The sequence below is a fragment of the Aquimarina sp. 2-A2 genome (assembly GCF_045505135.1).
Lineage (GTDB): Bacteria > Bacteroidota > Bacteroidia > Flavobacteriales > Flavobacteriaceae > Aquimarina > Aquimarina intermedia.
On sequence record NZ_JBJKFI010000003.1, the window covers coordinates 1 to 57,671 of the forward strand.

Here is a 57,671-nt window from a genome sequence, read left to right on the forward strand (position 1 = left end):
AGTTAAGCCCGTTAGCGCCGATGGTACTACTACTGTGGAAGAGTAGGTCACCGCCTTTTTTGAAACCCTTCATCATAACGATGAAGGGTTTTTTTATGCCTGAAAATGTTAGTATTACTTATTACATTGGTATAGAATACGTAGTATTTCCTTATTATTTAAGATTATCCATACGTTTTACCTGTTTAGAGTGTCGTATGGATCTCTCTGGGGTACTGCGTTGTGTAGGTAGTGTATGATTTAGTACGTTAATACAGTACATGGCGGGAGCTAGGCAAACGTGTATTTCAATATTTTATAGATCTATAACTGTTGACTTTTCTTGTATAGAATAGCTCGAACAGTTCTTTAATGGATTGTAATTATTTTAATACTGTAATTTCTGTCTCCTAATACTCAAAATGTCTAAAGGCGATATAGTATTCTTTGAAGTCTTTTTTTTTGAGGATATAAAAAAATCCCAAATAACTAAAGCTATTTGGGATAGTACTTAATTAAAAGATTTTTAATTTAATCTCTCAATATAGATCTTGAGATTACTATTTTTTGGATTTCACTTGTGCCTTCATAGATTTGAGTAATCTTAGCATCACGCATTAATCGCTCCACGTGATACTCCTTTACAAAACCATTACCTCCATGAACTTGGACAGCTTCTACAGCAACATCCATTGCAACTTGTGAGGCGTATAATTTGGCCATAGCTCCTGATAAATCATAATTTTCATGATTGTCTTTATCCATTGCAGCTTTCAGAACAAGCATTCTGGCAGCTTCGATAGAAGTATGCATGTCTGCTAATTTAAAAGCAATTGCCTGATGATTCATAATTTCTGTACCAAACGCTTTACGTACTTTAGAATATTCTTTAGCTAACTCGTAGGCTCCTGACGCTATACCTAAAGCTTGAGCCGCAATACCAATACGTCCACCAGCCAATGTCTTCATAGCAAATTTGAAACCAAATCCATCTTCACCAATTCGGTTTTCTTTAGGGACTTTTACATCATTAAATATTAGAGAATGTGTATCACTTCCTCTAATGCCTAATTTATCTTCTTTAGGGCCTATTTCAAAACCTTCCCATCCTTTTTCAACAATAAAAGCATTAATACCCTTATGCTTCTTTTCTTTATCCGTTTGAGCAATTACCAGATAATAATCTGCACTTCCACCATTGGTAATCCAGTTTTTAGTTCCATTAAGAACATAATGATCTCCTTTATCAATAGCAGTAGTCTTTTGCGATGTTGCATCACTACCAGCCTCAGGTTCAGATAAGCAAAATGCACCAATCGATTCGCCTGTGGTTAGTTTTGAAAGGTACTTTTCTTTTTGAGCGTCATTACCATAAGTATCCAGACCCCAGCATACCAAAGAGTTATTTACCGATACAATAACCGAACATGAAGCATCGATCTTAGAAAGTTCTTCCATCACTAACACGTAGGATACAGTGTCCATACCGCCACCGCCATATTCTGGAGAAGCCATCATTCCTAAAAATCCTAGTTCTCCCATTTTTTTCACCTGTTCAGTGGGGAACTCTTGCTTGTTATCACGATCGATAACTCCAGGTAATAATTCTGCTTTAGCAAAATCGCGAGCTGCGTCGCGTATCATTAATTGTTCTTCGGTTAACTTAAAGTCCATATATAATTATAATTTACTATGCGTGCATAACACGCGATTTGTACTATTTGATAAAAATAAATTGCGTTACGCAGGGTATTTTTATTAATCTTACAAATATAAGTTATAAAACAATAGTTTTAGTATTTATTTCATTTTTTGAAGGGATGATTTCTGCATCTAATTACACAATACTTTTTGTCTTATTAATTCTGTTATTCAAGAAGTATGAAAGTTTGTTTTAAGCAAACATTATTTTTGAAATATTTACGTATTTCCCATATTTTGTTTTTTATATTTGTGAAATTTTGAATTTTATCAGACTTCAATTAACAGTTAAATTTGTTAGTATGACGCAGCGCTAACTTCCCCTGAGGGAAACTGTGAAAACTTAAAGATGAATCAGTATTGTGGAAAACAAGTTTTTTAATTGAATTGAAATATTATTTATGAAAGAATTACTAAAGAAGTACGAAAATAAAAGCCCAGAAATAGTTTTTAATTGGAAAGATCCGGAGACTGAAGCTGAAGGGTGGACGGTAATAAATTCATTAAGAGGTGGTGCTGCCGGTGGTGGAACCAGAATGCGAAAGGGGTTGGATCAAAATGAAGTTTTATCTCTTGCTAAGACTATGGAGGTGAAATTTACAGTTTCAGGCCCTAAAATTGGCGGAGCTAAATCAGGAATTAATTTTGATCCGAATGATCCTCGTAAAACCGGTGTTTTAGAACGGTGGTATAAAGCTGTTTCTCCTTTGTTAAAAAGTTATTATGGAACTGGAGGAGATTTAAATGTTGATGAAATCCATGAGGTAATTCCAATTACAGAGAATTGTGGTGTATGGCACCCGCAAGAGGGGGTGTTTAACGGGCATTTTCAACCGTCAATTGCTGATAAAATTAACCGTATTGGTCAATTGCGCCAAGGCGTAATCAAGGTGTTAGAAAACACGATGTTTTCTCCAGATGTATCTCGTAAATTAACCGTTGCCGATATGATCACCGGGTATGGTGTGGCAGAGGCTGTTCGTCACTATTATGCAATTTATGGAGGAGACGTTAAAGGTAAACGTGCCGTTGTTCAAGGGTTTGGCAATGTCGGTTCTGCAGCTGCATATTATCTCTCCGAAATGGGTGCTAAGATCGTCGGGATTATTGATCATGCAGGAGGACTTATAAAAGAAGACGGTTTTACTTTTGAAGAGATTAAAACACTGTATCTCAATAAGGTCGGTAATAAATTATTTAGTGATTCGCTAATTCCTTTTGAAGAGGTCAATGATAAAATTTGGGAATTACAGACTGAAATTTTTGCTCCTTGCGCTGCATCAAGGCTGATAACTAAAGATCAAATTACAAAAATGATTGAGTCTGGATTAGAAGTTATTTCCTGTGGTGCCAATGTCCCTTTTGCAGATAAAGAGATATTTTTTGGACCCATTATGGAATATACAGACGAACGCGTAAGTTTGATTCCGGATTTTATATCTAACTGTGGTATGGCTAGAGTTTTCGCATATTTTATGGAGCGTCGTGTACAAATGACAGATGAGGCTATTTTTATGGATACTTCTGAAACAATACGCAAAGCGATCGCTCATACCTACTCAAATAACCCAACCAAAACAAATATTAGTAAAACAGCTTTTGAGATTGCTCTTAAACAGCTGATATAAATTTAACCCAATTTAGCAAGCAAATTATGTTTAAATATTTCTTAGGAACCAGTCCGAGATGGTTCAAAATGATAATGATCGGATTTTTAATTTTCAATATATTTTCCATTTACATTTTGGGACCTACGGTCTCTGCTTGGATATTTATTGGTGAGTTTATTTTTACGTTAGCAATGGCACTCAAATGTTATCCTTTACAATCTGGAGGATTGCTGGCTATTGAGATATTGATTCTGAATCTGACTACACCAAAAAATGCATACAATGAAGTAGCACAAAACCTAGAAGTAGTTTTACTGCTGGTTTTTATGGTTGCTGGGATCTACTTCATGAAACCTCTACTAATGTACATTTTTAGTAAAGTGTTTACACGAATTAGGTCTAAACTGATCTTATCTTTATTATTTGTTTTCTTGTCGGCGGTTTTATCTGCGTTTTTAGACGCACTAACGGTAACGGCTGTATTAATTAGTGTGGCTGTTGGTTTTTATGGTGTGTATCATAAAATTCACTCTATGCCCGATGCTGATTTTGATCATGATGGTACTTTGGATAGAAAAGAATTAAGTGGAGAAACTCTCGAGAAATTTAGAAGTTTTCTACGTAGTTTAATTATGCACGGTGTTGTTGGTACCGCTTTAGGAGGAGTTTGTACCTTAGTTGGAGAGCCACAAAATTTATTGATCGGTGAGAAAATGGGATGGGATTTCATCGAGTTTTTTATGCGAATGGCACCGATTACTATCCCAGTATTATTTTTCGGATTACTTACGACTGTTCTTTTAGAATTGACTGGATGGTTTGGCTTTGGAGAGAAATTACCGAATGTAGCTAGAAGAATTATTGAGAGTTATACAGATGAAGAGGATAAAAAGCGTTCTCCTCAAGAAAAATATGGTTTAATTGTGCAGGCAGTATCAGCGATTTTGTTAATTATAGGATTAGCGTTGCATCTTGCTCCGGTTGGTTTTATTGGTTTAGCATTGATTATTGTACAAACTGCTTTTATGGGAATTACAGAGGAACATTCTCTTGGAAAAGCCTTTGAAGAAGCCTTACCATTTACCGGTTTATTGGTTGTCTTTTTTGTAGTGGTTGCTATGATTCATGATCAACATTTATTTACCCCGATAATCGATTGGGCGTTATCTTTAAAACCGGAAGATCAACCGGCTATGTTTTATGTTGCTAATGGGGTACTATCTATGATTAGTGATAATGTTTTTGTAGCTACTGTGTACATTGGCGAAGTTAAACAAGCTTTTGACAACAATGTTATTTCCAGAGAGCAGTTCGAAAAACTGGCAATTGCAATAAATACCGGTACAAACTTACCAAGTGTTGCCACGCCTAATGGTCAGGCAGCATTTTTATTTTTACTTACTTCCTCATTAGCGCCGTTAATCGGACTATCATATGGTAAAATGGTCAAAATGGCACTTCCCTATACGATAGTACTTGGTACAGTGGGGTTATTGGGAATAATTTTTATCTTGTAACAGCATACTTAACCTATCCAATTTACGTTATTGTAGTAACCTTAAAATAACAACAACAATATGATGCATTTATTAACACTTGGTTCACTAGCCCAAATAGCCGAGGAAGTAGCTCCAGAAGCAGAAGAAAAATCACTATCTATTATAGATTTACTACTTAGTGGTGGTACTGCCGGAGTTTTGATTATTGCAATATTATTCGTTTTACTCTTTGTCGCAGTGTATATTTATTTTGAAAGAATTTTTGCAATCAAAGCGGCTTCGAAGTATGACGAAAGCTTTATGCATCAAATTAGAGATCATGTAGCAAGTGGTAAAATTGAGGCAGCCAAAATTCTATGTGCACAAACCAATAATCCTGTATCCCGTTTGACAGAAAAAGGAATATCCAGGATCGGAAGTCCTTTGGATGATATTAATACAGCTATAGAAAATGCAGGTCGTTTAGAGATCTACAAACTGGAAAAGAACGTTAGTATCCTGGCAACTGTAGCAGGAGCTGCGCCAATGATTGGTTTCTTAGGAACCGTAATTGGTATGATTTTAGCTTTCCATAACTTAGCGTCAAGCGCTGGAAGTGCGGATATGGGATCTTTAGCAGAAGGTATTTATACGGCCATGACAACTACTGTGGCTGGGCTTGTGGTAGGTATTGTGGCTTATATTGGCTATAATCATTTAGTTGTACGAACTGATAAGGTGGTACACCAGATGGAGGCAACAGCTGTAGATTTCTTGGACTTATTGAACGAACCTGTATAATATGAATTTACGAGGAAGAAATAAAGTCAGTCCGGAGTTCAGTATGTCGTCAATGACAGACATTGTGTTTTTATTGTTGGTGTTTTTTTTATTGACATCTCCAACAATTACTCCGGAGGCTCTTGATTTAATTTTGCCAAAAGCTAGTGGAAAAAGCTCAAATGTTCAAAACATATCGGTGAGTATTACAAATAAATTGCAATACTATATCAACACAGAGCGGGTGAGTCAAAGTAGTTTGGAAGCTACCTTGATAGAGCGTCTGTCGGGAACCCCAGAACCTACTATAATTCTTAGAGCTGAAGAGGGTGTACCCATAGAAAAAGCAGTAAGCGTTATGGATATAGCAAATAGAAATAGATTTAAAGTGATCTTGGCTGTTAAGCCGGAATAAAAAGTATGTTCAATCTAGATACAAAACATAAACGTAAATCCATGATAATTACAATTGTGCTGCATGTAGCAATTGTAGTATTATTATTTTATGTTAGTTTAAGTTATCTGGATCCTGCACCGGAGCATGGAATCGCAGTGAACTTTGGCACCTCAGATTTTGGTAATGGAAATGTACAACCCAAGGAACCCATAAGAACTGCGTCTAAACCCAAAGTTGTGAGTCCTACTTCTGTAGAGAAGGAACAGACGTCTGAAGCATCAGAGCTGTCAGAAAAGGTAGTGACTCAGAATAATGAAACTGCCCCTGTGATAAAGGAGAAAGCAGAGGTCAAAAAGAAAGCTGAAGATAAGAAGAAAAAAACTGCTGATAAGACTATAGATTCGAAGAAGGCAGAAGTTAAGAAAGAGGTAGAAAAGCCTGTTGAAGAGAAACCTGATCCAAAACCTGACAAGTCTACTTTAGATATCTTGGAAAGCTTTTCTAATGGTCCTAAGACTGATGGTAAGGCAAAAGGAGGAGAGGGTAATACTATTGAGTCTGGAGATAAGGGGAGTACTGCAGGAGACCCTAATGCAAAATCGTATTATGGGACTGGTAAAGGACTTGATGGTGATGGTAATTATCGCTTAGGGGGTAGAAAAGCGCTAAATAAGGAAAAGTTTGTTCAGGATTGTAATGAGTCTGGTATTGTAGTTGTTCGTATCGATGTGGATCAGCAAGGTCGGGTAGTGCGAGCGACTCCCGGAGTTAAAGGAACAACTAATAATTCGGCTTGTCTAATGGAGCCGGCAAAAAGGGCAGCACTAGCAACCCGATTCAATAGTGATGCTAAGGCTCCTGTAAAACAAGTGGGCACGATAGTATATCAGTTCGAAATTTCAGAATAATTAATGAGTATTCAAATAACCTACCGGGAAACATTGGATTGGATGTTTGCCCGGTTACCAATGTACCAACGTGTAGGTAACCATGCGTATAAAGCTGACCTCTCTAATACTATTGAACTGGCAAAGCATTTAGGAGATCCTCAAACTACATTTAAGAGTGTACATGTTGCCGGAACTAATGGTAAAGGGTCTACTAGTCATATGTTAGCTTCTGTAATGCAAGAAGCGGGTTACAAGGTGGGCTTGTATACCTCACCACATTTAAAAGACTATAGAGAGCGCATTAAGATTAATGGTGAGATGATAAGTGAGGATTTTGTCGTTGATTTTTTTAAAAGACACAAAAGTTATTTTGAAAGTAAAGCATTGTCATTTTTTGAAATGACAGTGGGTTTGGCATTTCAATATTTTTCTGATCAAAAAGTGGATATTGCAATTATAGAAACCGGACTTGGTGGTCGTTTAGACTCTACAAATATTGTAAAGCCAGAAGTTTCGGTAATTACGAATATAGGGTTAGACCATACACAGTTTTTGGGAACGACGAAGCAAGCAATAGCAAAGGAAAAAGCTGGTATAATCAAACCATACACTCCTGTAGTTATTGGAATTTCTACTACAGAAACCAAAGAGGTATTTGAAACAATCGCAGGTAATAATAAAGCCCCTTTGTATTTGGCTGAAAATATTTCTACAGACATAGAAACGGATTTAAAAGGATTTTATCAAAAAGAGAATGTTCGAACGGTTGTACAAGCTATAGCTGTCTTAAACGGGCTTGGATGGAGAATTAATCAACAGAATGCGCGAAGTGGTCTGGCCAAGGTAGTTGAAAATACAGGCCTACTTGGTAGATGGCAGTGCTTACAGTCAAATCCGAAGGTGCTAGTGGATACGGCTCATAACTTTGATGGCTTACAAATTGTATTAAAACAACTGCTTGAAGAATCTTATGAGCACCTTCATATAGTTTTGGGCGTTGTGAGCGAAAAGAATCTTGACGAGATTTTACCCTTGTTTCCGACTGAAGCCACTTATTATTTTGTTAAACCTGACATACCACGGGGGATGGATGAAAGAAATCTGGAGAAATTTGGAAAAAAATTTAAATTAAATGGGACTACTTTTGAGAGTGTTCAAATGGGCTATAAGGCTGCCTTACAGACTGCTAAAAACTCAGATTTGATTTTTGTTGGAGGAAGTACATTTACAGTGGCAGAAATAATTTGATTTTTTTTTCAAAAAGCTTTGGTAGAGTGTAAAACTGTGCTATATTTGCATCCGCAATCAGGGAATAACTGTTGCGAAAATGACAAGGGCGATTAGCTCAGTTGGTTCAGAGCACCTCGTTTACACCGAGGGGGTCGGGGGTTCGAATCCCTCATCGCCCACAATAAAACCCATACATTTGTATGGGTTTTATTTTTAATATAATGTTTATTTTTTATTCTAAAAAATAGCATTGAGAGGGTCATTAACTCAGTTGGTTCAGAGTGTTACCTTGACAGGGTAGAAGTCACTGGTTCGAATCCAGTATGACCCACAATACACTTCGCATTTTATTGTTATTCCTAGTTGCTTGCGGTGAGGTTTACATATTTGTAATATTGAGAAACCGTAAGTATATTTTTTAATTCAATTTCCTGATAGTATAGTAGGCTCTTTAATTTACGTGCTTTTTCGTTGTATGGGAGCTCCGATTGAATGATCTTATCGGCTTCAACCGAATACTCCACAATTTTTTTTCTGAGGATGTTTGCTGTTGTATTGGTTAAATTAAGCTCATCCTGTAGTAGTTTGACGCGATTGTCTACCATCTGAATTAATAAAGTATCCTGTGATTCAGCTTTCTGTGGTTCGGTTTGAGTAAACCCAATTGCATACGCAAAAAGGCATAGCGTGATTAATAGTTCCTTCATGATAAATATTTTGTGTGACTTCGTAAAAATATTTATTATAAGGGATTTTTCTTGTTAATTAGTAGTTAACAAAGCACTAGTAATCAAGTATTTGTGTTAATACCAAGTTAACGTAAAATTTTAAAATTAACGGTTGTAAGAAGTGTATGTCTTTGATATGTAAAACGTGGTAGTTGAACAGTTTTAATGACTGTTACTCAGGATCATTCAGTAAGCTCACTATTCGCTCTAATTTCATTCCACGGGAGCCTTTAATGAGGTTTCCATCAGATAAAAGTAAGATGTTCCATTGTACTTTAAAATTGTCAAACGAAGGGAACTTTGTAATTTTAGGATGGTTAGTAGTAGTTTTATAGAAGTTTTGACCAATAAGTATGATTTGATCAATGTCCGTTGAGAGTAACTGTTCTACTATTTTTTCATGTTCTATAAGGCTGTATTCGCCTAATTCAAACATGTCACCAAGAAATACTGATTTAGAAATGTAAGGCAACGTAGCAAAGTTGTTTATGGCAGCAGTGGTACTTGTTGGATTTGCATTGTAAGCATCCAGAATTATTTCATGATTTTGGAACCTTACAATTTCAGAACGGTTATTTTTTGGAGTGTAAGATTCGATAGCGGTTTTTATGGTTTCAGCTGGGATATTAAAGTAGTCTGCAATTGCTATTGCGGCGGCTATATTTGTAAAATTGTAGGTGCCTATAAGATTACTGTGTATGGTTAATGTTTTAAAACATAAGGAAACCATTGGTGTTGCTTCTATAAACGAAACAGTAGTATCGGTACTATCGTTTTGAGAAAATGTAAACGTTTTGTTGTTCGCTGCCGCATCTGCAAGCTTGTTGTCTTCTGTATTTAAAAACACTAAGTTATCCGTTTTCTGCAGATAACGGTATAATTCTGTTTTACCTTGCAAAATACCTTCTAGGCTACCGAACCCTTCCAGATGTGCTTTTCCAATATTTGTAATATATCCAAAATTAGGTTTTGCTATGCTGCATAAGAGTTCTATTTCCTTTATGTGGTTAGCGCCCATTTCAACAATGCCTATCTCGGTTTCTTTGTTCATTGACAGTAACGTGAGGGGTACGCCGATGTGATTATTCAGGTTGCCTTTTGTGGCACTGGTAGAGTAAGTTGTTTTAAGAACAGTGTTGATAAGTTCTTTTGTGGTTGTTTTGCCATTACTGCCGGTTAATGCAATGATTTTGATTCCTAAATATTCTCTGTGGTAGGTGGCTAGTTTTTGTAGCGTCTCGAGCACATTGTCGACATAAATAAACTTATTGTTGCTAGGTATGTTTTGATCATCTATAACAGCGTAAAAGGCTTCTTGGTTAATAGCATGTTTGGCATACTGGTTACCGTCAAAATTATCACCTTTGAGTGCAAAAAACAGTTGATTCGATTTTAATGCTCTGGTATCAGTACAGACGCCTGAACTCTTTAAAAAAATGGTATGTAACGCTGCAATAGTCATGGAATGATAGGGTAGTAAAAAGCCCCGTATAAAATTTATGCAGGGCTTTTGTGTATTTTCTTAATATAAAATTAATTATTATGGTTTACGGTGTCTTGGTGTTTTCTTGTTCTTTGCCTTGGTTCCAACACGGGACATTGCATTTCTAAACCCGATATAGTCTGTGGACATGTCTTGTGGGAAGAATCTGCGTTGTGCAGGATCTAACCAATAAGCTCTGTCTTTCCAAGAACCGCCTTTGTAAACACGTACATTCTCGCCTACAATGGTGGTACGTTTGCTAGATTCGTCATAACTTCTATCGAGCTTAGTACTGTCTTCTTCACTTGGTCCTACTTTGTGGATTGGAGCGTTATACATTCGGCGATTAGGTGTGTTCTCATCTTGATAACCTTCATAATAACGTGAAGAACTCTTGTCACCATCTCTAAAGTTTCTATTATCACTCTGGGTGAAATTTGTTCTTAGGTAGGTTTCGTTTTCGTCAACAGGAGTTTGTAAAATACCTCCTGGTAAAACTCTTGCAACAATTTTACCGTTACTCAGGGTATCAAAGATGATTGAATCTGTAGTGACAATCTTAACTGTACCATCAGGATTTATAGCGTTTTTAGTATAGACATTCCCTCTGTAGTAATTGAAATCGTTATATTCATCATCTACGATAGGTCTATAGATATCCGCTACCCATTCTGCAACGTTTCCAGCCATGTCATAGAGACCGTAGTCATTAGGATCGTATGACTTAACAGGTGCTGTAATATCCGCTCCATCGTCACTCCATCCTGCGATCCCACCGTAGTCACCATCACCTTGCTTAAAGTTAGCCAATTGGTCACCACGTGTTCTTCTCTTGCCTGAACGGGTATATTTTCCGTTCCAAGGATATTTTTTACGCCCTCTGTAGATGTTATAACTTCTAAGTTCAACTAATCCCAAAGCGGCATACTCCCATTCTGCTTCTGTAGGAAGTCTATATTTTGGTAGCAACAACCCATCCTTACGCTGGATATATAATCCTGTAGAATCATTACGTTGTTCGTATTTTTCTGAAGCTCTTCCTCCACGTATAGCTTCATCATTTCCACCATAGGTTTGAGATGGAGCGTTTAGATACGTTTCCGTGTCAAATGTGCTCTCTGCTGATACGTCTTCAAAAGGAGCGTTTTCGCGAATTACTTGCTCTTCTTCGAGTATGCGTTCGTTTACTCGGTTTGTTCTCCAATTACTAAATTCTACTGCCTGTATCCAGTTTACACCCACTACCGGATAATTTGCATAGGCGGGATGACGCAAGTAGTTGTTGGTCATCATTTCATTAAACCCAAGACGGTTTCTCCAGACTAGTGTATCAGGAAGCGCTCCGTTATAAATATTCTTATATTTAGGCTCTGTCGGAGGATAAACACCTTTTAACCAGTCAAGATATTCCAGATACATGATATTGGTTACTTCGGTTTCGTCCATATAGAACGATTGAATATGCTGTTGTGTTGGAGTATTGTTCCAATCATGCATAACATCGTCTTGAACACGGCCCATAGTAAAGGTACCACCTTCAACAAAAACAAGTCCCGGACCTGTCTCTTGTTCTTTATAATTTGTGTTTACTTGGAATCCACCTTCTTTGGAATTGTATTTCCAGCCGGTGGCTCGAGAACTGTCACCATAATCATTTTGATTACAGCTTAACAGTAAAGTGCTAATGGTGAGTAACATTAGCGACTTAAAAATAAACGCTTTTTTCATAATCTTAAGTTCGTTAAAGTAGAAATTAGGGCTCGCAATATAATAATTACAGCTAAATTTACCCCAATTTTTTTAAATTATTATCATTTCGGTTTAAATAATTATATCTGCCCTGAGTTCTCAATAACGACAGATGTATCAGTTTATTGTGAAATGATTTGTAAATACCTATGAATTCTGAGGATAGAGCGGAAAAGAGTTTTTTTTGACAGTTTAAAATTAGCATTCTTAAATGTTAAGATGAGTGGTTCGTTATAGTGGATTTTAGTTTTTTCTAAGAATTTTTAAGAATCTAACCTCGATAAAGTGTAAAATAATCCCGACTAAAAACGCTTTTTTTTCAGATTTAGCTAAAAGTTATGGTTCTTAAATACTAAAGCAAGGCTACTAAATAAATTTAATGGTTTTAATAAGATATCTTAAAAACAAACGTTAGGTACGTATTGCGTTTCTTAATTTAAAAACGTTGTTCTTTTTTAGTAACGAAATAACTTTATATTTGTCTAAACTAAACTCAATTATGAAAAAAAATATCATCCTGGCTTTGGGGCTTATATCGATTTTGGGTGCTAAATTACATTCTCAAGATAAGAGGGCAATAACTACCGCAGTACCATTCCTTTTAATAGCTGCTGACGCGAGGGCTGCAGGATTGGCGGATCAAGGTGTAGCAACAACTGCAGATGCTTTTTCCCAACAATGGAATCCGGCTAAATATGCTTTTATAGAGAAAAAACAAGGTGTTGGGGTTAATTATACACCTTACCTAAGTCAGTTAGTTAATGATATAGGACTTGGTAATTTGACATACTATAATCGTATTAATGAAAGAAGTGCTGTTGCGGCAAGTTTTAAGTATTTTAGCTTAGGTGAAATAGAGTTTCGGGAGAACCCAAACGATTTAGGGTTAATTGAGAAACCTAATGAATTGACAGTGGATGTCTCGTATGCCTTGCGATTAAGTGATCGTTTTTCGATGGCTGTTGCCGGACGATATTTACGCTCGGATTTAAGGCTTTCCAATGGGACAGAAGATATTTCTGCATCGGGTAGTTTTGGTGTCGATATTGCCGGATTTTATCAGAGTGAAGAAATTGCTTATAATTCGTTTAATGGACGCTGGAGAGCCGGAGTAAATATTTCTAATATCGGGCCTAAAATAAAATACGATGATGCGGGGCAGGAAAACTTTATTCCTACTAACTTCAAATTAGGAGCTGGTTTTGACTTTCTTTTAGACGAATCTAATCGTATCACACCTTCTATAGAGATTAACAAACTGTTGGTGCCTTCACCGCAGGATTTCAATGGTGACGGAGAGATAAATGGAGGCGATAGCGAAGAGTATCAGGATATCAGTTCGTTTGGGGCTATTTTTTCTTCTTGGGGGGATGCTCCCGATGGATTTAGCGAAGAGTTAAAAGAATTTACCTGGTCTTTAGGAGCAGAATATATGTATCAAGATGTGTTTGCCTTTAGAGCGGGATACTTTAACGAAGCAGAGGAAAAAGGGGCGCGTAAATTTGTTTCTTTAGGAGCAGGTTTTAGATATACTATTGTAAATATCGATATTTCATATCTTTTCTCTACCTCTCCTGTAAAAAGTCCATTAGAAGGAACGTTGAGATTTGGATTGTCTTTTAATTTTGGAGACGAATATGTTGAAAATTAATTTTAGTAAATAAAAGTAGAGTAAAAGTATCAAGCGAACTGTTTGATACTTTTTTTCTTTGTAGTACATTGTCAGGCAATAATTTTTTAAGCATTTACATTGAAAGAGATAGAAATAAAATCCACGTTGCAGGTGTATAATTCGTTAGAAGAAACCACTGACGACATTCAAGGATTAATGAAGCAAGCGATGCAAATACGCGATAAAGCGTATGCGCCTTATTCAGAGTTTTTAGTCGGAGCAGCATTACTACTTGGTAATGGGGAAGTAATACTTGGAAATAATCAGGAAAATGCATCCTATCCATCAGGTCTTTGTGCAGAACGAACAGCGATCTATTATGCGGGAGCTAATTATCCTGATGTACCCGTAGTAAAAATGGCATTATCTGCACGATCCTTAAAACATCAGCTTATTACACCAACGCCACCTTGTGGAGCATGCAGGCAAGCAATAGCTGAGTACGAAATTAAGCAAAAGCAGCCGATAGAAATTTATTTTATGGGTGAAACGGGCAAAGTGGTGTGCTCAAATTCACTAGCGAATTTGTTGCCGCTCATTTTTGATAAATCATATCTCTAGTAAAGAGTTAATATTTATCAATAAACTCCTTTTCCCTTACAGGTGAATATATTATTTTTGCTTTTCGTGTCGTCACGAAGGATCAGGTTTGTAAAATGTATAGGTTTTTTATGCGAACTGTAGATCATCTATAAATAAATAGAAATATTATTACATTCTAAATGGAAAAAATAACCAAAGAAGTTTACCTGAAGTGGTATGAAGATATGCTTTTCTGGAGAAAGTTTGAAGACAAACTAGCTCAAGTATATATCCAGCAAAAAGTAAGAGGGTTCTTGCATTTGTATAACGGTCAGGAAGCAATTTTGGCAGGTGCACTACATGCGATGGATTTGACAAAAGATCGTATGATTACCGCATATCGTAATCATGTACAGCCAATAGGAATGGGCGTTGATCCAAAACGTGTGATGGCAGAATTGTATGGTAAAGGAACCGGGACCTCTCAAGGTTTGGGTGGATCCATGCACATTTTTTCTAAAGAACATAGATTTTACGGTGGTCATGGGATCGTTGGAGGTCAAATCCCTCTCGGAGCCGGTTTAGCATTTGCAGATAAATATCATAAAAGAGATGCAGTAACCCTTACCTTCATGGGAGATGGGGCTACGCGCCAAGGCTCTTTACATGAAACATTCAATTTAGCGATGCTATGGAAACTTCCAGTAGTTTTTTGTGTAGAAAACAATGGGTACGCTATGGGAACTTCTGTAGAGCGTACTGCTAATCATACCGATATATGGAAGCTTGGATTGGGGTACGAGATGCCTTGCGGTCCTGTAGATGCTATGAACCCAGTGAAGGTGGCAGAAGCTATGGATGAAGCTATCGAACGAGCAAGAACAGGCGGAGGTCCAACCTTTTTAGAATTGAAAACATACCGTTATAGAGGACACTCCATGAGTGATGCTCAGAAATATAGAACTAAAGACGAAGTTGCAGAATATCAAAAAATTGATCCAATTACTCAGGTGTTGGATGTAATTAAGGAAGAGAAGCATGCAACAGATGATGAGATTGCGGCAATTGACAAACGCGTAAAGGAAAATGTAGCAGCGTGTCAAAAATTCGCCGAAGATTCTCCGTTCCCAGAAAAGAACGTTATGTATGACGTTGTTTACGATCAAAAGGATTATCCGTTTTTATCACACAAACCACAATAAGATATGGCTACAGTAATCAATATGCCGCGTTTGAGCGACACGATGGAAGAAGGCGTTGTTGCAAAGTGGCTTGTTAAAAAAGGCGATAAAGTAAGTGAAGGGGACATCCTTGCAGAAATTGAAACCGATAAGGCTACCATGGAGTTCGAATCCTTTTACGAAGGAACCTTGCTTCATATTGGAATAGAAGAAGGAGAAACAGCTCCGGTAGATCAACTTTTAGCCATTATTGGTGAGGAAGGTGAGGATATATCAGATCTTCTGAATGGACGAGATGCCGAAAAGACTCAAGATAAAGAAGCTGATACCTCGGATGCAACTAAGCCTGAAGAAGCTGAAGCAACTAATGCATCCTCTTCAGAAGTTCCTGAAGGAGTTGAAGTAATCACTATGCCAAGGCTTAGTGACACGATGGAAGAAGGAACCGTAGCTACTTGGTTAAAAAAAGTAGGTGATAGCGTTGAGGAAGGAGATATCCTTGCAGAAATTGAAACTGACAAAGCTACGATGGAGTTCGAATCATTCTATAATGGTACGTTACTTCATATTGGAATAGGAGAAGGAGAAACAGCTCCGGTAGATGCGTTGTTAGCAATTATTGGTCCTGAAGGAACAGACATTTCCGGATTAAAAGATGGAAAAGTTACTCCTTCAGCCGCAAAAACTGAGGCGAAATCAGAAGATACAGCAGCAGATAGTGCTGATACACAGAAGCAAGAAGAGACCTCTTCGTCTGAAGAAACTTCAAACGCTTCCGGAGAACGAATCTTTGCCTCTCCGCTAGCCAAAAAAATAGCTGCTGACAAAGGAATTAGTCTTTCTGAAATAAAAGGATCGGGAGATAAAGGTCGTATTGTCAAAAAAGATGTGGAGTCGTATACGCCTTCCAAAAAAGCTGAAGCAGCTCCTCAAAAAGCTGAAACTAAGACAGAATCTCCGGCGCCACAGATGTATACACCTGCGGGAGAAGAAGCTTTTGAAGAAGTTAAGAATTCTCAAATGCGTAAAGTAATTGCAAAGCGTTTAGGAGAATCAAAATTTTCAGCACCACACTATTACTTGACTATAGAGGTTAATATGGAGCAAGCTATGCTTTCTCGTAAAAATATTAACCAATTGCCTGATACAAAAGTGTCATTTAACGATATGGTGGTTAAAGCATGTGCAATGGCTTTGCGTAAGCATCCACAGGTGAATACACAATGGTCAGATACTGCAATGAAGTACGCAAAGCATATCCATATCGGAGTAGCAGTTGCGGTAGACGAGGGTCTTGTAGTTCCGGTATTGCCTTTTGCAGATCAGATGTCACTAACTCAAATTGGTGGGAACGTTAAGAATTTAGCAGGCAAAGCCAGAAATAAAAAATTGACTCCGCAGGAGATGGAAGGAAGTACGTTTACGGTTTCAAACTTAGGAATGTTTGGAATTCAGGAATTCACCTCCATAATTAATCAACCTAATTCGGCTATTTTGTCTGTTGGAGCGATCGTTGAAAAACCAGTAGTCAAAGAAGGGCAGATTGTAGTAGGTAACACCATGAAGGTAACACTTGCTTGTGATCATAGAACAGTTGATGGCGCTACGGGAGCACAATTTCTACAAACGTTGAGACAATATCTTGAAAATCCGGTAACGATGTTGGCATAACCAACCGAACAGGAGTTTAAATTTAGGATACAATTAATATCAATCCCGCTTTATCCAAAGCGGGATTTTTTTATATTTAATTATGGCGAAATCACAGATCAAAAACGAACAAAGTCGGATCTTATCAGATAAGAAGTATACATTACATGAATATACCTTTGATTTTTTGCCTGCCAACCAAACTAAATGGGAAACACATACTAGGGAAGTCTTTGATAGAGGACATGCCGCTGCTGTACTGCTCTATAATAGCGCCAAAAATACTGTCATTCTAACTGAACAATTTAGATATCCGGTGTATTTAGTTAATAAACAAGATACCAGTATTGAAGTTTGTGCGGGATTATTAGATGGAGATAGCCCTGAAGCATGTGCTATTCGGGAAGCTTATGAAGAGACTGGATATAAAGTGAGTAACTTAGAAGCTATGGGAGCAGTATTTACATCTCCGGGAGTACTGACCGAAAAAATTCACCTTTTTCTTGCGGGATATGATGAAACCATGAGCGTTGGATCTGGCGGAGGGTTAGAAGAGGAGCAAGAGCATATCAAGGTGTTAGAGCTCTCAGTGGATCGAGCTATGAAAATGGTAGAATCCGGTGAAATATGTGACGCCAAAACCGTACTTTTACTACAAGCAGTTCAACGTAAGAATGCACAAAAGGCAACCTAATAAAAATCTAATTACAATAACGCATGGCTATGAAATTTTTTAAAAGGACTCTAGGGTTTTATGTTTTATTATTTGTTTTAACTACAGGATATGGACAGCAATCTGAGAAGAAATCTGATGTTCTGAATTTAAAGGAAATCAAAACAACCCTCGCGCAAGATGTTTCTTTTCTGGCGAGCGACTCTTTGAACGGAAGAGCTTTAGGCACTGTAGGCTATGACGTGGCGACTGACTATGTAATCAAAAAATTTGAAACGTATGGTGTTCAACCTTTTTTTAAAACATATAACGATTCCTTTTTGGCTAATGATACTAAGACTAAAAATATTGTAGGTGTTGTAAAAGGAAACGACTCGCTACTCTCAAAAGAATATATTGTATTAGGGGCGCATTTAGATCATATCGGCACTGCAAAGATTATAGGAGGCGATAGTATTGCTAATGGGGCAAATGATAATGCGACGGGAGTTAGCGTAGTTTTGGCACTTGCAAAACATTTTGCTACAACGAAATCAATAAAGCGTAGTCTGATTTTTGTGTTATTTGGTGCGGAAGAAAGTGGATTAGTAGGGTCTAAACATTTGGCGAATAAACTTAAGGAACTTAATACTCCCATTTATACTATGCTGAATTTTGAGATGGTTGGGGTGCCTATGGCTGGGAAGAAGTACGTGGCATATCTCACGGGTTATTCCAAATCAAATATGGCAGAAAAACTTAATGATTATGGTAATAGAGAGTGGATTGGGTTTTTGCCAAAAGCTAAAGAGTACCAGCTTTTCAAACGTAGTGACAACTACTCATTTTATAAAGAATTAGAGGTGCCTAGTCATACGCTCTCCACTTTTGATTTTTCTAACTATGACTTTTATCATCATGTTGATGATGAGGCTGATAAAATGAACTACGATTTTATGAGCGATTTGGTTGAGCTAATAATTCCGGCTGTTACTGCAATGGCATATACTACAGAAAATGAGATTCTATTAAATTAGTTAAAAAAAATTACATGAAGAATATAATAATCACAGGAACCAGTAGAGGTATTGGTTTTGAGCTAGCTAGGTTATTTGCTGATCAAGGACATAATATTTTAGCACTTTCCAGAAACAAGCAACCAATTGCTGCATTGAAGCATGAGAAAATTCATGCCTTTTCTTTTGATTTAGAAAATGGGAAAGACTTGGATACAGTTGCTGATTTTGTAAAGTCTCAATGGCAACAAGTAGATATTTTAATTCATAATGCAGGGCTTTTAATTAATAAACCTTTCTCTCAGCTTACGACCAAGGATTTTGAGAAGGTGTATCAAGTAAACGTTTTTGGTGTGGCAGAATTAACGCGTCGTATATTGCCATATTTGGTAAAAGGGAGTCATGTTATTGCTATTAGCAGTATGGGGGGCATACAAGGAAGTCTCAAGTTTCCGGGATTAGCCGCCTATAGTTCAAGTAAAGGTGCAGTACTAACGTTAATCGAATTGTTGGCCGAAGAATATAAAGAAACAGGTATCGCATTTAATGCTTTAGCGCTTGGAGCAGTACAGACAGAAATGCTTGAGGAGGCTTTTCCGGGCTATGAAGCTCCGTTGACAGCACTCGAAATGGCTAAATATATCAAGGATTTTGCAGAAACCGGTCAAAAGTTCTATCAAGGCAAGGTGCTACAGGTGTCAAGTAGTACACCTTAAAAATCTCGTCTCAATCGAAATAGAGAATTTAAAACAAGATTTTTCTGTACTTATAGCGCTATTTTGTATTTTGTGCGAGTGAAAGAGATTTTGACTAAATACATACCGGAACGGGCTGTCGATCCTGCGTTTGACTTAATTGTTCAAAACAACGTATATCTTAAAATTGTAAATGAACGTGTCACACGCCACGGAGATTATCGCAGGTTAGCAGATGGGAGTCATCAAATTACTGTAAATGCGTCTCTTAATAAATACCGGTTTTTAATCACATTGATTCACGAGATAGCGCATTTATTAGCCTTTGAGCACTATGGTAAAATTATTAAACCGCATGGGTTGGAATGGAAAAGAACGTTTCAAAGGTTAATGCTTCCTTTTATCAATCCTCAGATTTTTCCCGCTTCATTGCTTCCGGCAATTGCACATCATTTTAAAAATCCAAAGGCAAGTAGTGATACCGATGCACACTTATCGCTTCTTCTGAAACAATTTGATCCCGCAAATGATAAAAACTATATCTTTGAACTTCCTTTTGGCAGTACCTTTAGATTATATAACGGGAAATTATTCCGTAAAGGAAACAAAAAAATAAAACGATATGAATGCGTAGAAATTAAAACGGGTAGAGTCTATCTTTTTAATCCTAATGCAGAAGTTGAAATAATACACTGAGATATAAATAACCAAGTATCAAGATAGTTGATTATTCGCGCTTATATCTAACGATGTAAAAGAAACATATACAGATGAAAAAGAATTATTATGCCATTTTAATGGCAGGCGGAGTTGGATCACGTTTTTGGCCGGTAAGCACGACTAAATTCCCGAAACAATTTCACGATATGTTAGGGACCGGCGAATCTTTAATTCAACATACATTTAAGAGATTAGCTAAAAGTATACCAGAAGAAAACATATTTATTCTAACTAATGCTTGCTACAGTGATTTGGTTCAGGAACATTTACCACAAATAAGCAAAGATCAAATTATTGGAGAGCCCGCGATGCGGAATACAGCACCTTGCATATTGTATGCATCTTTAAAAATCCAAAAACTAGATCCTGATGCGGTGATGATTGTTGCTCCCAGTGATCACTGGATAGAAGATGAGGTAGCTTTTGCAAAGGATGTTCAGAAGAGTTTTGAAACATGCGAACAACATGATAGGTTAATCACTTTGGGGATAAAGCCAACGTTTCCCAACACGGGCTATGGTTATATTCAGTATAAAGAAGATGAGAATACTATTAAAGAAGTTTCAAAATTTACAGAGAAACCGAACTATGAAACTGCCAAACAGTTTCTGGTAGAAGGAAATTATTTATGGAATGCGGGTATATTTGTTTGGAGTGTATCGAGTATTCTTAAAGCCTTTGAAAACTATCAAAAGCAAATGACAGCTTTGTTTGTCAAAGGGTTGCCAGAGCTCAATACAGTTGCAGAAGAAGGTTTTATCCAAGATAATTATCCATTAGCTGAAAATATATCAATAGATTATGCTATTTTAGAACAAGCTGATAATGTCTATGTGTTACCTGCTAGTTTTGATTGGAATGATTTAGGAACCTGGGGTTCTTTATATAATGAACTGGATAAAACGGATGCACAAAACGCAGTTGTTAACGCGAAACTTTTAGCTCAAAATGCTAAGGGCAATATGATTCGCACTAGCAGCGAGAAGGTGGTAGTTGTCGATGGTTTGGATGATTATATAATCATAGATAATGAGGAGGTACTTCTGATTTATCCAAAAACCAAAGAACAACAAATCAAGGAAGTGTTGGCGGCGGTAAAAACTAAATTTGGAGAACATTACGGCTAATTAGATTATGCAAGAAAATTCAAACTCAGAATCTCCTATTGATGCAGAGGAGGTAAAGGAAACGATAAAGAAAGAGGCTAAAGGTCTTTTTGAGAGTGTCAGTGCGTTTTTAAGTGATTTACTAGATATACGGTCAGATACAGATCGAGATCAGACTGTTGCTGATGTAAAGAATGACATTCCATTTCAAGGTCATAACGCATGGATCCTCGTCTTTTCTATTTTTGTTGCATCAATAGGGCTCAACGTTAGTTCTACCGCTGTAGTTATTGGAGCGATGCTTATATCACCTCTTATGGGGCCAATCGTCGGAGTAGGATTGTCCATCGCAATTAACGATATTGACACGCTTAGACGATCGCTTATCAACCTTGGAGTGATGGTAGGCTTGAGTGTTCTGACTGCTACCTTGTATTTTTCACTATCCCCTTTGACAGAGTTAACACCAGAGTTGGAAGCAAGAACAGCACCCACCATATTGGATGTTTTTGTAGCAATTTTTGGAGGGTTGGCCTTAATAGTTGCCAAGTCCAAAAAAGGAACAATGCCAAATGCGATTGCCGGAGTAGCGATTGCTACGGCACTTATGCCGCCTCTGTGTACGGTAGGTTATGGTATAGCAGAGTGGAACTTTATTTATGCAGGGGGTGCTTTATACCTTTTTACTATTAATGCGATTTTTATTGCGCTATCGACGTTTATAACAGCTAAGCTATTGCGTTTTCCAATGATCAGATATGCAAACTCTGCAAAGCGGAAGCGCACTGCGCAATTAGCATCTTTTATAGCACTATTGGCCATGATTCCCGCAATTTTTACTTTTGTTAAAGTATTGGGAGAAAGCAATAGTGAGCGTGATTACCGCAACTTTTTGGAGAGTGAAATTTCAGGTAACGAAAATCTATACCTGCGTAAGGATTTCTATAATTATAATGAAGGAACCATTAAGCTGTTTTTTGATGGTGAAATAGATAAAGCTGTTGTTAGCGATCTGAGAAACGAAATCAAGAAGTATGATCATATAAAAGATTTTGAGTTAACCATTAACGGAAATAAGTCAAGAGGATTGGAACAAGTTTCAAAAGCCTACGATCGATCGATCGTTGAACTCGGAAGACTCGAGAATGCTAATGATAGGTTAACTGCGCAAAATGAAGATCTCAAAAACCGAATTGCGGCGTTGGAGTTACAGTTGCGTGATGCAAGTAAAGTAGAGCCTGTCAAAGTGTTACCTTATAATTCTATTGCAAAAGATGCCAAAATTAGATTTCCGGATCTTTCAGCCCTGGGCTACGGTTTAGTGTTGCAGTCTAATTTTCTGAGGGTGGATACGGTTCCGATGCTTTTTCCTGTTTGGAAATCTCAACTATCCGATAGTCTTCATGAATTGCGACAAACTGATCTAAGAAAATGGTCAACACGTCAAATAGGAGTAGATACGCTGATAGTGAAATAGGCACGTTTCATTATAATTGCTAATGTGCTTGTCAGGATTACAATAGATTGGCTTAAAAACCTTGCAACTGTGCTTTTCGTACTTTTTTAAATAAGTTAGACGAGTATACAAAATTAGTTACAGCCTCGTTATCAGTTTTGAAGATTTGTGTTTTATCACCTTCCCATTCTAAGAATCCCTTCTTCAAAAAGATGATCTTTTCACCAATTTCCATCACAGAATTCATATCATGGGTGTTGATTACTGTGGTAATATCATTTTCGACTGTAATTTCTTGAATTAAGTTATCAATAACCATGGCTGTGTTTGGGTCTAAACCAGAATTCGGTTCATCACAGAAAAGATATTTAGGTCTGGTTACAATTGCACGGGCGATTGCAACACGTTTTTGCATACCTCCACTAATTTCTGAAGGAAGTTTTTTATTAGCATTCTCCAGATTAACCCGATCGATTACTTCATTTGCACGATCCATCATTTCAGATTTTTTCTGTCGGGTAAACATTTTAAGTGGAAACATGATATTCTCCTCAACAGTCATAGAGTCAAACAAGGCGCTGCCTTGAAAAACCATTCCCATTCGTTGACGTAGTCGTCTCTTTTCCTCTTCATCTAATTCAGAATAGTTTTCACCATCATAGGATATCGTGCCTTTTTCTGGGGTAAATAATCCTAATAAACATTTTAAAAAAACCGTTTTCCCACTACCACTGGTTCCAATTATTAGATTTGTTTTTCCACGGTGAAATGTAGTAGTGATACCTTTCAATATTTCTTCGCCATGAAATGCTTTATGTATATCGTTAACTTCTATCATGCGCTTAGTAATAATTGTGTTAGTATATAGTTTGAAATTACAATTACAACGGTTGTCCAGACAAAAGCAGCGGTACTGGCTTTACCAACTTCGAGAGCTCCACCTTTCATATAGTATCCGTGAAATGAGGGGATCGTCGCTAGTAGAAATGCGAATAAAAATGTCTTAATAAAAGCGTAGACCAAATGAAAGGGAACAAATTCGTCCTGTAATCCTGTAATAAATTCACTGCTAGAAACAAAACCTCCATAAACTCCGGCGATGTAACCTCCAAAAATTCCCACAAACATTGCGATTGCGATGACAAAGGGATACATCAACATGGCGATAATTTTAGGGAAAACCAAGTAATTTAAAGAATTGATCCCCATAACCTCTAAGGCATCAATTTGTTCTGTCACCCGCATCGTTCCAATACTAGAAGTAATAAAGGAGCCTACTTTACCCGCCATGATCACCGAAATAAACGTTGGAGCAAATTCTAAAATTACGGATTGGCGAGAAGCAAATGCAATTAATTGTTTCGGAATCAAGGGATTGGTAAGGTTTAATGCAGTTTGTATAGCTACAACAGCCCCGATAAAAAAAGCAAGAAATACGGTGATACCTATAGACCCGATAATAAGGTCATCAATTTCCTTAAAAATTAATGTACGCAAGACAGAACCTTTGGTCATACGACTAAAAACTCCCTTAATCATTAAAAAATAACGTCCAATATCGTCTAGGTAAAACATGTATTTTTGATTAGAACGGCTAAAATAGAAAAAAAATATCCGACAGCATTTAACCTTATACTAAAGTTTAGTTTTATATAAATGCTACTTTTGCATATTCAAATACAAATTAAAGGAATGTTGAGAATAGCTTTTTTAATACTAACGGTAGGATTTATTTTTAAGGGACATACACAGACAGTACTATCAGAGAACGATCATCCAAAGCTGGTGGTAGGAATTGTGGTAGATCAGATGCGCTATGATTACTTAACACGATTTGATACTTCCTTTGGATCCGGTGGCTTTAAGCGAATTAGTAAGGAAGGTTTCCAATACAAGAATGCGCATTTCAACTATATCCCCACCTATACAGGACCAGGACATGCATCCGTATATACAGGTACAACTCCTTTTAACCATGGCATAATAGCAAATAATTGGTATGATAAAACTGCGAAAACAAAGGTATATTGTGTCGAAGATACACTGGTGAATGCGGTTGGGTCTACCAGTAAATTTGATAAGATGTCACCCAGACGCATGAAAACAACCAGTTTTGCAGATCAAAATCGTATGCATACACAAATGCGCGGAAAGACCATAGGGATTTCTCTAAAAGACCGCGGAGCCATTTTACCGGCGGGGCATACGGCAAATGCTGCCTATTGGTTTAGAGGTCGTGACGAAGGGCAATGGATCACAAGCTCTTATTATATGGATGTACTGCCTCAATGGGTGCAAAAATTTAATGCTTCGGGAACGATAAAATCCTATTTAAAAACGTGGGACACTATGGTTGATAGCGAACAATATAGTGCTAGTGGAGTTGATGAAAATATGTATGAGGCAGGATTTAAGGGGAAAGAAAAGGCAGTTTTTCCTTATGAATTAGCAGCTCTGGCCGAAGAAAATGGCGGTTTTGATATTTTAAAAGCTACTCCCTACGGCAATAGTCTAACTACAGATTTTGCCATTGCCGCGCTAGAGGGAGAAGGATTAGGATTAGACAACGATACAGATGTACTAGCGGTAAGTTTTTCTAGTACGGATTATATTGGACATAATTTTGGAGTAAATTCCAAAGAAGTTCAAGATGCCTATGTACGTTTGGACAAAGATCTGGAGCGCCTGCTGATGGCACTTGATAAGAAAGTCGGAGTAGGAAATTATACAGTGTTTTTGACAGCAGATCATGGGGCTGTGAATGTACCGGCCTATTTAAATGCCTTAAAAATACCGGCAGGATATTTTGATTTAAAGCAATTTTCTGAACAGCTTAATGCACAATTGACTGAAAAATTTGGAGTTCAAGGGTTGGTTGAAAGCGTTTCTAATGGTCAGATATTCTTTAACTATGCACTGGTTCAGGAAAAAGAGTTGAATCCCTCCCATTTACAGAAATATACAGCAGAGTATATCCTTGCATATCCACAAGTCGATAAAGCATATACTCGTAACCAAATGTTGGGAAGTACTTATCAATTCGGAGTTCCGGCATTATTACAAAAAGGGTTTAATCAAAAACGTAGTGGAGATGTTTTATTCGTATTGGATCCGGCTACAATCACCTATTCAAAAAAAGGATCAACGCACGGCAGTGGCTCAAGTTATGATACACATGCTCCGTTGTTGTTTTTTGGAAAAGGGATACAAAAAGGGAGTAGTGTCGAGAAAGTTTTTATAACCGATATCGCGCCTACTATCTCTAGTTTGTTAGGGATTGAGTTTCCTAACGGAAATACTGGAACTGTTTTGAAAGAGGTTTTAAAATAATTTACCAAAAATTTTCTTCCAACGTAGTTTTCTAATAAATCTGCCTTGCTCAGCTGTGACTAAATAGGGAGTTCGATTTTTTACCGCTTTGAAGTACCCTTGTAGATAATCAAAAAAGAGTTTCGGCTGTTTTTTTAAGATACTTAATTTGATTGAAGCGATTAGGGTTAACCAAAAGCCATAACGTATTTGATAAAATGCTTGCCCTTGTTTAAGTTTTGAAGATGTGTGGTATGTCTGGCCTGTAGGTTTTAAATGTTTAACCTTTAAAGACGCATCGGTTTTGATTGACCAACCATAGAATTGAGCCAGTAGTTCATCGATAGTATCCCAACCCATAGCAGGAGTAAGTCCATTAATATCATTAAAACATTCTTTGCGGTATGCTTTTAAAGCGCCACGAATATGATCTTTGTTAGTGAGGTTTTCTAACTCCCAGTGTTTATTTTTTGAAATATAACAAAAACCCCCGGCCATACCGACATTATGATCAGTCTTAAAATGCGAAGCAACAGTCTCTAAGTAATCAGATGGAAAAATTAGGTCCGCATCAAATTTACATAGAATATCATAGTCCGTGTCCAGTACTTTTAAGCCAGCATTAAAGGCATTTATAACTTTGCTACCTGGTAGGTGTTGCTCTTTAGATCGTATGTGCACAATTACAATGAATGGATATCGATCGACGTATGTTTTTAAAATCTTATTAGTGTTGTCTGAGCTATTATCATCCACTATCACAAGTTTATCGGGTAACAGAGACTGATTCACTAAGGAATCAAGTGTCTTTGAGATAAATTTTTCCTCATTATGAGCAGGTATGACAATATAGATCTTTGACATAAAAAGAGTGTCTGAATAAGCTTACAATTAAAATTAATTATACTTTTCGCCTTTCAGCATATACGATATAATAACGTGGAGTAAAAAGTCTTAAGAAAGGACGAAATCCTATCTTATTAACAGGATGTGTCCATGAATCTTTAGCGATAATCGTCCATCCGGCTTTTTCTAGGAGCCAATCAAATTGCCAATCCTCAAATTCATGAAAATGCCTGTCCCAGGGATCTGTTTTACTTTGATACGCTTTTGAAAACCACAAACGTAAGGGAACTGAAGCTACGAGTTTATCTGCCTTGATATCAGTAAGTATTGTAAATGGAGAAAGTAGATGTTCAAATATTTCAAAAGCAGTAACAACGCTTGCCGTACTTTCTTTTAATTTTGAGGTATCGTAATCCAAGTCCTCTCCGGTTGTATTTTGAACCTCATAACCTTCTTTTTTCATAATTTCAGAAAAAGGGTTTTCAACCCCCAAGTCTAATACAGTAGTAGGCGTAGGAACGTGTTTGCGAAGAAAACTCAGCGTTTTCTCAAATCTTTTATGCGGAAAAGTACCTTCGTACATAAGATGCGTTTGGTTAAAAAATCAACGATGTCGAAATATAGAATTTATAATTTATTTTTCATCGTAATTAATTAAAAAAGGGAAGCGTACTGCTTCCCTTGGTATATTTTAATGGACTCTCTGACTAGTTACACAAGTTGTTGTATTCATATACGTGAAGTGCAAATTGTGACCACTTAATATTTTCGCCATACTTAGCGATCAATTCTGGACAATCAGCAAAATACATTGCGAACTCTTCATCATAATCTTTTTTCTTAAGACGAACAGCTACTTTTTCATTAGCTTTCTTTACATAATACGATTTTGCAATCCCGCCAGCTTTAAGCGGTCCAACACCTATGCTCATAGTTTCACCCGCATAAGGATCTTGGTATACTTTAATTTTATCAGAAAAATCCGGGTTTACCAACTGCATCATTAGGTTTCTGGTTTTTTTCTTTACGCGAACATCAGAATTTTCAAAATACGCGTATCCATCTTTGAATAAATTTTGATCAAGATCTTTGTTTTTCCATTGTTGAGAATCTGTTGCCATGTCCATAAACCTTCCCAATTTTGCTAGTCCACTTGGAGGTAAATAAAGAAAATTTATGTCTTCTGGCTTGATTTTAATTTTGTTGTCTTGAAGATCTTTAATTTTAATACCTTCAATCAATCCTTTTTTGTAATCCAAACTTTTTAGATTACCTTTTTGTACAGTTCCATCCATCATATGAAGGTAGGTAGTCTTTTTCTTAGAAAAACCATTGAACCCTGGTTGAAAATTTTGAGCTTCAATTGAAGTGCTTGCTCCAATAAAAGAAAGGAGGAATAAAATAAAAATCTTTTTCATAATATAGTTTTGAATTTCAGCAAATATAGACCTTCATCTGATAAAACATCTATGATTATCCTAATTTGTTAATATCTAGTTAAATTCAATACCTGATTTCTTAATGACTTAGCTTAATTTGAAGCACCGTAGCAACAGATAAAGCATTCGTCTTAATGCGTTGGGCATTTATTCCTTCGAACAATTCATCTACAGTTTTATTAAAAAGAGTTAGCCATATTTCGAAATGGTGTTTTTGTAATTGATGTTTTGAGTTGAGGTCCTGATGAATTTTTACCACATTATTACGGTATGTAACTTTTCTGAATAAGTTCATTTCCCAAAAATCAATAATAATCGGTAAGTGTTTTTTCATACTGAGTTGAGCGATGTCTGTAAAAATATAACCTATGTGAGGATCATTTAGCACCTTTGAATAAAATGAATTCATTAAACACTCTAAGTCATCTCTACCGATTATATCATTTTTCATTTTTTTTGTTTGGCAATTAATAACTCTCTTAGCTCCTGTTGTTTTTCCCTCTCAATGACTTTTTGATGAGCAAAAGCAAAGATAGCATTTTCGATTACCTCATTCTCTCGTTCACCTGAAAGGATGTAAGAAATAGTGGCTTTAGAGTAGGGCCTTCCTTGTGAGGTTGAGATGTTGTTCTTTTTTAAGTATTCTTGAATTTTTTTGATGTGTTTGCTTCCTAAACTATTAATAATAGCCGAGCGTTCTTCTTGCGTTATCATGATAGTTGGCTAATGTTAAAATGATGAGTATCTTTGTGAACGAAATGTTGAAGTTTCGCTATACAATAATATATAAAATATTGTACATTAACAAGTTTTAAGCTACTATTTTGGATAAAAAAGATAATATTTTAGATAGAGTGATTATTTTTGCAGAGTATTTGGGATATAGCTTACGTAGCTTTAGCTTGTCAATTGAAGCTAGCCCGGGATACTTACATCGGCTGCAGTCTTCGAATAGTAACATAGGTGGAGATTTTATAGAACGAATTATAGCTACTTACGAACAGTTGAACCCTCTGTGGCTACTCACAGGCAAAGGAGATATGTTACTTGAGACTCATGGTATCAGAGTTAATGAGTCAGAGGCGCTGTATGGAAAACGAGATTTTTTAAAAGAAGCACTATTGGTGTATCTTGATGATGAGGATATTAAAAATAAAATCCAAGATATAGTTACTGCTAAGCAGATTGAAGAGTAACTGGCAGTATAAAAAGTAATACATAAACAAAGCGGGATCTTTATGAAAATCCCGCTTTGTTTATGTATGTAGAGTTCGTTAATTTTTAAGCTTCTTCCATATAAGATTCGATGGGCTCACAGGTACATATTAGATTTCTGTCTCCATAGGCATCATCCACACGACGTACAGAAGGCCAAAATTTATTTTCAGCTATATACGATAGTGGATAGGCGGCTTCAGTTCTTGAGTATGGAAAATCCCAAGTATCAGCTGTTACCATGGCTAATGTATGCGGAGCATTTTTTAGCATATTATTGGTGTTATCCTTGGTTGCTTCGCTAATTTCTTTTCGAATAGAGATTAAAGCATCACAAAAACGATCTAACTCTGCCTTGCTTTCGCTCTCAGTAGGTTCAATCATAACTGTGCCGGCTACCGGAAAGGAGACTGTAGGAGCATGAAACCCATAGTCCATCAAACGCTTGGCAATATCTGTTACCTCAATTCCATTTGCTTTAAAAGGGCGACAATCTACAATCATCTCGTGAGCAGCTCTACCGCGTTCTCCAGAATACAACGTACTATAATGACCGTTCAGTCGTTCTTTAATATAGTTGGCATTGAGAATTGCATATTCTGTTGCATTCTTTAGACCATCCGCACCTAACATGGTAATATATCCGTAAGAAATTATGCAGGCCAATGAGGATCCCCAAGGTGCAGCAGATATTGCTGTAATAGCATGTTCGCCACCTGTACTAATTACCGGATTACCGGGTAAGAAAGGAACAAGTTGCTCTGCTACACATATCGGACCTACTCCTGGTCCGCCACCACCATGTGGAATGGCAAATGTTTTATGTAAGTTAAGGTGACAAACGTCAGCCCCAATGGCACCTGGGTTTGTTAAACCAACCTGAGCATTCATATTAGCGCCATCCATGTATACTTGTCCGCCGTTCTCATGTATTATAGATGTTATTTCTCTAATTGCCGATTCATACACACCATGAGTGGATGGATAGGTAACCATCAAGGCAGCTAAATTATCCTTATGTTTTTCGGCTTTTTCACGTAAATCATCAACATCAATATTTCCTTCGTCAGTAGCTTTGGTTACCACAACCTTCATTCCTGCCATTACCGCAGATGCTGGATTGGTTCCGTGTGCTGATGAGGGAATTAAACAAATATTACGGTGATGATCATTACGTGATTCATGATACGCTCTAATCACCATAAGTCCTGCAAACTCTCCTTGTGCGCCTGAATTGGGTTGTAAGGATGTGCCGGCAAAACCGGTGATTTCTGTAAGTTGATCTTCTAATTTAGATAATAGTTCTTGATATCCTTGCGCTTGTTCAATAGGAACAAAGGGATGAATATTCCCCCATTGCGGATCACTTAATGGTAGCATTTCGGCTGCAGCATTCAGTTTCATCGTACATGAGCCCAGAGCAATCATAGAGTGATTCAAAGAAAGATCTTTGCGTTCTAATTTCTTGATATAACGCATCAATTCAGTTTCAGAATGATAGCTATTGAAAACTTCGTTAGTCAGAAAATCTGTAGTCCTAGCTAAATTTTGAGAAATACTGGTTTCCTCTTTAGAAATATCACGAATAACAACTGCTTCTTTGCCTGAAGATTCTGCAAAAATTGAAATAATAGTATTCAAATCTTTTACCGTAGTTGCTTCATTTAGAGCAATCGATACAGTAGATGCATCAGGGTAAAAGAAGTTTACTTGCTTTGCTTCGGCCAACGTTTTTATTTTGTTGCTATCTGCTGTAATGCGTATAGTGTCAAAGAAATTCTCGTTTAATTGGGTAAAACCAAGTTTTGAAAGGGTTTTACTCAATATCGTGGCAGAGGTATGAACTTTGTTTGCAATATATTTAAGTCCGTTTGGGCCATGATATACCGCGTACATACCAGCCATAACGGCTAATAATACCTGTGCTGTACAGATATTAGAGGTAGCTTTATCTCTTTTGATATGTTGTTCTCTTGTTTGTAATGCCATTCGTAACGCACGATCACCATTCGTATCCTGTGTCACACCGATAATACGACCAGGAATATTACGCTTGTATTCTTCTCGCGTTGCAAAATAGGCTGCGTGTGGTCCTCCATATCCTAATGGTATCCCAAAACGTTGAGTAGTACCAACTACTACATCTGCTCCAAAACTACCCGGAGATTTTAAGGTTACTAGACTTAAAATATCTGCAGCTACTGCAATTTTAATATCTGCAGCATGTGCATTTTCTACAAATGCGGCATAGTCAAATACCTCACCGGATTTACCCGGATATTGTAGTAATGCACCATAAAATTCTGATGAAAACTCAAAAGTTTCATGATTGCCTATCACCAATTCTATGGCTAATGGTATAGCTCTAGTTTTTAATAGTGACAACGTTTGTGGAAGAATCTCTTCGGAAACAAAAAATTTGTTACACTCACTTTTCTTCTGATCACGTGTTCTGCCGGCATATAGCATTGTCATCGCTTCTGCAGCAGCCGTACTTTCGTCTAATAAAGAAGCATTAGCCAACTCCATACCTGTCAAATCACAGATCATTGTTTGGTAATTTAATAAAGCTTCCAATCTTCCTTGCGCGATCTCTGCCTGATACGGAGTATACGCTGTGTACCATCCCGGGTTCTCAAGAATATTACGTTGAATTACTGCAGGGAGACTTGCTTCATGATAACCAAGACCGATATAGGTTTTGAAAACACTATTCTTGGCAGCTAATTCTAATAAATGAGCTGCATATTCTTGCTCACTCATTGCTTCATCAAGCTGAAGTGGTTTTTTCAATAAAATATCGTCAGGAACTGTTTCATAAATTAGCTGATCCATAGATTCAGCTTTTACAGTGTGTAACATGTCTTTTAAATCCTTCTCAGAAGGGCCTATATGGCGAAGTTTGAAAGAATCAGTTTTCATATGCTAAAAACGTTGTGTTTGAGTCGGCAAAAGTACGTATTTAATTAAGAAAATTTAGTCTCTTTTTTATACAAGGATTTGTAAGTTTTCAACCAATTATGTGGGTTATTAACAGAGAAAGTTAAATTTGCAATGTGAAGCAGTTTCAAATCTTTTTTAAATTTTATATCAATAGCAGTATTCATGTGGCTATAGCTATTTGCTCATTGGTAATTTTAACACAATTTAAATTTGGATTGCAGTTCAGGCCTGAGCTGTTGATTTTTATGTTTTCGGGTGCTATTGTAGGATATAATATTGTTAAGTATACTAGTGTTTCTAATTTGTATCATCGCCGTTTAACAAAATCGATGAAAGCGATACAGTGGTTTACAGTACTGTCTGCGCTGTTTTTCTTAGGAAGTATATTGTATTTTGAGATAGGAACCTTACTTTATATGATTCCGGTAGTAATTTTAACTGCACTTTATGCACTGCCTATATTTCCCAGAGGTAAAAGCTTGCGAAATGTGGCTAGAATCAAAATTTATATCATAGGATTGGTATGGGCAATAGCCACCGTCGTGGTTCCTTCGGCAGTCGCAGAAGCTGATTTTACTTTGGCGTTATGGGTAGAAACGTTGCAACGTTTTTTATTTATTGTGGTGGTAATGTTGCCTTTTGAGATTAGAGATCTTCAATATGATGACACATCCTTACAAACTATTCCGCAGCTGGTAGGTATAACAAATACCAAGATTTTTGGTAGTGCGTTAATGATTATATTTTTGTTGTTGACATTATTAAAATCACAAATTGAGCTACATGAAATTTATAGTACATTGTTGATTACTATACTTATTTTGCTCTTTTTATGGAATGCTAAAAAAAGACAATCTGAATATTATTGTTCTTTTTGGGTGGAGAGTGTTCCGCTCTTTTGGTTAGTTATCTATATCGCTTTGCTATAAGATAGGGAATTTGAGAAAGAAGTAAAGTTCATTAATCAGGCATTTGCTTCTCCAAATTTTGTTTCATTATTCTTTTATCATCTTCAGAAAGTTCTTCTGTCTTGATTTGCTTTAACAACCAAGTTAATTTGGAGTTACGAGAAGAATATAGGCGACAAGCTTTGCAAAAAATCAAATGAATATTCAGTCGTATCTTTTCTGCCAACGAGGCTTCTTTGTATTGACTTTTATCACAACAAAGCGCAGCTTCGTCGCAACTAACAAAAATTCCTTTTCTTTTACTCATAATAACTATTTAAACCAATTGTTTTCCAGACATGAAGCCATCGCAGTACGTGCTCTGTGTATAATGACCCATAGATTAGACGCTGTAATATTGTATTCATTACAAATTGCTTCAGTATCAAATCCCTGAATGGTTTTTAATCTAAAGATATCCGCGTGTTTTTCTGGAAGTTTATCTAGGCATTGGTAGATTGCCTTGCCTAATTCTTTGTTCTCTATTTCGCTTTCTGCATTTAATTCAAAAGGATCCGCAACTTTTTCTTCCAACCAATCACCTTCGGTTTCAGTATCTCCGATTTGTTGCATGCGAACTTCGGCTTTCCCCTTTTTACTGTTACTTTTTCTATAATGATCAATTATCTTACGCTTTAGGATAGCAACTAACCAAGTTCTTTCACTTGCCTCTCCTTTAAAATTTTTCATGGATTTGAGACCGGCAAAAAAGGTTTCCTGAACCAGATCTTGAGCAATTTCTCTATTGTTCACTCTACCTATGGTATAGTTGAATAAGTAATTACTATATTTATCTACCCATGTATTTGGATCTATAACGTTTGTTGGCATATGTTGAATAGCTAGACTTCAAAAATAGAATAAAAACCTCGAAGGACTCTTAAGAATTATAGTATTAAGAATCTGTTAACATCTGTTTCGTTACCTTTTTAAGTATTCTTACTTCCTAGCCAATGTAAAATTATTCTTTGCAAACGACCTTGCTCTTGAGTACTCAAAAGATTGAATAATGCATTTATATCTTTGGTTATGACTAATAAAGCCTGCGTTTGTTTAATAAATTCTCTGGTTTCGGCGGTTCCATCCTTTTTAATTTGGACTATTTCTTTTAATGTCTGTAGGGCAGGTGCGATTTCTCGTTTACTTCGTTCCGTTGCAATTTGTCTGGATAAGTTATAGACATCTTTTTCGGCTACAAAGTACTCTTTACGTTCGCCCATTTTATTTTCCTTATAAATAATCCCCCAATCTAATAAAATCCTCAAATTAGTACTGGTGCTTCCTCTCGAAATCTTTAATTCTTCCATGATATCCTCCATAGCCAAGGGTTTCGGAGCGATAAAGAGCAGCGCATGTATTTGAGCAGTTGTTCTGTTTATTCCCCAAGAGTCTCCCAGTGCTCCCCAGGTTTCAAGTAGTTTTTCTTTGGCGTCTATAAATTCCATAAGTAAATATAGCAAAATTGGCAAAGGTTTCAGTCTAAACTGAAAGCAAAAACAGAATTTTATACAGTTGTTTTTTTGTGGGATACCCATCGTGGTAAAACCCGGATTTTGTGTAAGTTAGTGTTGTTAAACACAAACTCTTTAAACATGAAAATAACCAACACTTTTCTGTCAGTGCTTATTGCTTTGACATTTTTATCGAACACTTACGCACAACAGGAATCTGCAATGTTTTATGCGACGATTCAGACTGTTGATGCAAACGAACTACAGCAGCAACATCCTGAAATGATTGAGATTATTACTGCTGCTAATGGCTTTAGTGCTGTCAAGTTAACCGAAGATGCTGCCGAATTCTTACATGAAAAGGTACTTGTACATGGACCGGGATTCATATTTGAACCTTCAGAGAAATCTGCAATTGCTTCTTTGGATAAGATGAGGTTAAATACTATGCAACGTGCAGCGACTTCTTTTCAAATAACACAGCAAACGTTGGTAAATCAAAGTTTAAATTTGCTAAATAACACCAATATTGCAAACCAAATAATTGAATTAGAAAATTACGGAACACGCTATCACACAACAAATAGCGCAAGACAAGCGGTTTTGGATCTAAAAACGAAATGGGAAAGCCTTGCAGGGAACCGTTCAGACGTATCTGTGAGAATCGTTAATCATAGCAGTACTGCTATGCCGTCGGTTGTTATGACAATAACAGGAACAGACGAACCTGATAGTTTTGTAATTATAGGAGGACATATCGATTCTACAGCAAGAGGAAATAATGGTGACGCTCCTGGCGCCGATGATAATGCATCGGGAATCGCGACAATAACAGAAGCGGCAAGGGTATTGTTTTCTATGGATTATAGACCTAAACGAACGGTCGAATTTATGGCCTTTGCAGCAGAAGAAGTAGGGTTGCGAGGTTCTAAAGAAATTGCTCAGGATTATAAAGGTAGAAATGTTGATGTAGTTAGTTATATGCAACTTGATATGACTAATTATAAAGGGTCATCAAAGGATGTGTATGTTTCTACAGACTCCTATAATTCGTCGAGTTTAAATAATTTTCTTATCGAATTAATGAATTATTATAACGCGACGGGAACACATCAGTTCACCTACGGAACCACGATTTGTAATTATGGTTGTTCTGATCATTATAGTTGGGCGCAACAAGGATATGAAGTTGCTTTTCCCTTTGAAGCCACATTTTCTCAAAGTAATCCATATATACACACGCCTAATGACACCTTTGATCGTTCTCCCACGGCCAATGCTACTCATGCGGCAAAATTTGCTAAGCTGGCGCTTGAATATCTTATTGAAATTTCAAATGATGTTTCTTCGGGAGGATCGGATAGTTGTACCAACGTAATTTCATCTTACCCGTATGCAGAAAGTTTTGAAAATACGCTGGGAGCCTGGACACAGGATACCTCAGATAACCTTAATTGGTCTATCGATGCCAATGGAACGCCATCAAGAGGTACAGGTCCAAGCTCGGCACAGCAGGGGAGCTACTATTTATATGTTGAAGCCTCTGGCAATGGTTCAGGATATCCTAATAAAAGAGCGATATTAAATTCGCCTTGTTTTGATTTAAGTTCAGTAACAGGGGCTTCGCTTAGTTTTTCCTATCATATGACAGGAAGTTCTATAGGGACTTTACAAGTTGAAGCAAGTAGTGATAATGGAGCATCTTGGTCCTCTATATTTAGTAAGACAGGTGCACAGGGTTCTGCTTGGAATACATCAAACATTGATCTTTCTACATATGACGGAGGAAATTTAAAACTTAGGTTTAATACGGTTACGGGATCTGGATGGCAAGGAGATGTTGCGATAGATAATGTGCAAGTTTCATCATCAAGTGCATTATCCTCAAGATCATGTAATGAGGTGAACTCATTTTCTTCAAAGCGTTCCTATAAAACAGGGGATCAGATGCGTCTCGAGGGTAAGATTTATCAAAAGAATGCTACGGGATGGGTTGTGCAGGGAACATGCGCAATGCTGGCAAAGGAAACGAATCCGGGCAAAGAGTTGTCGGAAGTATTCACGCTGTCTCCCAATCCGGTAGGCTCAGAATTGTTAAATATTACGCTTGCGAATGAGGCACCTTCTCAATTTACGGTACTGATATACGATACTTCAGGAAATGTACTGAGAGAAGTTCAAGCTCTTGCAAAAACTACATCAATTGATATGAATGGTCTCGCATCAGGAACGTATTTTGTATCACTTTTTGATGGAGTCAAAAACTATACAAAGCAATTTGTTAAAAAGTAACTAGTTACAGAAGTAGTAATTTCGAAGTAATTAGTGAGCTTGACAGGATATAAAGATTCTGTCAAGCTCACTTTCTTTATTTTATAAGACCAGCACGGCGCAATAATGCTTCCGGATTGGGTTCTTGTCCTCTAAATTTCTTGTAAAGAATCATCGGATTTTCAGTTCCTCCTTTTGATAAAACATAATCTTTAAATTGTGTAGCGATGGTGCTATTAAAGATTCCGTTTTCTTTAAAGTATTCAAACGCGTCGGCATCCAGTACTTCTGCCCATTTATAAGAATAGTATCCTGCAGCATACCCTCCTTGAAAAATATGAGAAAAAGAAGTGCTCATGCAATTCGATGCCACATCCGGATAAAGTGAAGTGTCTGCAAAGACTTGTGTCTCATGCTTCTTGACATCGTCGATAGCATTAGGGTTCTCAGCATGCCATGACATATCTAATAAACCGAAGCTCAATTGTCTTAAGGTTGCCATTCCTTCTAAAAAGGTAGCAGATTCTTTTATTTTTTTCACCAATTCCATAGGGATGTCTTCTCCCGTTTTATAGTGTTTTGCAAACAACGCAAGTGCTTCCTCTTCATAACACCAATTCTCCATTACTTGACTGGGTAGTTCTACAAAGTCCCAGAACACACTGGTACCGGAGAGTCCAGGGTAGGTGGTGTCCGCCAAAATACCGTGTAGTGCATGTCCGAATTCGTGAAATAAGGTAGTCACTTCATTAAAAGTTAGTAACGAAGGTTTACTGGGCGTGGGTTTAGTGAAGTTGCAAACTATAGAGATATGGGGTCGTTCATTTTTGCCATCTTTTATCATTTGGGATTTGTATGAGGTCATCCAGGCACCGTTGCGTTTACCTGGTCGCGGATGAAAATCTGCATACAACAAAGCAATATAGTTTCCGTCAGTATCTGTAACATCATACGTTAAAACCTCATTGTGGTAGGTGTCAACCGTTTTTGTCTCTTTAAAATTAAGGCCAAAAAGTCTGGAGGCAATAGTAAAGGCACCATCGATTACGTGTTCTAATTTGAAATAAGGTTTTAGCTTTTCATCGTCAAGATCAAACAATTTTTGTTTAAGTTTTTCAGAATAATAGGCTCCATCCCATTTTTGAAGTTGCTCAATACCATCCAGCTCTTTTGCAAATTTTTCAAGCGATTCAAATTCCTTTTTTGCAGCAGGCTTTGCTTTAACTAAGATTTCATTTAAAAAGTCAAACACTTTTTCCGGGGTTTGCGCCATACGTTCCTCAAGTACAAAATGTGCGTGAGAGGCATATCCCAGCAATTGTGCGCGCTCGTAACGCAATTTTGCAATACGCAAAACATTTTCTTGATTATCGTTTTTGTTGTTTTGGAAAGCTCGTGCACCAAAAGCTAAAGCAAGTTTTTTACGTAAGTCGCGATTATCGGCATATGTCATAAAAGGAATATAACTGGGATAATCCAGCGTTATAAGCCACCCTTGTTTGTCTTTCGCTTCTGCTAAAGCTTTGGCTGCTTCCTTAGCGCCTTCCGGGAGTCCCGATATATCTTTTTCATCCGTAATTAATAATTCAAATGCATTCGTTTCGGCCAAAACATTTTCTCCAAAGCTTAGACTAAGCTTAGAGAGTTCGGTATCAATTTTTCTGAGTTTGGTTTTATCCTCTTCCTTAAGATTGGCACCGTTGCGAGAGAATGATTTATAGGTCTTGTCTACTAATGTTTTTTGCTCTTCACTTAGCGTTATATTGTCTTTGTTTTCAAAAACAGTTTTAATTCTTTCAAATAAAGTTGTGTTTAACTGAATGTCATTACGTAATTCTGAAAGCATAGGAGCTACCTCTTGCGCTATTTTTTGAATGGTGTCGTTAGTTTCAGCGCTGTTAAGATTAAAAAAGATGCTTGTTACCCGATCCAGAGACTGTCCGCTATAATCCAATTGAGCAACAGTATTTTCAAACGTAGGTTGTGATGTTTGAGAAGTTATTTGATCGATAGCTACGCGGGTTTGTTTGATACCTTCTTTAATAGCAGGAATAAAATGCGAAGTCTCAATGCGGGAAAAAGGAGCAGTATCAAAAGATTGAAGTAAAGGATTTTGCGTCATATCCATATAATTTTTTCTTTTTATCGATTAAACGTGTCTTTTATCGATTTTTTTCATTTAGATTTGATAAGAATTTACAATACGCTGTACAAGAGCATTAGATTTGTCTCAGGTTTATACGTGTTGATCTTATCAAAAGATTTCAATTAAATTAATAATCAGGGGGTATGAATATTAATCTTTTTTGTTGGTAAAGATCATATTTTTAAAAGAGCTACAGTAACGGTAGCTCTTTTTTCTTTGTTAAAAGTTAGCCTTTCGTCGTTAAAATTAATTTCAAAACGAAATATGTAAGCTAGTAAATTACAATAAATTGTATTTCATCGTTAATATTTGCATTTCATCGAAAAAATGAAAAAAATTCATGTATTATAGTGCCGTAATCAAAGTAAGGTTTTACCTTTGTTTCAGGTTTTAAGAGTAGGACCTTACGATGAATTTTTTGTGTAATATATTTAAGTTGGTTAATAAATATTGTTATATTCTGTTGTAAGGTCTAAATGAAATGAGCTGCCTCTCCGGCAGCTCTTTCTATTTTTAGGCATTTCTCAAGTTGTTTACCTTTACAAAATAAGAATTTGATTAAGATTTTCTAATGTCTTCTGCGCCCTTGATAACTTTAGTCTTGAGTCCTTCTTTATACAGTAAAATTTTATCTAAGATACACGAATCAGATGCTCCGATTATTTGAGCAGCCAGGATTCCTGCATTCATAGCACCATCAAGCGCTACAGTTGCTACTGGGACACCGCCGGGCATTTGTAATATGGATAATACAGAATCCCAACCATCGATCGAGTTACTTGATTTAACCGGCACTCCGATAACAGGAAGCGGAGAGAGCGAGGCAATCATTCCCGGTAGATGGGCTGCACCACCTGCTCCGGCGATAATAACCTTAATTCCTCGGGTATGCGCATTTTTACCATAATCAAACAATTTTTCCGGCGTGCGATGAGCTGATACAATATCAACCTCTACTTCGATATCAAAACCTTCTAATATATCAATCGCTTTTTGCATTACAGGCATGTCACTGGTACTTCCCATAATTACGGCTACTTTACTCATTTCTTTTTGTTTTATTGTGTTGTTGCGTTGTTCAAATCTTATATGGCAAAAGTTATTTACTGATTACCCTCAGCATATCCTTTACCTTTTCAGCTATTTGTCTTGCTGTATTTATATCTTCATTTACGATAGTAACATGTCCCATTTTTCTAAAAGGACGGGTCTCTTTTTTACCATAAATATGAGGCGTTACGCCAGGAAGTGTCATCACTTCTTTTATATTTTCATAAGTTACCGGACCAGAAAATCCTTCGGCACCGGTAAGGTTGACCATAATACCGGCAAGTTTACTTTCTGTAGCTCCAAGTGGTAAGTCCAGAATACAGCGAATGTGTTGTTCAAACTGATTGGTAAAACTAGCCTCAATACTATAATGTCCGCTGTTATGAGGTCTGGGGGCCACTTCATTGACCAGGATCTCATCATCTTGTGTCAAAAATAATTCAACCGCCAAGATCCCTACATGATCAAAAGCCTGAGAAACGCGTGTTGCGATATCGATCGCTTTTTTTGCAATAGCGTCAGATATACGTGCTGGACATAGTACATATTCGACCTGATTAGCTTCAGGATGAAACTCCATCTCAACCACAGGATACGTTTTTATTTCGCCACCCACATTGCGCGCCACAATAACGGCCAATTCATTTTTAAAAGGAACCAGCGCTTCGGTAATACATTCGGTATCCGGTAATTTTGCCAGCTCTTTTTCGCTTTTTATAATAGCAACACCTTTGCCGTCATACCCTCCTTGGGTACTTTTCCATACAAAGGGAAGTTTAGAGTCTTGTTGCTCAACACTTGCCACCAACTCTTCTTTGGTTGCAAAAACAGCAAAATCGGCAGTTGGTATATCTCGATCAGCATACAATTGCTTTTGTCTTCCTTTGTTCTGAATCTTTCGCAATGTAGCTGCTTCAGGATACACTTTGGTACCTTCTTTCTCTAGCAGCTCAAGGGCATCAACATTTACGCTCTCGATTTCAAAAGTTAGCACATCTACTTTTTTTCCGAAGGCATATACCGTATCAAAATCCATTAAATCCCCCTCTGTAAAATGATCGCAGGCAAGACGACCCGGAGCTTGTGGGTTTGGATCCATCACATAGGTCTGGATGTCAAATTTACGTGTTTCATAAAGCATCATTTTGCCTAATTGCCCACCGCCTAAAATTCCTAGTTTGAAATCAGAAGAGAAATAATTTACCATAGTGCTACTGTTGAATTATCGCTTTGAGACAGCAAAAATAATTTTTTAAAGAACACTAACCAGTAATTTACACGCTAAATGCAGTTGTGATTGTTTGATAAGTATAATATGTAATCACTATCTTTGCGCCTTTAGTAAAAAAAACAGCCTGATCCGTATGATCAAATTGCACGATTTATATTTTACACCTTACATTAGTGAAGAGCGCATAGCACAAGCTATTGACAGGATTGCAGCGCAGTTAAATAAGGATTACAAAGATGATAATCCTTTGTTTATCGGAGTTTTAAATGGTTGTTTTATGTTCGTTTCAGAAATACTAAAACGCTTTGACCATGATTGCGAAGTAAGTTTTGTGAAATTAGCTTCGTATTCGGGTACGCAATCTACCGAGAATGTACGAGAACTTATCGGCTTAAATGAAGATATCAAGGGTAGAAAAGTAGTGGTACTGGAGGATATCGTGGATACCGGAAACACGATAGAAGAACTGCTCAAAATCCTTGAAGCAAAAGGTAGTGAATCTATCGCAATTGCAACACTTTTTTACAAGCCCGAAGTATATAAAAAGGATATAAAATTAGACTATATTGGATTCGAGATACCGAATCGTTTTATTGTTGGATACGGTCTGGACTACGATGGTTTAGGACGTAACTTAACAGAAGTATATCAATTAAAATCAAACCACATGATCAATTTGGTGTTATTCGGCCCTCCGGGAGCAGGAAAAGGAACACAAGCAGAAGTTTTGAAAGAAAAGTACAATCTTAAACATATCTCTACCGGAGACGTGTTTAGATACAACATTAAAAATGCTACCGATTTAGGGACCTTAGCTAAATCCTATATGGATAAAGGACAACTGGTACCCGATGAGGTTACAATTAAGATGCTGAATGCCGAAGTTGATAAAAACGCCGAGGCACAAGGTTTTATCTTTGATGGTTTTCCAAGAACCGAAGCACAGGCTAAAGCTTTAGCAACACTGCTCGAATCCAAAGGGACCGAGGTAAGTGCAATGGTAGCACTAGAGGTGGATGATGAGGTATTGGTACAGCGATTATTGGAACGAGGCAAAACCTCAGGACGCCCTGATGATGCCGACGAAGCCGTGATTCGTAACCGAATTAAAATCTATTACGACGAAACTGCAATTTTGAAGAATTTTTACCAAAAGCAGGATAAATATTATGGAGTTGATGGTGTTGGAGCGATTGACGAAATTACTACACGCCTAAACGCAGTAATAGATCAGCTCTAATCCATACATAGCAATTATACAATTGCATTTTTTGGTATTTTTATACCAGTTTTTCAGCTAGATGGCTGATTTTAAGTATTGAATTATGACAGAAGGGAATTTTGTAGACTACGTAAAATTATACACCTCCTCGGGTAAAGGAGGAAAAGGATCGGTGCACTTACATCGTGAAAAATATATCACCAAAGGTGGACCCGATGGGGGAGATGGAGGTCGCGGAGGACATGTAATTATACGTGCAAATCCAAATATGTGGACCTTATTTCACCTTAAATTTAAACGTCACTTTAGAGCCGGTCATGGAGAACATGGAAGTAAGGGGCGTAGCACGGGAGCCGATGGAGAAGATGTGTACGTAGATGTACCCTTGGGAACTGTTATACGCGATACCGAAACGCAGGAAATTATTACCGAAATCACCGAAGAGGGACAAGAATATATAATTGTCAAAGGTGGTATGGGCGGTCGTGGTAACTGGCACTTTAAGAGTTCTACAAATCAAACTCCCAGATATGCGCAACCTGGAGTCGATGGAGAGGAGCTAGACATAACCCTGGAATTAAAGATTCTTGCCGATGTGGGATTGGTAGGATTTCCCAACGCAGGTAAATCTACCTTACTCTCGGTAATTACAGCAGCTAAGCCAAAGATTGCTGATTATGAATTTACAACGCTTAAACCTAACTTAGGAATCGTCGAATATCGAGATTATCAAACCTTTGTTATGGCTGATATCCCTGGGATTATTGAGGGAGCAGCAGAGGGTAAAGGGATCGGACATCGATTCTTACGTCATATTGAGCGTAACTCAACCTTGTTGTTTTTAGTGCCTGCTGATGCACCGGATATTACTGAGCAATATGAAATCTTGTTAGATGAACTACGACGCTATAATCCCGAGTTACTGGATAAAGAACGTTTGGTAGCTATTTCTAAAAGTGATATGTTGGATGAGGAGCTAAAAGCCGAAATGAAAGCAGAACTAGATAAAAATTTGAAAGTACCGTATTTGTTTATCTCTTCTGTAGCACAACAAGGACTCCAAGAATTGAAAGATACCTTGTGGACCATGTTAAACACTGCTGACGTAGAATAGGAAGTTACTTAGTTGATAAAAATCACCACCCCGAATACATAACTGTGTTTGGGGTGTTTTGTTTATAGGAGTGTTGATGCGATAATATGACAACCACTAGTATTTTGAGAACAAGAACATGGATTAGGTTGATGCTGATGATTTGAAATAATCTTTGTAGATTGGCTAAATTATGTAAATTGTTTTGTTTTTATTGATGTATTACAACTATGAAATTATCTATACTTCTAATATCATTTGTGTTATTTTATAACCTAAGTTTTTCTCAAGAGACTCCCACTGCAGAACAGCTGGAAATGATTTATCAATTTTCTTATGATGTTAATAAAAATCTGTTCGAGATTCCAGTATATGCCTATCAAGAAAAGAAATTTGATTATAACGAGAGATTCAAAAAAAATCCAATTCCTCAAGACTCTATGTATATGGTTTTAGATTCTGTGGTAAAAAATGCATCTATAAAAGTTGAAAAAGGATCATTTGGATATAATCTTATTTTAGAATCCGAATTTCCTAGTATTGGTAAGTTTGGAGGAAGTAATGGGCTTATGGAAGTTGAATTAGTGAATACAGAAATTTTGACCGGAGAACAGGATACTATAAAAGTTAAAACGAAAGGTGGAGGCACCGCTTTTGGAGGTGGTTTCAATTTCTCTAATATCAATGGAAAGGTAATTAATTATAATTATAGAACGTTATACAGGCAAAGTCAAATTCTATCTGATATAGATTCTACAATGGTAATTAAGGGAAAAGTACAGTATAAATTTTTCTTTCTTACTGATTATGAGGTCATAAAATTATCTAAAAACAATATCGGAGAAAAATTTAAATTAGGAGCAGATGAATATGTATTAATTGACGTATTCGATAATAAGACTGTTCTTGAAAAGATAATAACAGAGGGGACCGAAAGTGATACTGACATAAATATTATCAATTTGTCAAAAAATGAGAAAAAGGAATTTACAGCTTACTCATTGTTTGAACTTGAAAAATTACAGGAAAAAGATAAGAAATATAAAGATGTACAATCCTTTGCTTTTAGTAGGATGGGGATTTACAAAAAGAACTATGATATATTCAGGAAAAAAAAGGATATTACTTTGGATGAGTATAAACAACTTCTTCCCTTCAAGGGTCTAAAAAAGTTAAAAACAGAAAAGCAATATACTGTTTTAGCAGGCCCAGCTCCATTTGATCACAACTTTTTATTATACATACCTATCTATGGGATTACAAAAACCTTTGAAGTCCAGTTATAAAATTTCAACTCTATATCGATATGTACAATAGTTAGGTGTATTTAGAGGATTTTATACTTCATTTACAAAGTTTATCGTAAATATTACCCCTTCCATCAAATAAAACAATACTTCTACGTATTAAATGAATAATCATTACTCCATTATAGGACTCTTCAATGGATAACAACAATAGTCAGAAGACCTTTATGATAGTCCATAGCTCGTAAGATATGGATTAGTAGGCGTCGTTTTAGGGCTGATACCCATTAAGCAAATAGCTATATGAAGTGTTTTACAGCCTTTAAGGATATCCAAGATCCCTAAGAGCCCTTATCGGATGACTTCGATGCGTGGTCGAAGTACTTCGAAGGCACCCAATATGGGCTCTAACCCCTGGGAAGAGGGCATCAAGGCCTTTTAGTAACCCTTGCAAGGTGTCAATTATGGGCTATAGCCTATGCCACGAAGGGTTAAGACTCCTTTCACAAGGCATAATAATCATTAAAAGCATTCATCGAACTACTTCCGAGAGGGATAAAGGGGGTGCAGACAGGGGAGTGACCCCATGGCGTGAAGGGGTAAGTGATCTTTGTATAGTCACGAGTTAGTAGCCACTAAGCACTAGTTCTCTTGATTAGCCAGAAATGATTAGGCAAAAGTCACTAGTTTTTTATTAAACTTCTTTATTATTCTTTTTTCACCAGTATAAGATTTGGTTTACGTTAAAAAATCTTGAAGCTTTGGAAAGATTTTAGTAAACAAAATCTGGTTTTGTCGAAGACAAAAAATACCTTGAAAAAAGTGTCTTTTCTTTTGGTTCGTTTTCTTTGGACGAGCAAAGAAAATGAATAGAAGCCTGAATTAGGTACAATGGCTGTTTTTTTAGCTACTAGACACTATATAATCGTATGCAAAATTATTGCAAAGTACTTTACACAAACCACCCCCTCCGCCTATCGGCACCTCCCCCTGACCAGGGTGAGGAGTTTTTTCTGTTTAGGCAATAGTGCTTAGCCACAAGCCATTAGTTCTTGTTAATCTTAAAGCAGTAATGTTGCACAGAAGACTTTTAGCTTTTCACTCCTGCCTAGTCCTTATCATTTTATTCTAGTACCATCAATAACTCACGAGTTTTTTTATCCCGCATACGAATCATGCGATACTGCCAAATATCATTTTTATAAACTGCGGTAAGATCTAATTTTCCCCTGCGCTTACTACCTTGAACCCAAAGGGAAATATCAACCATTTGATTATTGTTACTATATATCACTTCGCCTTCTATAATAGCTAGAGAATTGGTTGGGGATATTTTACCGTATTCGGCAATAACAGCATCGTTGCTGTTGGCTTTTTCAATCGCATCATTAATGAGAGATGGATTTGCTACTATCGACCCCACACGTAGTGTCGCATCACCTGTCATGCTAAAAAAGAAGGTTAAAAGTAAAAGCGCAAATCCCACAGGGAGTGCCCATTTGTAATTTCTTTTAATCCATTGGGTAGTTTTAGCTGTCATAAGATCTTGATTATACATTAAAAACGGTTGACTTGTTTAAATGTTGCAGATTAGCCACTAGTTCTCAATGTTTACGACAATAGCAATTTGCAAAATTAACTTGTGTCGTGTGTCTATTTTCACCTATGGATAAACGCTAAACATCCCTCTAAATCTCCCTTCAAAGGGAGACTTTATTTACTCCCTTCCTTGGAAGACGACATAGCGGACGCTATGGGCGAGCTGAAGTGGAGGATATGGGATGGATGTTTTTTTTGACTAAAATCAATAAACCACCCCCTCCGCCTATCGGCACCTCCCCCTGACCAGGGTGAAGAGTTTTTGTTGGTTTAGCCAATAGTAGATAGCCAAAAGTAACTAGACAAAAGTCACTAGTTTTTTATTAAACTTCTTTATTATTCTTTTTTCACTAGTATAAGATTTAGTTTACGTTAAAAAATCTTGAAGCCTTGGAAAGATTTTAGTAAACAAAATCTGGTTTTGTCAAAGATAAAAATACCTTGAAAAAAGTGTCTTTTCTTTTGGTTCGTTTTCTTTGGACAAGCAAAGAAAATGAAGGATGCTTGAACTATGTGAAATGATGATATTTAGCTATTGTGTCTATAATTGTATGCAAAATTATCGCACAGTATTTTATACAGACCACCCCCTCCGCCTATCGGCACCTCCCCCTGACCAGGGTGAGGAGTTTTTTCTGTAGTCACGAGATAGTAGCCAGAAGGCACCAGATTTTTTTTCTTCAACATAATAGTGCTATACAAAAAACTATTTGCTCTTACCTTTTGGCTTTTCACTCGTGCCTTGTGCCTATTTCAAAAATTACTCTCCAATCTGTATACGAATTCCTTCAGAATGACTGCTAAACTCGGGCGCATACATACTTTGAATCGTTGTGATACCGTTAGAAAAATGACCTGCATTATTCACACGTACATCGTATTCAAATACATAGACTCCTTTGCGTAAATAGTCAAAAAAGAAATTGGTAGCTGCATCTTTAGTGCTTTCATAATAACCCAAACCATCCTGATATTTGTAAGTAGAAATCACGTTGACCGGTTCTAATCCAGAAGCACGCATGTCTTTCATATGTATAAATTCCATATCACGATCTGTGCGCAACTCGATACGTACGCGTACCAAATCTCCTAACTGTAAGTTGGTGCTTGCATCGATTTTGGTAATTTGCTCTCCAGTATCTGTATTCTTTTTTAGAAATAATTCCTTTTTGAGCTTCAGTGGTGTTTCGGCTGGTGTGATCTTATCAAGATCTTCAAAATATTGCCAGTAAAAAGCACCCCATGCAATCCCTTTTTGTTTTTTAGTAATCGTTACACTGCCCTGTTCAGGTTTGATTTCGTTGCCATTCCACGAAGTCTTAAAATACCCGGTACCGGCTTCAACTTTGGTCGCTTCTAACGTACCCGGATCGATTGTTTGATCAGCAACTTTAACAGCGATGGTTTCCGTAATTGATAACCAATCAGTACCCTGTAACAGCAAGGCGTAAATTGCTTGCGTGGTTGCTTTTGTAGTAGCCCAACGATTGGTTTGTTTGTGTTTAAGTAACCAGATTTTTAAATTGTCGATAATCTCAGTACGCTTAGGTCCTTCAGTAATTTCTCCAAATGCTTCGATCAATAAGGCCTGCGTTTCGATAGGCGCCTGATACCAATACCAACTGGGGGTATTTGATTTCCAATACATACCTAATTCCTCACTGTTGATACTACGTTCTTCAAGCGACTTGACAATCGCTTTGGCAGTTGATGTTTGTGAAGCACGATGTGTTATCAATGCCAACATTCCTTGGGCGTATAGATTTTGATCTAACCAGTACTTTTGAGCCTGTGACATATAATACGAGGTAGCCTCGGTTACCGTACGTGAGGGTTTAGCGTCTTTAAAGAAGCTGCGCATGTATAAATACTGAATTTGCATATAACTTAGATGATTTTTAGCCATCTCCGCTTTTTTCCCTTTAGTATACTTCTTCAGTTCCTGATATTCTTTTACAAATTCCTGATCCAAATACTGCAAAGCTTTTTGCAACATATTCTGTATCGCAGGGTTTGGGGTGGTTACTCCTAGTTTTTGTAAATGACCGAAACCGGTGACGATATGCTGCGTAATATAACGATTAGCTCTTCCGCCTTCAAACCAAGGAAATGCTCCCGAGGGATATTGCATCTGCACCAATTTGTTTAATGAGGTTTCTAAGGATTGACGCATCAAATTTGCATCAAACAATAAGGCAATTCGCTTCTTTTGTTCCTGCTCACTGGCTGCATCACGAACCCACGGAGTTTCTTCGAGGATGAGTGACTTTAACTCCTGATTCTTTTCCAGATTGCTTAATAAGGCATCGCTCGATTTCCATTGCTTAAATACCTGCTCAATTCTGGGATTAGACTGGGTGATATGTTGTGCTAAGGCATTGGAATAATACCGCGAAAAGGTCTGTTCTGAACATTCGTAAGGATATTCCATCAGATAGGGCAGCGCCTGTACTGCATACCACGCAGGATTAGAGGTCATCTCTAACGTTAACTTATGGTGCGATAAGGTGTTTGAGGTCGTGTTTTGTAATTTATCTAATGTAAAAGTTTTGGTTTGCCCCGAACGAATCCACATAGGCAAAGTCTCGGTAACCAACATACGATTGGTAAGTACAGGTAATACGTTTTGTTCACCATCACTGTAGTCACCGGCAGTTGCTGTAATCCTATATTGAACGGTTTGCACGTCCTGCGGAACTACAAGTTCCCAGAAAACAACCGTATTACCATCTTGATCAACCGAAAAAGATTGTTGTGCGTTTTGTAACTGAAGCTTACTGTTAATCGACTTATTAGTAAAAGCATCGGTTAGCTGAAGCTCTGCAGTACCGGTAAGTTGTTGAGCACTCAAATTAGCAATCTTAGTTCCCAATTGAATAGTATCTCCTACACGTAAAAATCGTGGGGGATTAGGGATCACCATCAACTCTTTTTGTGTGACGGTCTCTAGGGACTGCAGGGCTGATTGTAACTCTTTAGTATGTGCTAATAATTGTAATTTCCATTGGGTCAAAGCTTCGGGGGTGGTGAATTTAAAAGTTACATTTCCATCCTCATCTGTCGATAACTGCGGAAAGAAAAAGGCAGTTTCCTGCAGATTCTTCCGTATCATACCGGACTCCGTTGTTTTCTTTTGCTCAGTTTCAGCTGCATCTTCATCCTTTGAACCAGCTGTCATTCCTAATTCTTCGAGTCTAGTCGAATCTTCGACCAAATTAGTAGCTTTGCTTTCTTCCATGATTTCGTTCTGTACCATTGGCATCGCAGATTTACGTAACATCTTATCATGATAATCGTGGGAATCAAAGGTAAAGCCAAACCAGTTTAGCTGATCATATTGTTGAATACTATACTTATTTAATCCTCTATCCGGTTGATATATTCTTAAATTATGAATACCAAAACTTTGCCGTGCCTGTAAACCGTATACAGAGTAGTATGTAGGTTGCGCAATGGGCGAAAATTGCCATTGATGCGGTTTGAACTGGTCTAAAGACAGGTCGTACATACTGGCCAGAATTTCTGAGGCAACTTTTTCTCCCTTAGGACCTGTAATGGTAAAACTCCATGTTTCTTCCTGTCCCGGACGTAACTTGTCACGAAACGTTTTGGTTGTAATTTGTAAGTCAGAGGCCGGATAGGGTACAGAAACTAGTATATTGCCAGACTCAAAATCGTTGAACTTTGCATAACTATATGTGATGGCAAAACCACCTAGGTCTTCTTTGGTCACCGGTATGGTTATCGTTTTAATAGTATTGGATACATTGATAATTTGCGTATCGATAATTTTGCGATCTTTTTCGGTTACCAGTGTAACCTGTAAATCTTTGGCAGCAGATCCTATGCGTACCTGTACCTTGTCGCCTATTTGATAGGTGGTTTTATCTAAACTGATTGCAAACATTTGTTGATCTGCTACGGTTTTGGCTTTTGGATCACGTACGGTTATATAATTCACAGCCTTTACCTCTTGATCATTCTTATCTTTAATTTTTGCTTCAATACGGTATACGCCCGGTTTCCAACTGGATAATTTGGTGAGTGCAATTGCTTCAACTCCTTTTATCGAATTTGAAGATTTTTGGGTGTCAAAGGAGGTTTTGAGTATCTGGGTGCCATTTTTCCATTGATGATAATCGTGCTCCTTATCATAGGCGTCATGCGGAAACATTTTTTTGAATTCCTCTTTAGTCAACAGCTTGCAATCCGGAGATGACCATGGGCGTTTACGCAATGGACTTGTTGGTGCAATCAGTTTATGAATAGTTACTGTGCCTTTGATTGCAATGTATTCATCATTAAGGTTTTTGGCACTGATATTAATCGTGTCTGATTTTTGAGCGGTACTCAGTTGCTCTTTACTATGTATGGTTAGTAGGGTTGAATGATAACCTACACGAACTGTCGTTGTAGCTACCCGTGTTTCTCCGGAGATATCGGTGACCTCGGCAACTACTTCATAATTAAAAACCGGTAGATTTTCTTTATCCACACTAGCATCAGGTAGTGCAGGGAATGTTATAGTGTAAAGACCCTTACTATCGCTTGTAGTTTCACCATGTTTGATTTCTTGTGCTTCACTTGTGTACGCCGGGCGTGACCAATAGTACCAGTACGGATAGTTCACCTTGCGATACACACGATAGACTACTTTTGCATCGGTAATCGAACTACCGGCATAGGCAATAGCAGTACCCTGAACCGTAATATTATCATTAACCTTATAAGTTTGAGTTACGGGTTTAAACGTTGTCTGAAACTTAGGTCGCTTATATTCCTCCACAGAGAAGGTAGTATTATGATGACTATCCATTTCAATCACATACAATCCGGTTAAGCCTGAGCTTGGTAAAATAAACTGTCCGTGAAAAGAACCAAAGCTATTTGTTATAAAATCCAAGGATTGTAATGCGCGTCCGTTAATATCACGTAAGGTGGCCGTTACCTTTTGCTCTGAAACTACTGTAGGTTTGCTTTCATTTTGAGAGTTCACCATGATACCTTTAAAAAAAACAGTCTGTCCCGGTCGATAGATACTGCGGTCTGTAAAAAGGTAGGTGGTAAAAAGGGGTTTGTAGGTATCGGGGCTTTCGTTATACTGTCGATTGATGTAATACCCGTCAAAATAAGCGATGTCTTCGTTGTGCGTGACCGTAGCCATAACATTATAATAGTTCCCATCTATGTCGAGCTTAGCCATTCCATTATCATCTGTTGTCAAAGTGATATCAAGCGGGTTACGGCTACCACTGTTTTTTGAAGTGGTCAATTGAACTTTTGCATTTGGTATCGGCGATCCGCTAGAGCGATCCAAGACTTGAAAATTTTGGGTCTGCGGGGCGCGATGCTCTACAATAGCGAGATTGGTGACTTGTAATTCACCATACGCTAAAAGTGAAGAAGACGATATTTTTTCTGTAGGCGAAGCAACTATCAAATATTGGCCATGCGGAAGTTGAGGTATTACAACTTCGGCCGAATGTCGTTGATAATCCTGGTCACTACACGTAGTGATATGCCAAGTTGCTTGCGTAGCCAGTGAATTAATTAGCTTAATTTTTTCGTTGATTTTATAGCTTTTCTCTAAGTTTTGTAGCTGCTCCTGACTAATTTTAAGCGCTTTAAAATGAAAGTCTTTCGCATTCTTGTAAGTGATGAGTGCACGACTCGATTGTTGCACAGGAACGTTTGACTCAGTCTGTACTCTTAACTCGGGAGCAAGGATACGAGACTTTAAGGCAGCGCAGTTTTTGGCTCCTCTGGATTTTGGGAATTCTGCGATAGCAGCATTACATATCGCCAGAGCTTCTTCTAATTTAAAACGATGTGTTTCATTTGTATCTGGAACATAGGTGGAAGCTTGCCCTTGTAAAATTAAAGCAATCTGATAATCATAAAGTGTAGCTGCCGGATCTGTTGCAACATTTTCTTTCTCCTTTCGGAAGGTGTTCAGTAGCATCCTTTGGGCATCAGATACGGTAGTATGTTCTTTTACAAATAATAAGCGCTCAATATTGACATCGATCAGGGCTGCAGGATTTTTATCATTGGCGTGAAAGTGAATCAAGTCTTGATAGAGCTGTAAAGCGTTCAGCTGAAGCGATACGGAGTCCTTACTTTTTAGTTCAAGCTTGGTAAAGGTGGTATGGTCTTGTAGGTAATCTGTCGCATCAATTTGAAAAGCATACGCTGGTTTGGTAATGTTTGTTTCTGACGTTTTATAAAAATCAAGTGCTTGATGTGCTAATAAATCATACACTGTAGGACGGTATAATTTTGAGTTTTCTTGGATAGCTAAAATAGGATCTAAAGTTTCGAGAGGAGCTCCTTGTAAAAGTTTTGGGTTTTGGAGGGAGGCATTAAAATAGGTATGTACCTCGGTAACTAACGTTTGCAAATCCCAGGTTCTAAAATCGTTGGATTCAGGTTTACTTGCAGTTTGCGTACGGTTGTAAAATTTCCATCGATTTTGTTTAAAATATTGCCAATAGAGGTTAGCAAGAATATTTTGCAGTATTTGTTTTTCTAAGGGTTTGGCTTGCTCAATTTCTTTTTTGAAGGTGTTAATTATTTTAAGTTGTGCGTCTTCCTCAAGGGTTAGGGTGTACTTTGACTTGTGTAGCAACGCTTTGATAAGCTGAGTGATATTATTCTGTTTTTTAGCCTGGTCGTAAATGCTGGTAACAACCTCTGCTGCTGATTTGGGCAATCCCTTTTTTTCGAACTCGGTGACTTGTTTCCATTCCGTAGTAAACGATTCTTGAGCCATAAGCGTCGATATTGAGATTAAGAATACTAGAATAATATACCTTTTCATCTTTTTGAGATTTTGAGTTGGAACTGTTAATACAATTGTTGTACCATTAATTTTAACATTTTAAAATATATCTAAATATGACACTCAGTTTTGTATACAGTTACTACCGTATAAAGCTACTGCTAAGTTATCGTAAAACTGTTAAATAATTGTTTAGATATCGTTGCAACAGGAAGTTTGAGGGTTAACTATTAAAGGTAAGGCAGGGTTGCAGGCTTGCAATATTTTATTAAATCAGGTTTTATTCCTCGACGTTAATTGTATCTTTACTCTTTCAATACAGTTTACACTATGCGCATACATTTTATAGCCATTGGCGGCAGTGCAATGCATAATCTTGCAATTGCTTTACACTTAAAAGGAGATACCGTTACCGGAAGTGATGACACTATATTTGAACCCTCAAAATCCAGATTGAAAAAACACGGATTATTACCCGAAGCTTTTGGATGGTATCCTGATAAATTGAGTGGTGATATTGAGGCAGTCATTTTAGGAATGCATGCCAAGGCTGATAATCCTGAATTATTAAAGGCGCAAGAGTTGGGGTTAAAGATCTATTCGTATCCTGAGTTTCTATATGAGCATGCAAAGAATAAGACGCGTGTAGTAATCGGAGGTTCTCACGGTAAAACGACTATAACTTCAATGATCTTACATGTTTTGCATTATCATGGTAAGGATGTGGATTATATGGTGGGAGCACAATTAGAAGGCTTTGATGTGATGGTACGTCTCACAGAAGATAATGATTTTATGATTTTGGAAGGGGATGAATATCTATCATCTGCCATTGATCGCAGGCCAAAATTTCATTTATACCAGCCTAATATAGCACTGATCAGTGGTATTGCCTGGGATCATATCAATGTCTTTCCGACGTATGAAGGGTATGTTGAGCAATTCCAAATTTTCATAGAATCCATTATCAACGGTGGAGCGCTAGTATATAATAATGAAGATGCTGAGGTCGCGCAATTGGCAGAAACTACAGAAAAGCAAATTCGCAAATTTCCTTATGAAACTCCAAAATACCAGGTTGTAGACGGGGAAACACTATTAGAAACTCCTGATGGTGATATGCCGATCGAAGTTTTTGGAGCGCATAACCTAAGTAATTTGGCCGGAGCAAAATGGATTTGCCAGCATATGGGAGTAGATGAAGATGATTTTTATGAAGCGATTGCTACGTTTAGGGGAGCTTCAAAGCGTTTAGAAAAAATTGCAGAGTCGAATAGCGCGGTAGCTTATAAAGATTTTGCACACAGTCCATCAAAGGTAGCTGCCACTACAAAAGCAGTTAAAGAACAATATCCGAATCGTTCGTTAATAGCATGTTTGGAACTACATACCTATAGTAGTCTCAACGCAGAGTTTCTTAAAGAATATAAAGGAGCTTTGGACGCAGCAGACGAAGCTGTAGTATTTTACTCTCCTGATGCCGTACAAATTAAACAATTGGATGAAGTATCATCTAGTCAGATTGAAGAAGCTTTTCAAAATAAAAAGCTTATAGTATATACGCATCCGACCGAATTCAAGCAGTACTTAATGCAACAAGATTTTGATAATGCAGCCTTGCTTTTAATGAGCAGTGGTAATTATGGTGGGTTGGATTTTGATGAGGTAAAAGATTGGTTCAAGGGTTAAAGACGGAATATTTTAAAAGTGTGAACTAAAAATCTTCTCTACAAAATCCGCTATATTTTGCTGGTTTGTTTTTATGAGTTGCTGTTTTGCATTTTCAATATCTGCGGGGACTTTATCTTGACTTAATTTAAATTTCCCTTCCCAGTTGCTTACATTAATTGTGAATCCGTGAACGTATGCTACGGCACGATCCATTCTCGGGTCATCGAGCTTTAGTTGATAAGGGTGATGAGGAGCTTCTAAAAAGGAGGTCATAGCAACCATACTTTCTTTAATTTTATTAGAATCACTAATTTCCTCGACTGTTCCTGTGGCATGAACAATAATATAGTTCCAGGTAGGTAGTTGCTCTGTGGTATAGATTGAAGGTGAAATATAAGTTTGCGGTCCTTGAAAAATAACCGTTATAGGCTTGTTTTCTTTTAAAACTTGGCAATGTGGGTTGTTTTTGTCAATATGACCAACAAGCTTATCATCCCGAAGAATCAACGGAGCATGAGTGATCATGGGCATGTCATCTTGAACAGAAACAAGTGTTGCAAGCGGATATTCTAATACCACTTGATGACTGTGAGTGTCAACAGTGTCTTGATGGTGTGCCGGAGGATAATGTGACATACTACGCCTTAAATTGTTTAAGATGGTGGTCTAGATGTTTGTATTGCATTTGACCCCATTGTTGTCTTGTAAATTTACCAAATACCGGATGTACAGGTAGCTCTTGTGAATCATCGAGTTGATAAAACTCATTAATATAATTTATCAGCGCCGTTTTCTCGTGGTCAAAGTCTTTATTTTCTTTTACTTTAAAATTAGGAGCTGTCGGCAGGCCTTTTCGCCAAGGGGTATCATTATATAATAGCTTTTTAAAAAAGACACGTGCAATCCAGTTCGATTTTAGTTTGAAATCTTCTTTATTTAAGGCAATACGTAGAGGGAATTGACAGTGATGTAGCATTTGAGCTACATCCATTTTACCCCATTGCGCAGGACTGCTGATTGAAAGTATATGGATTCTGTCTTCAATCTCATTTTTACTAGCAATATCAAATAATGATTTCATAAACTGTGATTTGTGAGTGATTGATATCAAAAATAAAGCATTAATTTTAGATTTGGCAGATGCAAATAAAAAAAGGTTTGATCTTTTAGATGATCAAACCTTTTAAATATATTATTAAATCAAGCTTTATATACTAGCTAACTTCGTCAAAAACCATTCCTAGAAAATTATCAAGATCTGCTTTTCCTGAGATATTAGTTGGAGTTCCCAAATTAATCATTACAGGTTGATCCTTTATTTTTCCTCTTAAGAAATATTGGTATGAAGTACCCATTTTAAATTTAAATCCTTTAAGTTCATGTCCAAAAGAACTAAATGTAACTGGAGTTTTACTTGAATTTGATTCTTCAAACGTACTTATGATTTGATCGAAGACAGCTGTCAGCATATCGTCACCATAATATTCCCATTTGATGGATGTCCCATTACAAGCTTGTAACTCATACTGAGATTTCGCTTCGCATCCTCTTGGCACTTGTATGCAGTTTCCTACTAAATCCAAGAAGGATATTTTTTTCTGTTGCTGGCCGTAAAAAGTGAAAGTGGCCATCAATAATACGATAGTAATAATGTTCTTCATAAATAGGTTAATTTGAAGTTATAAATGATAGATTTTTAGAATTAAGGGTGGGTAAATATAGTAAAAGTTTCATTTTCAAACAAATATAAATGTTAAATTGATTAAGAATATTAGGTTTTTTTATTTTTTTGATAATTAAAGTATTGTTTTTGAGATAAATAATGTAAACTTATTGTCTCAAAAATTTACGTCTTAAAACCTTGATTTAACCAACAAATGAATACAGAAAAAACAGTGATTTCGATCAAGTCATGGAATCAAAACGATCGACCAAGAGAGAAATTAATCGCTAAAGGAAAGAATGCCTTAACAGATGCAGAGTTGATAGCCATTTTAATTGGATCCGGTAATCGGGACGAAAGTGCAGTAGCGTTAAGCCAACGTTTATTATTGCATGTGGATCATGAATTAAATGCCTTGGGAAAATTGTCAGTACAGCAGCTAACAAAATTTAAAGGAATAGGAGAAGCAAAGGCCATAGCAATTATTGCAGCGCTAGAACTGGGCAGACGACGACGGGGAGAGGTATCGTCTAGAATTGAAAAAATAACAAGTAGTAAGGATGTCTATGAATTAATGTACCCGGAGCTGGCAGATCTTATGCACGAAGAGTTCTGGGTGATTTACCTTAATAATTCTAATAAAGTCTTACAAAAAAAGCAAATTAGTATTGGGGGTAAAACAGGTACTTTGGTAGATGCTCGCATTGTTTTTGGGGCGGCATTAGAGTTTGGTGCTACCGCTGTGATTTTGGCGCATAACCATCCTAGTGGAACATTACAACCGAGCAAGGCTGATAAGGAATTAACGACCAAGCTCAAAAATGGTGGTGCTTGTCTCGACATTAAACTTTT

At 37.2% G+C, this 57,671-nt stretch carries 49 protein-coding genes and 2 tRNA genes (1 of these 51 running past the window's edge); 28 read left to right on the plus strand and 23 right to left on the minus strand.

Features of this window, described 5'->3' with window-relative positions; genetic code table 11:
- On the plus strand, positions 1-239 hold a 239-nt coding region (locus ACJRPK_RS08260), incomplete at its 5' end, for a hypothetical protein (RefSeq protein ID WP_407139465.1).
- 271 nt (positions 240-510) lie between these two features.
- On the opposite strand, the gene ACJRPK_RS08265 is transcribed toward ACJRPK_RS08260, so the two are convergent.
- Positions 511-1,653, minus strand: a complete 1,143-nt coding sequence (locus tag ACJRPK_RS08265) for an acyl-CoA dehydrogenase (RefSeq protein ID WP_407139466.1) — start codon at positions 1,651-1,653, stop codon at positions 511-513.
- 428 nt (positions 1,654-2,081) lie between these two features.
- On the opposite strand from ACJRPK_RS08265, the gene ACJRPK_RS08270 reads away from it, so the two are divergent.
- From ACJRPK_RS08270 to ACJRPK_RS08305, 8 genes are all read left to right on the plus strand, one after another.
- Positions 2,082-3,308, plus strand: a complete 1,227-nt coding sequence (locus tag ACJRPK_RS08270; protein ID WP_407139467.1) for a Glu/Leu/Phe/Val dehydrogenase dimerization domain-containing protein — start codon at positions 2,082-2,084, stop codon at positions 3,306-3,308.
- Positions 3,309-3,334: 26 nt separating this feature from the next.
- The gene (gene nhaB, locus ACJRPK_RS08275) at positions 3,335-4,807 is read left to right on the plus strand and encodes a sodium/proton antiporter NhaB (RefSeq protein WP_407139468.1); all 1,473 of its coding nucleotides are present in this window, start codon (positions 3,335-3,337) and stop codon (positions 4,805-4,807) included.
- Positions 4,808-4,870: 63 nt separating this feature from the next.
- Complete coding sequence (locus ACJRPK_RS08280; RefSeq protein ID WP_407139876.1) at positions 4,871-5,569, plus strand: MotA/TolQ/ExbB proton channel family protein; 699 nt, start codon at positions 4,871-4,873, stop codon at positions 5,567-5,569.
- Position 5,570: 1 nt separating this feature from the next.
- Positions 5,571-5,963, plus strand: coding sequence for an ExbD/TolR family protein (locus ACJRPK_RS08285; RefSeq protein ID WP_407139469.1), 393 nt, complete (start codon positions 5,571-5,573; stop codon positions 5,961-5,963).
- A 41-nt stretch (positions 5,964-6,004) separates the two neighbouring features.
- Positions 6,005-6,853: an energy transducer TonB gene (locus tag ACJRPK_RS08290; protein WP_407139470.1), complete on the plus strand. Its 849-nt coding sequence runs from the start codon at positions 6,005-6,007 to the stop codon at positions 6,851-6,853.
- Positions 6,854-6,856: 3 nt separating this feature from the next.
- Complete coding sequence (locus ACJRPK_RS08295) at positions 6,857-8,083, plus strand: bifunctional folylpolyglutamate synthase/dihydrofolate synthase (RefSeq protein ID WP_407139471.1); 1,227 nt, start codon at positions 6,857-6,859, stop codon at positions 8,081-8,083.
- An 86-nt stretch (positions 8,084-8,169) separates the two neighbouring features.
- A tRNA-Val gene (locus ACJRPK_RS08300) sits at positions 8,170-8,244 on the plus strand.
- A 77-nt stretch (positions 8,245-8,321) separates the two neighbouring features.
- A tRNA-Val gene (locus tag ACJRPK_RS08305) sits at positions 8,322-8,396 on the plus strand.
- A 28-nt stretch (positions 8,397-8,424) separates the two neighbouring features.
- On the opposite strand, the gene ACJRPK_RS08310 is transcribed toward ACJRPK_RS08305, so the two are convergent.
- The 3 genes from ACJRPK_RS08310 to gldJ all read right to left on the minus strand — a co-directional run bounded on the left by ACJRPK_RS08310 (position 8,425) and on the right by gldJ (position 12,004).
- Positions 8,425-8,772: a hypothetical protein gene (locus tag ACJRPK_RS08310; protein WP_407139472.1), complete on the minus strand. Its 348-nt coding sequence runs from the start codon at positions 8,770-8,772 to the stop codon at positions 8,425-8,427.
- 193 nt (positions 8,773-8,965) lie between these two features.
- Positions 8,966-10,255, minus strand: a complete 1,290-nt coding sequence (gene murF / locus ACJRPK_RS08315; protein ID WP_407139473.1) for a UDP-N-acetylmuramoyl-tripeptide--D-alanyl-D-alanine ligase — start codon at positions 10,253-10,255, stop codon at positions 8,966-8,968.
- Between the two features lie 78 nt (positions 10,256-10,333).
- The gene (gene gldJ / locus ACJRPK_RS08320; protein ID WP_407139474.1) at positions 10,334-12,004 is read right to left on the minus strand and encodes a gliding motility lipoprotein GldJ; all 1,671 of its coding nucleotides are present in this window, start codon (positions 12,002-12,004) and stop codon (positions 10,334-10,336) included.
- 520 nt (positions 12,005-12,524) lie between these two features.
- Between gldJ and porV the strand changes: the two genes are divergently transcribed.
- The 10 genes from porV (at position 12,525) to ACJRPK_RS08370 (ending at position 22,716) form a co-directional block, all read left to right on the plus strand.
- Positions 12,525-13,676: a type IX secretion system outer membrane channel protein PorV gene (gene porV, locus ACJRPK_RS08325; RefSeq protein ID WP_407139475.1), complete on the plus strand. Its 1,152-nt coding sequence runs from the start codon at positions 12,525-12,527 to the stop codon at positions 13,674-13,676.
- A gap of 99 nt (positions 13,677-13,775) precedes the next feature.
- Positions 13,776-14,258, plus strand: a complete 483-nt coding sequence (locus tag ACJRPK_RS08330; RefSeq protein WP_407139476.1) for a cytidine deaminase — start codon at positions 13,776-13,778, stop codon at positions 14,256-14,258.
- A 161-nt stretch (positions 14,259-14,419) separates the two neighbouring features.
- Positions 14,420-15,421 (plus strand): pyruvate dehydrogenase (acetyl-transferring) E1 component subunit alpha, encoded by a 1,002-nt coding sequence (pdhA, locus tag ACJRPK_RS08335; protein WP_407139477.1) that lies wholly within the window; start codon positions 14,420-14,422, stop codon positions 15,419-15,421.
- A gap of 3 nt (positions 15,422-15,424) precedes the next feature.
- On the plus strand, positions 15,425-17,071 hold the full coding sequence (locus ACJRPK_RS08340) for a pyruvate dehydrogenase complex dihydrolipoamide acetyltransferase (RefSeq protein WP_407139478.1): 1,647 nt from the start codon (positions 15,425-15,427) through the stop codon (positions 17,069-17,071).
- A gap of 82 nt (positions 17,072-17,153) precedes the next feature.
- A complete protein-coding gene (locus ACJRPK_RS08345; RefSeq protein WP_407139479.1) occupies positions 17,154-17,744 on the plus strand; it encodes an NUDIX domain-containing protein in 591 nt (196 codons plus the stop codon).
- Positions 17,745-17,773: 29 nt separating this feature from the next.
- Positions 17,774-18,739, plus strand: coding sequence for a M28 family peptidase (locus ACJRPK_RS08350; protein WP_407139480.1), 966 nt, complete (start codon positions 17,774-17,776; stop codon positions 18,737-18,739).
- 14 nt (positions 18,740-18,753) lie between these two features.
- The gene (locus ACJRPK_RS08355; protein ID WP_407139481.1) at positions 18,754-19,434 is read left to right on the plus strand and encodes an SDR family NAD(P)-dependent oxidoreductase; all 681 of its coding nucleotides are present in this window, start codon (positions 18,754-18,756) and stop codon (positions 19,432-19,434) included.
- A 78-nt stretch (positions 19,435-19,512) separates the two neighbouring features.
- Positions 19,513-20,109 carry a SprT-like domain-containing protein gene (locus ACJRPK_RS08360; RefSeq protein ID WP_407139482.1) on the plus strand — a complete coding sequence of 199 codons (597 nt, stop codon included), beginning with the start codon at positions 19,513-19,515 and terminating at the stop codon, positions 20,107-20,109.
- A 74-nt stretch (positions 20,110-20,183) separates the two neighbouring features.
- On the plus strand, positions 20,184-21,260 hold the full coding sequence (locus tag ACJRPK_RS08365) for a mannose-1-phosphate guanylyltransferase (protein WP_407139483.1): 1,077 nt from the start codon (positions 20,184-20,186) through the stop codon (positions 21,258-21,260).
- A 7-nt stretch (positions 21,261-21,267) separates the two neighbouring features.
- The gene (locus ACJRPK_RS08370; protein WP_407139484.1) at positions 21,268-22,716 is read left to right on the plus strand and encodes a DUF389 domain-containing protein; all 1,449 of its coding nucleotides are present in this window, start codon (positions 21,268-21,270) and stop codon (positions 22,714-22,716) included.
- Positions 22,717-22,768: 52 nt separating this feature from the next.
- On the opposite strand, the gene ACJRPK_RS08375 is transcribed toward ACJRPK_RS08370, so the two are convergent.
- Positions 22,769-23,533 carry an ABC transporter ATP-binding protein gene (locus ACJRPK_RS08375; protein ID WP_148782553.1) on the minus strand — a complete coding sequence of 255 codons (765 nt, stop codon included), beginning with the start codon at positions 23,531-23,533 and terminating at the stop codon, positions 22,769-22,771.
- Positions 23,530-24,270, minus strand: a complete 741-nt coding sequence (locus tag ACJRPK_RS08380; protein ID WP_148782554.1) for an ABC transporter permease — start codon at positions 24,268-24,270, stop codon at positions 23,530-23,532. Before ACJRPK_RS08380 ends, ACJRPK_RS08375 begins: the two co-directional genes overlap by 4 nt.
- Positions 24,271-24,360: 90 nt before the next feature.
- Between ACJRPK_RS08380 and pafA the strand changes: the two genes are divergently transcribed.
- Complete coding sequence (gene pafA, locus ACJRPK_RS08385; RefSeq protein WP_407139485.1) at positions 24,361-26,025, plus strand: alkaline phosphatase PafA; 1,665 nt, start codon at positions 24,361-24,363, stop codon at positions 26,023-26,025.
- Here pafA and ACJRPK_RS08390 read toward each other — a convergent pair.
- The 5 genes from ACJRPK_RS08390 to ACJRPK_RS08410 all read right to left on the minus strand — a co-directional run bounded on the left by ACJRPK_RS08390 (position 26,017) and on the right by ACJRPK_RS08410 (position 29,003).
- A complete protein-coding gene (locus tag ACJRPK_RS08390; RefSeq protein WP_407139486.1) occupies positions 26,017-26,868 on the minus strand; it encodes a glycosyltransferase in 852 nt (283 codons plus the stop codon). The two genes, pafA and ACJRPK_RS08390, sit on opposite strands and share 9 nt — an antisense overlap.
- A 37-nt stretch (positions 26,869-26,905) precedes the next feature.
- Positions 26,906-27,433, minus strand: a complete 528-nt coding sequence (locus ACJRPK_RS08395) for a methyltransferase (RefSeq protein ID WP_407139487.1) — start codon at positions 27,431-27,433, stop codon at positions 26,906-26,908.
- Positions 27,434-27,557: 124 nt separating this feature from the next.
- Positions 27,558-28,268, minus strand: a complete 711-nt coding sequence (locus tag ACJRPK_RS08400; protein WP_407139488.1) for a hypothetical protein — start codon at positions 28,266-28,268, stop codon at positions 27,558-27,560.
- A gap of 100 nt (positions 28,269-28,368) precedes the next feature.
- On the minus strand, positions 28,369-28,740 hold the full coding sequence (locus tag ACJRPK_RS08405; protein ID WP_407139489.1) for a group III truncated hemoglobin: 372 nt from the start codon (positions 28,738-28,740) through the stop codon (positions 28,369-28,371).
- Positions 28,737-29,003, minus strand: a complete 267-nt coding sequence (locus ACJRPK_RS08410; RefSeq protein WP_407139490.1) for a hypothetical protein — start codon at positions 29,001-29,003, stop codon at positions 28,737-28,739. The genes ACJRPK_RS08405 and ACJRPK_RS08410 overlap by 4 nt, the downstream gene beginning before the upstream one ends.
- Positions 29,004-29,113: 110 nt before the next feature.
- Here ACJRPK_RS08410 and ACJRPK_RS08415 point away from each other — a divergent pair, with 110 nt between their 5' ends.
- On the plus strand, positions 29,114-29,485 hold the full coding sequence (locus tag ACJRPK_RS08415) for a hypothetical protein (protein ID WP_407139491.1): 372 nt from the start codon (positions 29,114-29,116) through the stop codon (positions 29,483-29,485).
- An 85-nt stretch (positions 29,486-29,570) separates the two neighbouring features.
- On the opposite strand, the gene gcvP is transcribed toward ACJRPK_RS08415, so the two are convergent.
- On the minus strand, positions 29,571-32,426 hold the full coding sequence (gcvP, locus tag ACJRPK_RS08420; protein WP_407139492.1) for an aminomethyl-transferring glycine dehydrogenase: 2,856 nt from the start codon (positions 32,424-32,426) through the stop codon (positions 29,571-29,573).
- Between the two features lie 134 nt (positions 32,427-32,560).
- Between gcvP and ACJRPK_RS08425 the strand changes: the two genes are divergently transcribed.
- Complete coding sequence (locus ACJRPK_RS08425; RefSeq protein WP_407139493.1) at positions 32,561-33,376, plus strand: hypothetical protein; 816 nt, start codon at positions 32,561-32,563, stop codon at positions 33,374-33,376.
- Positions 33,377-33,407: 31 nt separating this feature from the next.
- Here ACJRPK_RS08425 and ACJRPK_RS08430 read toward each other — a convergent pair whose 3' ends face one another.
- The 3 genes from ACJRPK_RS08430 to ACJRPK_RS08440 all read right to left on the minus strand — a co-directional run bounded on the left by ACJRPK_RS08430 (position 33,408) and on the right by ACJRPK_RS08440 (position 34,839).
- Complete coding sequence (locus tag ACJRPK_RS08430) at positions 33,408-33,662, minus strand: hypothetical protein (protein WP_407139494.1); 255 nt, start codon at positions 33,660-33,662, stop codon at positions 33,408-33,410.
- A gap of 5 nt (positions 33,663-33,667) precedes the next feature.
- Positions 33,668-34,225 carry a sigma-70 family RNA polymerase sigma factor gene (locus tag ACJRPK_RS08435; protein ID WP_407139495.1) on the minus strand — a complete coding sequence of 186 codons (558 nt, stop codon included), beginning with the start codon at positions 34,223-34,225 and terminating at the stop codon, positions 33,668-33,670.
- Between the two features lie 98 nt (positions 34,226-34,323).
- Positions 34,324-34,839: a GbsR/MarR family transcriptional regulator gene (locus ACJRPK_RS08440; protein WP_407139496.1), complete on the minus strand. Its 516-nt coding sequence runs from the start codon at positions 34,837-34,839 to the stop codon at positions 34,324-34,326.
- 147 nt (positions 34,840-34,986) lie between these two features.
- Here ACJRPK_RS08440 and ACJRPK_RS08445 point away from each other — a divergent pair, with 147 nt between their 5' ends.
- Positions 34,987-37,137 (plus strand): M20/M25/M40 family metallo-hydrolase, encoded by a 2,151-nt coding sequence (locus tag ACJRPK_RS08445; protein ID WP_407139497.1) that lies wholly within the window; start codon positions 34,987-34,989, stop codon positions 37,135-37,137.
- A gap of 76 nt (positions 37,138-37,213) precedes the next feature.
- Here ACJRPK_RS08445 and ACJRPK_RS08450 read toward each other — a convergent pair whose 3' ends face one another.
- The 3 genes from ACJRPK_RS08450 to ACJRPK_RS08460 all read right to left on the minus strand — a co-directional run bounded on the left by ACJRPK_RS08450 (position 37,214) and on the right by ACJRPK_RS08460 (position 41,519).
- Entirely contained in the window at positions 37,214-39,244 is a 2,031-nt protein-coding gene (locus tag ACJRPK_RS08450) for a M3 family metallopeptidase (protein WP_407139498.1), read from the minus strand.
- A gap of 576 nt (positions 39,245-39,820) precedes the next feature.
- Positions 39,821-40,309 (minus strand): 5-(carboxyamino)imidazole ribonucleotide mutase, encoded by a 489-nt coding sequence (gene purE, locus ACJRPK_RS08455; RefSeq protein ID WP_148782567.1) that lies wholly within the window; start codon positions 40,307-40,309, stop codon positions 39,821-39,823.
- A 52-nt stretch (positions 40,310-40,361) separates the two neighbouring features.
- Positions 40,362-41,519, minus strand: a complete 1,158-nt coding sequence (locus tag ACJRPK_RS08460) for a 5-(carboxyamino)imidazole ribonucleotide synthase (RefSeq protein WP_407139499.1) — start codon at positions 41,517-41,519, stop codon at positions 40,362-40,364.
- Positions 41,520-41,676: 157 nt separating this feature from the next.
- Here ACJRPK_RS08460 and ACJRPK_RS08465 point away from each other — a divergent pair, with 157 nt between their 5' ends.
- From ACJRPK_RS08465 to ACJRPK_RS08475, 3 genes are all read left to right on the plus strand, one after another.
- Entirely contained in the window at positions 41,677-42,783 is a 1,107-nt protein-coding gene (locus ACJRPK_RS08465; RefSeq protein ID WP_407139500.1) for an adenylate kinase, read from the plus strand.
- 85 nt (positions 42,784-42,868) lie between these two features.
- Positions 42,869-43,879, plus strand: coding sequence for a GTPase ObgE (gene obgE / locus ACJRPK_RS08470; protein WP_148782570.1), 1,011 nt, complete (start codon positions 42,869-42,871; stop codon positions 43,877-43,879).
- 209 nt (positions 43,880-44,088) lie between these two features.
- Positions 44,089-45,144, plus strand: coding sequence for a hypothetical protein (locus tag ACJRPK_RS08475; protein ID WP_407139501.1), 1,056 nt, complete (start codon positions 44,089-44,091; stop codon positions 45,142-45,144).
- A 1,084-nt stretch (positions 45,145-46,228) separates the two neighbouring features.
- On the opposite strand, the gene ACJRPK_RS08480 is transcribed toward ACJRPK_RS08475, so the two are convergent.
- Both ACJRPK_RS08480 and ACJRPK_RS08485 read right to left on the minus strand, forming a co-directional pair.
- A complete protein-coding gene (locus ACJRPK_RS08480) occupies positions 46,229-46,645 on the minus strand; it encodes a cytochrome c oxidase assembly factor Coa1 family protein (protein ID WP_407139502.1) in 417 nt (138 codons plus the stop codon).
- An 819-nt stretch (positions 46,646-47,464) separates the two neighbouring features.
- Positions 47,465-53,524 carry an alpha-2-macroglobulin family protein gene (locus ACJRPK_RS08485; protein ID WP_407139503.1) on the minus strand — a complete coding sequence of 2,020 codons (6,060 nt, stop codon included), beginning with the start codon at positions 53,522-53,524 and terminating at the stop codon, positions 47,465-47,467.
- Positions 53,525-53,815: 291 nt separating this feature from the next.
- Between ACJRPK_RS08485 and murC the strand changes: the two genes are divergently transcribed.
- Complete coding sequence (gene murC, locus ACJRPK_RS08490) at positions 53,816-55,174, plus strand: UDP-N-acetylmuramate--L-alanine ligase (RefSeq protein ID WP_407139504.1); 1,359 nt, start codon at positions 53,816-53,818, stop codon at positions 55,172-55,174.
- 12 nt (positions 55,175-55,186) lie between these two features.
- On the opposite strand, the gene ACJRPK_RS08495 is transcribed toward murC, so the two are convergent.
- The 3 genes from ACJRPK_RS08495 to ACJRPK_RS08505 form a co-directional block, all read right to left on the minus strand.
- Positions 55,187-55,792 carry an FMN-binding negative transcriptional regulator gene (locus ACJRPK_RS08495; RefSeq protein WP_407139506.1) on the minus strand — a complete coding sequence of 202 codons (606 nt, stop codon included), beginning with the start codon at positions 55,790-55,792 and terminating at the stop codon, positions 55,187-55,189.
- 1 nt (position 55,793) lies between these two features.
- Complete coding sequence (locus ACJRPK_RS08500) at positions 55,794-56,237, minus strand: DUF1569 domain-containing protein (protein WP_148782580.1); 444 nt, start codon at positions 56,235-56,237, stop codon at positions 55,794-55,796.
- 133 nt (positions 56,238-56,370) lie between these two features.
- Positions 56,371-56,817, minus strand: a complete 447-nt coding sequence (locus tag ACJRPK_RS08505; protein WP_148782581.1) for a hypothetical protein — start codon at positions 56,815-56,817, stop codon at positions 56,371-56,373.
- A gap of 216 nt (positions 56,818-57,033) precedes the next feature.
- Here ACJRPK_RS08505 and radC point away from each other — a divergent pair, with 216 nt between their 5' ends.
- Positions 57,034-57,671, plus strand: partial view of a RadC family protein gene (gene radC / locus ACJRPK_RS08510; protein WP_407139507.1) — the 5' portion only. The gene runs 61 nt beyond the window's last position; the window shows 638 of its 699 coding nt (coding positions 1-638); it begins with the start codon at positions 57,034-57,036; its stop codon lies beyond the right edge, outside the window.

Bases quoted from the DNA above. Each gene is read 5' to 3' on its own strand.
- gldJ (WP_407139474.1), bottom strand. From the start codon at position 12,004: ATGAAAAAAGCGTTTATTTTTAAGTCGCTAATGTTACTCACCATTAGC.
- ACJRPK_RS08390 (WP_407139486.1), bottom strand. From the start codon at position 26,868: ATGTCAAAGATCTATATTGTCATACCTGCTCATAATGAGGAAAAATTT.
- ACJRPK_RS08290 (WP_407139470.1), top strand. From the start codon at position 6,005: ATGATAATTACAATTGTGCTGCATGTAGCAATTGTAGTATTATTATTT.
- ACJRPK_RS08295 (WP_407139471.1), top strand. From the start codon at position 6,857: ATGAGTATTCAAATAACCTACCGGGAAACATTGGATTGGATGTTTGCC.
- ACJRPK_RS08280 (WP_407139876.1), top strand. From the start codon at position 4,871: ATGCATTTATTAACACTTGGTTCACTAGCCCAAATAGCCGAGGAAGTA.
- ACJRPK_RS08460 (WP_407139499.1), bottom strand. From the start codon at position 41,519: ATGGTAAATTATTTCTCTTCTGATTTCAAACTAGGAATTTTAGGCGGT.
- ACJRPK_RS08450 (WP_407139498.1), bottom strand. From the start codon at position 39,244: ATGGATATGACGCAAAATCCTTTACTTCAATCTTTTGATACTGCTCCT.
- ACJRPK_RS08310 (WP_407139472.1), bottom strand. From the start codon at position 8,772: ATGAAGGAACTATTAATCACGCTATGCCTTTTTGCGTATGCAATTGGG.
- purE (WP_148782567.1), bottom strand. From the start codon at position 40,309: ATGAGTAAAGTAGCCGTAATTATGGGAAGTACCAGTGACATGCCTGTA.
- ACJRPK_RS08375 (WP_148782553.1), bottom strand. From the start codon at position 23,533: ATGATAGAAGTTAACGATATACATAAAGCATTTCATGGCGAAGAAATA.
- ACJRPK_RS08435 (WP_407139495.1), bottom strand. From the start codon at position 34,225: ATGCCAACAAACGTTATAGATCCAAATACATGGGTAGATAAATATAGT.
- ACJRPK_RS08445 (WP_407139497.1), top strand. From the start codon at position 34,987: ATGAAAATAACCAACACTTTTCTGTCAGTGCTTATTGCTTTGACATTT.
- obgE (WP_148782570.1), top strand. From the start codon at position 42,869: ATGACAGAAGGGAATTTTGTAGACTACGTAAAATTATACACCTCCTCG.
- ACJRPK_RS08265 (WP_407139466.1), bottom strand. From the start codon at position 1,653: ATGGACTTTAAGTTAACCGAAGAACAATTAATGATACGCGACGCAGCT.
- murC (WP_407139504.1), top strand. From the start codon at position 53,816: ATGCGCATACATTTTATAGCCATTGGCGGCAGTGCAATGCATAATCTT.
- ACJRPK_RS08465 (WP_407139500.1), top strand. From the start codon at position 41,677: ATGATCAAATTGCACGATTTATATTTTACACCTTACATTAGTGAAGAG.
- ACJRPK_RS08430 (WP_407139494.1), bottom strand. From the start codon at position 33,662: ATGAGTAAAAGAAAAGGAATTTTTGTTAGTTGCGACGAAGCTGCGCTT.
- ACJRPK_RS08380 (WP_148782554.1), bottom strand. From the start codon at position 24,270: ATGTTTTACCTAGACGATATTGGACGTTATTTTTTAATGATTAAGGGA.
- ACJRPK_RS08370 (WP_407139484.1), top strand. From the start codon at position 21,268: ATGCAAGAAAATTCAAACTCAGAATCTCCTATTGATGCAGAGGAGGTA.
- ACJRPK_RS08395 (WP_407139487.1), bottom strand. From the start codon at position 27,433: ATGTACGAAGGTACTTTTCCGCATAAAAGATTTGAGAAAACGCTGAGT.
- ACJRPK_RS08495 (WP_407139506.1), bottom strand. From the start codon at position 55,792: ATGTCACATTATCCTCCGGCACACCATCAAGACACTGTTGACACTCAC.
- ACJRPK_RS08365 (WP_407139483.1), top strand. From the start codon at position 20,184: ATGAAAAAGAATTATTATGCCATTTTAATGGCAGGCGGAGTTGGATCA.
- ACJRPK_RS08440 (WP_407139496.1), bottom strand. From the start codon at position 34,839: ATGGAATTTATAGACGCCAAAGAAAAACTACTTGAAACCTGGGGAGCA.
- ACJRPK_RS08400 (WP_407139488.1), bottom strand. From the start codon at position 28,268: ATGAAAAAGATTTTTATTTTATTCCTCCTTTCTTTTATTGGAGCAAGC.
- ACJRPK_RS08500 (WP_148782580.1), bottom strand. From the start codon at position 56,237: ATGAAATCATTATTTGATATTGCTAGTAAAAATGAGATTGAAGACAGA.
- ACJRPK_RS08410 (WP_407139490.1), bottom strand. From the start codon at position 29,003: ATGATAACGCAAGAAGAACGCTCGGCTATTATTAATAGTTTAGGAAGC.
- ACJRPK_RS08475 (WP_407139501.1), top strand. From the start codon at position 44,089: ATGAAATTATCTATACTTCTAATATCATTTGTGTTATTTTATAACCTA.
- porV (WP_407139475.1), top strand. From the start codon at position 12,525: ATGAAAAAAAATATCATCCTGGCTTTGGGGCTTATATCGATTTTGGGT.
- ACJRPK_RS08405 (WP_407139489.1), bottom strand. From the start codon at position 28,740: ATGAAAAATGATATAATCGGTAGAGATGACTTAGAGTGTTTAATGAAT.
- ACJRPK_RS08285 (WP_407139469.1), top strand. From the start codon at position 5,571: ATGAATTTACGAGGAAGAAATAAAGTCAGTCCGGAGTTCAGTATGTCG.
- pdhA (WP_407139477.1), top strand. From the start codon at position 14,420: ATGGAAAAAATAACCAAAGAAGTTTACCTGAAGTGGTATGAAGATATG.
- nhaB (WP_407139468.1), top strand. From the start codon at position 3,335: ATGTTTAAATATTTCTTAGGAACCAGTCCGAGATGGTTCAAAATGATA.
- murF (WP_407139473.1), bottom strand. From the start codon at position 10,255: ATGACTATTGCAGCGTTACATACCATTTTTTTAAAGAGTTCAGGCGTC.
- gcvP (WP_407139492.1), bottom strand. From the start codon at position 32,426: ATGAAAACTGATTCTTTCAAACTTCGCCATATAGGCCCTTCTGAGAAG.
- ACJRPK_RS08270 (WP_407139467.1), top strand. From the start codon at position 2,082: ATGAAAGAATTACTAAAGAAGTACGAAAATAAAAGCCCAGAAATAGTT.
- ACJRPK_RS08485 (WP_407139503.1), bottom strand. From the start codon at position 53,524: ATGAAAAGGTATATTATTCTAGTATTCTTAATCTCAATATCGACGCTT.
- ACJRPK_RS08480 (WP_407139502.1), bottom strand. From the start codon at position 46,645: ATGACAGCTAAAACTACCCAATGGATTAAAAGAAATTACAAATGGGCA.
- ACJRPK_RS08505 (WP_148782581.1), bottom strand. From the start codon at position 56,817: ATGAAGAACATTATTACTATCGTATTATTGATGGCCACTTTCACTTTT.
- ACJRPK_RS08345 (WP_407139479.1), top strand. From the start codon at position 17,154: ATGGCGAAATCACAGATCAAAAACGAACAAAGTCGGATCTTATCAGAT.
- ACJRPK_RS08350 (WP_407139480.1), top strand. From the start codon at position 17,774: ATGAAATTTTTTAAAAGGACTCTAGGGTTTTATGTTTTATTATTTGTT.
- ACJRPK_RS08340 (WP_407139478.1), top strand. From the start codon at position 15,425: ATGGCTACAGTAATCAATATGCCGCGTTTGAGCGACACGATGGAAGAA.
- ACJRPK_RS08355 (WP_407139481.1), top strand. From the start codon at position 18,754: ATGAAGAATATAATAATCACAGGAACCAGTAGAGGTATTGGTTTTGAG.